Here is a 51,126-nt window from a genome sequence, read left to right as displayed (position 1 = left end):
AAGGGTTAAGTCCATTCTCTTAAGCTCCAGCCATTTAGCCGCCAGCTCAGCAACAGTTATCCCAGGTGGTGCAATGTTGAACTTCTTCAGGTTTGGTGATTGTGGGAACTGTCTGGCGTAATCGAATACACCCGTTTTTATAGCGAAACAAACAGAGGCGCGAAGCTCTCCAGCAATGCGCCTGTTCTTCGCAGTATCAACAACGCCAAGGCTTTCCCTGACCCTTTTCCCGTTATATATGAACCATATGCGCAAAGTGCCGCCGTGGTTCTCCACTCCAGTTGGATAACCAGACATAAAATCTCCTGCGTTAGTTTAATGGGGAGGGTATTTAAGCAGATTTCTGGCGCGGGATCGCCGGTCGTTGACGTTCAACCCAGTTATCGACTTCGTGTCGGTTATAGAGGATAGGGGAGTTATCAAATGGCTGGCAATTACCGGTGTAGTGCCGATATTCTCTTCCTTCCAGCCATGACTTCTCACGTGCTGACTTGATGGCGTTCTTTGTCAGGCCAGTGATAGCCATCAGAACTTCTTCGGATACCCACTTGTTGGGCGTCAGTTGGATAATGTCGCTCATGCTTTTCTCCAGGCAAAAAGAACCCGGCACTATTGGCCGGGCAAATGGGGGATAACGTGGCAGTGCATTCGCACCCAATAGCCAGCTCATAACTGGCTATCAGTTGCGTCATTCATGCTGGGTATTAACGATGTCGTAAAACTGACCGTAGGTAATCTTCTTGAAATTATCCGGTATCACTACTTCTCCGTGCCGCTCTTCTTTATCGTTAGGTATTGCAAAAACAAGGCAATCATCGCGCTCAGGGTGCTTTCCTCCATATGTGGATAGCATGGCAAATCCGAAACCTCTTCCAGACTGACCACCAATACCCGTGCGCATAATTCCGTAATGATTGACTATGTAGTCATTCCACTCAGGAAGTGATTTAAGCTTGTCATTTGCCTCTTCCTTCACGGCATCTAGAACTTTGTTGTAAGCCCTGCCTTCTTTCGTATTTCCTTTTCCTCGACCAAGTACTACGCGCTTACCATCAAACATTTCTTCTCGCTTAATGGTCATGGGACAGGGGAATTCATATCCCTTTTCCCACACAAATCCACTGAGCAATCCACCTCCACCACCCCATCCGCTTGATGTTGTCCATGCGATAGCGCCAACCTTTCCTACTGCATCAGGAAGAATGGCGTTTCTTTGTTTACTGATTTCCTCATATCCATCAATCAGCGATTTCACGTCATCGCCTTCCACCATGTAGTAATCGTAAAATTTGCTTTGATCTGACATTGTTATCCCTCATGCAGCCCGCATAGCGCGGAGGCGTTTTAAGTGTTCTGCTGTTTCAAGTTCGGCGCGTATCTGTGCCGCCTCGTGTGGGTCGAGGTGCTCGAAATCATTTGTGAATCGGTCGATTGAAGCGGTGTTGATCCGGCCCTGTCGCCAGTAGCGGACTATTTCTGATGTGACTGAATGGATAATGACGGGCCAGTTATGTTGGTCAGCGTATATCTGACCTCGTTGAATTAGCTGGAACATTGGATTCACCTTTAATGAAGATTATCCAGTGGGTTTTATCGTTCTTCCCGGTGCGCTGGCCGATGATTGGCTTAACGTCAGTCAGCGCCAGAATCTGGTTGACTGGTATCTGAGTTTCGTTCCATTTGAAGATGAGAACGCCGTGTGGCCACAACACCCTGAACGCCTCCGCGAACCCGGCGCGCAGGTCATCCCGCCAAGTGTCCTTGTTAAGCTTCCCGTACTTCTTCCCCATCCACGCATTGTCGCCAACGCGCTCAAGGTGCGGCGGATCGAACACGACGACAGGGAAGGTATTGTCAGCGAATGGAAGTGCGCGGAAGTCGGCGATCAGGTCAGGGCTGATCACCAACTGGCGACCATCACATAACTCATGCTGTTCGGCGCGGATGTCACTGAATACCGCTCGGTCATCCTGCTTATCGAACCAGAACATGCGCGACCCGCAGCACATGTCTAAAATTTCCTGCTGCATTACAGCCCCCTCTGCTTATTCCGCAATTCCTGCTCACCCTGGCACTCCACGCACATCTTGCATCCCGGATACGCTTTACGGCGCGCATCCAGTAACTTGTCACCGCATTCCTCACAGTGCGTTGCTGATACTGCTGAGTGGTTGAGTCTGTGAGCCTGAATAGCATGGTCGCGCATCATATCTTCGAGAGCGCTGGCCTGATCGATGATTTCTGATGTCATTTGCGACTTCTCCTGCGTTTTTTGGCTGCTCGGCGTGCTGCTGCAATACCCGTTTTCCCGCCACCAACTGGATAACTGGCATCCATACGTAAAGCAGGAGATATTTCTGCAACGCTCCATTGTCTGACTGATGCTATTGATGAAAGAGCGATAGCAATAGCGAGTGATGACCTCTTCATCAGTGCTCCATGAACTGTCGGTTAATTCGGTTGAAGGTGAACGCGAGAAAATAAAAAGGCCGCATTAGCGACCTTGTGATTCGTTTGGTTAGCGTCATGATTCGACTCCGTACCGGCCTTGCATCCGACCGATGCTGCTAACGAATGCCACCAGGCTGATACCCAGCGGCGCAATTTTCTGGTGATGCTTCCTGATGATCGGCGGCACGACTGCATTCCATTTCGGTTTAGGCCTGCATTTCAGTGCCTGCTGAATCTCTGCCACGCATTTACGTCCCTGAGCTCTCACTACGTTGTTTTTCTCTGGTGTCATGCTGCCTCCCGTCGAGCGAGAAGTTTCGCTCCGAAAGTCATTAATTCGTCCCGTTCCACAGTTGCGAATAGGCAGTGTGTACGCGGGTACGGATGCCAGATGATGAGCATCGAGCCTTTGTTATTTCCCGATATCGGCTTACCGGTGACCGGGTTAATGAATGCCAGCCGCCCGGCGGTGATGAAGCGCACCTCGCTGGCTGTCTGGATTGCCTCACGGAACCAGCCGACGGACGTATCAGCCGGTACCAGCATGACGGTGCCGATCTGGTTCTTGCTCTCCGCTGCTGCTTTCTTCACGAATGGCGTGATGCCGCTATATGGTGGGTTAAGCCAGGCATAACCGGGAATATTGAGGTAATCGCTCCACGGCGTTTCCAGTGTGTTCTGCTCGTCTGTGATGAACCTCCTACACAGCGTGTTGTGCGGCGCTGCGGCTGCATCTAGTTGAAAGAAGAACTCAGCATCAAGCGCTGCGAAGAGTGCCGGTGGTGTGCGCCATAAATCACGCTGTTCTGCTGGAGTGTTGCTTCCGGTGTAATCGGTCATGAATCCTCCCGTTCAGGATTTCTCACATCCCATCCATTCCGCTCAATATTCACAGCCAGCCGCTTATCTCCGACCTCTTCGATACTCCGACCGGTAATCTCGGCTACTGCTGCGTTGGTGTAGCGCATGAGTGCAGCTAATTCACATGCAGTCCATTCACGCATAGTTAATCCTCCGGAGCGGGCCAGCGCGTCACGCTTGCTTCTGACTGAGTAAATGGAGCGACCGGTTGCCGTGGCTATCTCTTCCTCTGAGAATCGGCCAAAGAGATGAAGCTCGGCTGGCGTCCATGGTCTGCCGGTCATCTTGCTGATAAGTGGTGCGCCGATACGCGACGCCTGGCGAGTGATTGCCGATTCGGAGCGCTCAAGCTTTTCTGCGATAACATGAACCGGCATTGTTCTGCCAACCTCATGCAGGAACAGGTTCTCCCACGGTTGCCAAAGTTCGCTCATTGGAAGCACCTGTTATTTGATGATTAATGATGGCTTGCCAACCTTGAGCTGGGCGCCGGGTATTGATTGGCCAGCTTTAAGTTGGTGCTTAATCGCTAATTTATCTGCCTTGATAACGGTTTCGTATTCGACAAACTCGGGAGGAATGGCGCTTGAGTCGACAATTTCCACTGATTCAGAAGGAGAGCGAATTGTTACCTGGTGAATGCCGGCTCTAATTTTCTTCTTTCCTGCCGTGGTTAATGCTGTTGCTATGTAAGCCTGAATGCTTTCAACTTTATTCAGCGTGACCGCTGCGCGTTCGTTGAGTGATTTTGCCTCTTCCTTGAGGCGTTCTGCGTATCCGGTTTCGTTCTTGCAGATGGCCAGCAACTGCTCAATTTTATCTGTAAGCTCACCTTCCATACCTTCAAGCGTGTCGGCGATCGCATCCGCCTCGAATTCTGAATCCATCAACTTGGCGTAGTCATTGGCGATTTCGTAGAGCTTACTCACTGATCACCTCCAGCTTTGATTTGCACTCTGCGTAGATGGCCTGAACGTTCTGCTGCAGCTTCATGCCAGCAGTACGCTTGTAGGCATCGGCAAAGACGCGTTTAAGGTCGTCCATGCTTTCCGCTTGCGCCATTTCGTCGCAAAGAGTTTGAACGTAATCGATGACTTCCTGTTGTCTGCGGCGCTCATCCTCGCGGATGTCTTCCTCTGACTTGTGCTGCATTACCGGTTCTTGAAAAACACCTTCATCTTCGTTGATGACGTGGATCGCGTTATCCAGACGCTCAGCACGGGGCCAATACTTGCTGGCTCGCTTAACGATGGTCTTACGCGCCATCTCTTCCCAGAAGTTCTTCCACGGGCCATTCTTGGCTTTACTGGTTGCTTCCGTTGCCTTGATTTCTGCCAGGCTCATTTCTTCTGTCAGGTAATCGCCGTCAGCAGTTTTAACCGTGCAGTAACCGCCGACTACATCACCGCGATCGCCGAATGCGTTGTATTTGTGTGTTGGTGCTGTATCTAGGCCATTCGACTCATAGGTGTCGTTGGAATACACCAGTTTGCACTGGCCCCACTTAATGGAGCCGGTGGACTGAGCAAGATGCAGAAGACCCATATAGCTGATATCAAGGCACACCATTCCGTCGCGCGGAACCAGATAAGCCAACTTGCTAGCCGGGTTAAGAGTGATGCCTATCGCCGCAACGTTGATGATGGCGTTCTGTGCGCTGGTAGGGTTTGATAGCGCCGTCTTGGCTAAATAGTCGTTACGCTGGAAGTACTGAATAGCAAACTGACTTTCCTTAGCCCATGTGACTGACTGGTCTGTAACCGCGCCAACAAAGAGCGCCTCCTGTTGTTTAACGAACTCAACAATGCTGATGCTCATTGTTACTATCCCTCATCAATATCTGTTTGGTGGCGAGCAATTGTCTCTGCCATGTAGCGAATAAATTCAGTGGCCTTTTCCTGAAACTCGACGTCATCATCGCACACTTTTGAAATGGCCTTCTTGCTGGCCCCACGTCGTTGCAACTCGTCAATGCACAACGACTCCAGCTTGCTCTGTGGCAATCCTTTCTCAAGGTCATCAGCCAGTTCAGATTCACGCTCTTCTCTGGCTATTTGCTGATAATGGCGCGTCCAGTTCTGCGCCTCGATACGGTCTTGAACGAGATATGCAGCCATAATCGGCTCCTGAAATTTGGTTGTGCGCTTCCCGTCTGCGATAGCCGGACGAGTAGGGGGAATGGTTTTGAATTAGTGCTGGATAGGGTTGCCGCGTCCGTCGAGAAGGACGTCAATTACGCAGTCAGTGAGCCGGATAATCTCTGCATCGGTGTGCAAGTACACCCATTTGCGCTCCTGAATGACTGCTGAGACGCGATAGGTGCGGCCCTCATGCAATGCCATCATTCCAGGCATCACGCACTGGCGAATCATTGGTGTCGTTCCGTAGTGTCCGATCATGATTTACCCTCCACCTGCTGCAATAACCCGGCAATGTGCATCTGCCAGCGGTTCATTGTGATTTTCTCGCGAGGTTTATCGACTGATGAGAGTTGCCACTCGTTGTCGTTGAGTTTTGATGCGTGGTACTGCTTGCCGTTGTGGGTGACTGTCATGATTCCACCTCATCCCAATTAACCCATGCACTGTCGCCATCCGCATCGATTTCACCAGTAGCGCCACAGCATGGACATTCTGCTTCATCACCTTCGTAAAGCCGGAAACCGCATCCCTTTTCAGTGGTAACGCTAATGAAAGAACCTGGCTGATTTCCTCCGTCGCAGTTATCACAAGAAAGCCATGTAATTTTCAAAGTTTTCATAATCATCTCCGCGCTTAAGCCGCGCCGCTGAACGTTAAAAGACCTCTGCGCTAACAGGCGGTGGATAGCCGCCATTCATAACTAAGCGTCCTCTGAGAAGCCGCTGAGGTATGAGCAATAAAAAACCCGCAGAAGCGGGTTCTAATGTCTAAAATGGAGTAAGTAGCCAACCTTTCGAGTGATAAATGAGACCTTTATTTTTAAGTGCTTGTAGCCTACGGTCTAACACTCTTGCTGGCTCACCTTTTGGTCCAACAATAAGCACACATTCGTGAAGAAGTTTTGCGTCAAAAATTTCGCCAAACTGCCTTGGTTTATCGGTTATTCTTTCTAGGATCATCTTGTCAATATCGTCGTACTTTCCCGCCATCGCCTTACCCTCTGTTTGTATCGTGAGCTAATAAAAAGGCCACCTTCAGGCAGCCTCAACTTGAATGAGTGCCGGGGTGTTTAGTCACGCCCGGCGCGTGATTTCCTTCACTTTCCACAGTCAAAGGAATGTCGTAGACTGCTGTTTCCACAGTCAAAATAAGGAAATGTTTATGGCAATTTATACTGTTCGTGTGGTTTTGCGCGGAGCTGAATGGGACACTTATGAAAAGCTTCATGAAAGCATGCAGGCATCAGGATACACACGAGAAGTAACCAGCGACGATGGCGTGGTTTTCAAGCTGCCTGACGCCGAATACGTTACAACCAAAAGCATTGACGTCTACCAGGTTCGAGATGAAGTCCTGCGCATTGCAAAGACTTATAACTTTGATCCACAGGTTCTTGTTACAGAAGCTGTTCAATGGGCGTGGGCTCTACAGAAGGCTTGATGCGCCTCCATTTATGGCAGGCCACTCATTAAACGACTTTCTGCTCTGAATTTCGTATTGGAGCGTCTTTATCGAAATATCTGTGGCATCGGCTAAACTGATGCCTTCTTCATCTGCTAGTTCCTGAACTACCTTTCTCAATTCATTGTCCGGTTTTCCATAATCTCACCCCTTTGTTTATTCACCGCAGGCCACTCGCAAATGACCTCTGGTGAATCGTGTTACGCACCATTGCCGCTCTCCCTGAGCCCGCCGGGCGTCCGACGCATGGTTTACTGTCGCGCCGTTCGACTGACCGAATCTCTACTTCGCCGCTGGCTAACTTCGCTCAGCTGTCGATGTTTCGTTTTGATGGGTTAACAATAGCAATAGGTATTATTGATAGCAATACGCATTGATATTAAATCATAGCGGTTGCTATCAAGATGCTGATAGTTAAATGAATTTATTTTCGAGAAATTGCGATGCGGACGTCGTTTGCTAAGATATTCAGGTATCAAACGGAGCGAAGAATGAACTATAAAGACGAGCAAACAGGCCTGATTGGCCTGGCGATCGGCGCAGCGGTCATCGGATTGATATCAGCTCAGAAGCATATCAACAGGGAAAGTATTGTTGATGAGCTGGTGCGGTTGGGAAGACAGAAGGGTGATGGTGTCGAAGATGAGGTGCTTGTTAAGGCGGCGCAGCTGGTGAGGAAAGGGCAGTAAAAACCCGGCTCAGTGGCCGGGTGTGGTTTATTCTGGCTCTTCGAAAGGCTCTTCTGAAAAGTTGATATATGGTAAGTCATAATAACCGAGACCAGACATACTGATCAGCTGCTCGGCGTAAGATTTTATGTAGGGGTATGCCAAAGATGGTGCAATTGAACGAACTTCTAATGAAGCTAGTAACTCGCTCGACACTTCGGAATCAGTTGTAAAATCAAAATCATAAGAAATATCAACTTTCACTACATTTTCGATTGTGACCTCTACTTCGTAGCGAATTCTGAATAGTCTCTGATCCTTGGTGTTTCCGTAAAATTCATTGGAAATAGTTACGTTAGCTTTTGCTTTCTTTTTACCGTGATCACCTTGAATCATTTCAAGGTTAGCTTTATGAACTTTCTTTGAAACAAGATTTAATGTCATGATATTAAATTAAAACTCTCATCTAGGTAACGTGTGTCAGTTGAGTGAACCTTCGCACCAGTCACTCCGCCAAAGATTTTGGCCACTCTATCAAACGAAAAGGTGTCTTTAATTACCTTTGGTTCTTTCTTATTGAGGCTGGAAAATAGTGGGGTAACTACCTCTGCATGCTGAGTTATCCGTCCATGTGCAATGAAATCTGGTTTGTTAGAAAAACCAGTAACTAAATCAACATGCGAGGAGACTGACACACCAATTAATTCGAGCAACTCATCGCTAGAATCCAACTGCGTCCACTCTAATTCATTGACATCTTTGATTAAAATATCAGCAGGAATACCAAGCCCATTGTGTATTCTTCTAATCATAGATAGGCTTAATGGGCGCTTACGGTTAAGCACTTCAGAGACTTTAGATGCTGAGCCGATAAATTCCTTCATGTCAGCAGGAGTTAACCCCTCCTGATCCATACGGAATTTTATGGCCTCAATAGGATCTGGCTTATCCATTTGGAAATTGGCTTTTTCATAATGACCGACGAGAAGAGTCAGTAACTCGAACTCATCCATTTCGTCTGTTTCAGCTTTAAGACCGGCTGTGGCTAGCTCAATGATGCGGGCCATAGCTGTATCATAGTCGCCTTTGGTTTTAATGATTTTCCAGTTTTCCATAATCTCAAAGCCTCCACTTATCATACTCGGCATGAGTCCCGACCTGCTCAACAACCACCGTTCCTGCCACAAACACCACCTGAACAACCAATCGATAATCATTACCTTTAATGTTAAAGATAACCCTATTGTTCGGACGAAAATCAGCATGGCTGAATCTATTTTTAATGTCCTGAGGAGTTTTCCATGTAGCTCTAAGCGCTTCATCATACCAAGCTTCAAGAGGTCCTTTAGCCTGATTATGCTTTTTAATGAACCTCTGGAGCTCCTCTAATCCTATGACAATCATATCTTGCCAATGTTCCCCTTTTGGGAATTATAAGATAAATTCCCGAAAAGGGAATGGCCCATAAAAAACTTAGTTAACCTTTAATCCGTATTCTCAAGAAAGATTGCACCATTACCCAAGCATCTCGTCAGGCCGCTGGATTACCCATGCTTCCTGTAGGTCTGCGGCATGCTTCCGATCACCTTCCCGAACACGAAAATTTTGTTCATCTCTTCCTTCTCAATCGGATCCCACGGCCGATAGGTCTGATTGTCTGAGATGACCAGCAGCTTGTCTTTCATCTTCTGCAGGCGCTTAACGTGTGACGTATCGTCGTAGATGAAGGCGTAGATGCCGTCACCGTCGAATTGCTGCACGCTGATATCCACGAAGAGCAAGTCACCAGGTTCAATCGTGCCGGCCATGCTGTCACCGCGAACGTTAATGATGCGGATCTGGTCAGCCTGTCGACCATTGAACATACGGCGTGCATCATCCACTGAATATTCCACGGAACGCAGAACCTCCACGAATTCGCTATTGATGATGCCAGGGCCAGCACTAACGCAGAAGTCGAGCACTTCGATGCGGAAGGTGTCATTTGGTTGTGGCTTTGTAACCACGTGCGCCTGACCGTCATTCTTCATGGGGCCAACGCCAGTTGAAAGCCACTCTGAGCGCACGCCCAGCGCATTGGCAATCTCCACTATCTTCGTTGAGCCGCGAGCATTACCACTGGCTAAACGCCAAATCGTTGGCTGAGCGATGCCTGAAGCCTTTGCCAAGGCTCCCTGAGACATTCCAGCAGCAGTCATCGCCTGATTAAGGCGTTCAGCAAGAGTTTCATTTTTCATAAGTTTTAATTTATACGCTTGCGTATTGATGGTCAAAACACGTTTAGCTATTGCCAATATCAATACGCATTGCTATTATCAAATCGAAACAATACTTATAGGAATTGGAAATGACCAATAAAACGATTCAACGCGCTATCGATATTGTCGGTAGCCAGAAAAAGTTAGCCGATTGCTGCGGCGTGGCCCAGCCAACCGTCTGGCGATGGCTGCATGGTGGTGGCATTGACGCTCGCTACGTAATGAAAATTGTATCGGCGACGGGCGGACAGGTTGCCGCTTCAGAGATTCGCCCAGACCTCGCTTCGCTTTTAGGGGCCAACCATACAGCCGCTTAACGGCGGCACTTTTCCACAAGGAGCACACAGTGCAATCACTTGCGTATCAACACAATACCGGAATACATCCGGGAGCGATGATAAACCGCGCTCAACCCAAAGAGGCACCTGACCACGAAAAAATCCGCGATGCGGTCCGGGCATGGTCGTCGGCGCTGGACAATCAGGACGTCGTTTCAGCGCTGATCATCAACGAGTACCGGGAGCAGGGCGGAACCGCTATCAGCTTCCCGGAAGACATCAGCCGGGCGCGCCAGAAGCTATTTCGATTCCTGGATAATCGCTTCGACTCCGATCAGTACCGCGAGAACGTTAGCGAACTGACTCCCGCAATTATGGCGGTCCTTCCTGTTGAGTTTCGTGCTCGTCTGGCGCCACAGAACGACACTATGTCGCTGATTGCATCAGCCATGAAGGAATGTTCAGAGGCAAAGCAAGCTGTGCTGCTGGACGCTCCAGAGCATCAGAAACTGAAAGAAGTAAGCGAGGGTATAGCGTCGCTGTTCCGCCTCATGCCGGAACAGGTAGGGCCTCTGATGACGATGGTCACATCGATGCTGGGGGTCATGTGAGGACTACAGAAATGGCGAAAGCCGGTCTGCGCGAACAGAACCGACTTTCTGGTGCAACAAACGCGAGTCAATTGCGAGGTCATTATGACAAACGCTAATCCAAAACGCCAGGCGCAGGAGGTTTAACTGTGTCGAACGTCGCTTACGCAAATTTTGCGGCGCATTCAGCCGCGAGGAGCAACAGGATGGAGAACCAGAAGTCTGGTTACGTCCCGTTGTACCGGAGCATCAAGAAGAAGTCATGGGCTAAGGATGTATTCCTGCGCGCGCTGTGGGAAAACCTTCTCATTGACGCAGCCAGACAGCCATACACGGCATTCTTCAAGGGCAAGCAATGGCCTCTGCAACCCGGTCAACTGGTCGTCACTGCTGCAGATCTTGGCCTTCAGTTGTGTGACCGTCAGGGCAATCCGACAAGCCGCGATGCAGTGGAGAGAATGCTGTCTGTTTTCGTCCGCGAAGGGATGATTTCCATCGAAGGAGAGAAGCGGAAAGGCAGGGTGATCACCATCACGAATTACGTCGAATATGCTCAAAAAATGGATGATTTACCCGCACATAAAGCCGCACATACAAACGCACATGGCGAAGCCAACAATGGCGCGGGTTCTGATGGGTATGCCGCACATAAGGCCGCACAATTCCCCGCACATCATGAACAAGAAGGTAATAACAAGAATTTAAATAACTCTACGTCCGAGAATTCTGACGAATCCTCTGACAAGTCAGGAAAGAAATATCCTGTCTTGAAACCTGAAGCGGCTATCCAGAGCGGAGCTAAGTGGGGTAACTCAGAAGACCTTCGCTGTGCAGAGTGGCTCTTCGATGTCGTGCAAAGCATCTCTCCGTCTGCCAGAAAACCGAACTATGCAGCATGGGCCAATGATATTCGTCTGATGCGAGAGCGTGACCAGAGAACTCACAAGGAGATCGCCACACTGTTCAAGTGGGCCTGTGAGGACAAATTCTGGAAGGGGAACGTGCTTTGCCCTTCGACGCTGCGTGAGAAATGGACACAGCTCGATATCAAGCGTTCGAAAAAAATCAATGGTGAGGCCGGAACGGTAGGTAACAAGCCAGAACTCGACTTCAACAACACCGACTGGGCCTATGAGGTGATGCGATGAAATCTCTTGCAGAGCAGTTACGTAACCACGACCGCGAGCAGATGAGTCGCATAGCCCATAACCTGCCAGAGCAGTACCAGGAACGCGCGCCGGTCGAGCAGGTAGCTCAGGTATTCAATGGACTGTTCAGCCAGCTGCGTGCTGCGTTTCCAGCCAGTATGGCGAACTTCCGCACCCAGGACGACCTGAACGAATTCCGCCGTCAGTGGCTGCTGGCGTTTCAGGAGAACGGGATCCACTCAATGGCTCAGGTCGATGCCGGTATGCGCATTGCCCGCCGTCAGGAGCGCCCATTTCTGCCATCACCGGGCCAGTTCGTCGTTTGGTGCAAACAGAGCGGCGGGGTGCTGGGTATCACGGTTGAACAGGTAATTACCGAATACTGGGACTGGCGTAACCGCTCGTTCGAATTCACCTCCAGCGAGCAATTCCCCTGGTCGCAGCCGGTCATGTACCACATCTGCGTCGAACTGCGTCATCGCAGCACAGAACGTCAGTTAACACATGGTGAGCTGGCACGTGAGGCGGGCGACCTGCTGGACATGTGGGAGAAGCGTGTATTTGAGGGTAAACCAGTGCCACCGGTGCGCCGGGCAATCGCAGCACCCGCTGCCGATCGTGGACCGACTCCTATCCAGTTGCTACAGGCAAAGTACAACCGTAACAAGTCGAACGGGATGGTGTGAGATGAAAGGCAAACAGGCAATTCTGCGTTATCTCGAAACGCACCGTACCTTCACTGCGAAGGATGTGGCTGCCGAGTGTGGCATGACCATCAACTGCATCACGAAGAACGCTCTCGAGCTGGAGAAGATCCGCAAGATTGTTCGCGTGAGCAAGATCTGGCGAACGGTTACCTATCGCCTGGCGACACCAGAAGAGCAGGCTGGAACAGTGCGCAGCAGCACGAATGGAATATTCAACGAATGTCGAAACAGCGCGGCTATGCAGCGTGTACTGGCGTTTTACGGGAGAGCATCAGCATGAAACCAACATACGAAGAACTGGAACTGCAACTCGAAGAATCCCAACGCGAGTTCCGGGCAGCAGACGCGACTATTCACAATCTGGAACTGAAAATCACAGACATGGCAGTACAGCTCGCTAACGCCGAGAGCAAGTGCAGGGAGCTGGCGGCGGAGAATGCGGGGCTGAAGGCGACATGTGATGATCGTCGCACGTTCATCATGAACGGAGTGCAACTGGGTTATATCAAAGTTCCGACAGTGGAAAGCGACCCGGCACTCGAAACCATTCGCGTTGCTGTTTCACCACAAGAACCAACCCCAGCCACCGACGCTTTCCTGGCTGAAGTGCGGGCAAGTGCTATCAGGGATGCGCTGAATGAATCATCTGATTATCTCGATACCGATTGCGTCATGGACAGGCTGGATATTAGCTATGAGGATGCAGAGTTACGCACATCCGGTGCTATTGAACTGCATGATGCGTTGGTCGCTGTAGCAAACCAGTTGCGTAAAGGAGAATAGCGATGAGACCAACCGATGAAGAAATCATTGCTGTACTGAAACGTCGTGGCCCATGCATGACTTACGTAGTGAATAACTGGCTGCGTGATGATCATCGTTCACTTCAAACAGCATACGTATTGCGCCGCCTGAAAAAGCTAGAAGCAATCGGAGCGGTTAAGCGCGTCAAAACCAATTACAAGGTTCAAATCTGCTGGGAGATCGCCCAATGACAGCACTCAACAAACAGGCTGGAGCAGGTGACGTGAACCCGAAAACGTATTACATCCATCCGGCGGCATTCGGCAGTACGAAAGACCCTGGTTACGGGCATGTGCCAGTTGTAAAGGCTGATGACTTCGAGAATCTGCGCGCCAAGTTGGAAGCCGCAGAGAAGCGCATAGCAGAACTGGAGGCGCGGACGGTAACTCTGCCTGATAGGAAATCAGAATTGTTTTGGCCTGGCGATGGTTTTGAGTTCGACAATCTTGGCTATGTAATTGCTGTAGAGAGCGCAATCCGCGCCGCTGGCATTGGCGTGAAGGGGGAGTAAGATGGCTACTTTGCAAGAAATGATTGACCTGACCCCGGTGCAGGAGAAAGCCTGGAAACGACCTGAGCGTGCAGTGAAAGATTTCAAAGCTGCGGGAGGTAAGTTCTACAGCGTACTCGATACTCTCAATGGTTATAACGGCGAGCATGTAGCTGATATTGATGAGACTGGAGACTACCACACCGCGGCGGTATACATGGCGAGCATTGATTGCACTGGATTTACCAGCTTCGCTGACGATTGGCACGGAATAACGCTGAAGGATGGCGTTGTAATTGATGAGGACTAACCCATGACAACTAACCACCCGGCGCACGGTCCTGTATCACTCGATCACCTGCACCAGATACGCGAACACCTGCGGCATGATACCCAGTACTCAAACGGCGGGAACAGAGCTTACATTCTCGCTGATGTATTGAAGGTGATTGATGGAGCTATTGCAGCAAGGAGCGCAGAGCCGGCAGTGCTGGATGATGGACGTGAACAGTTTGAGGTATGGATGCTCAAAAAATGGGGACGCGAGCGGCAGGAATATGATTTCGCAATGGGTAAATTCCTGCACGGCGAAAATTACGCTGATAGTTATACACGGCATATGTGGAAAGCATGGTCAGCAAGCCGCGCCGCCATGCTGAAGTTATCTGATAATACAGAACAACTCAATCAAGCGTCCGTAGGTTCTGTGAAGGTTAATTCTCTGAATCAATAAGCACTAAAAGCGCATAACAATAATTATTGAAACATTAGCATTGTGGGCATTATTGCTAATCGGGGGTCGGTTATGCGCTTTTTAAGTGCCGGTATTAATATTTTTATAGTGATGCAATTAACTGCCTGTGCAGTTCCTCAGAGTAAGCCCGTTTACTCAATGACACAGTCTCTTGCTAAAGTATCTACTAATCTTTCTATTGTAGAGTGCTCTCTTGGTATTCCTATGCTGGATAGCGCAAATAACTCATATCTGGATCCAAATGGTTTTTGCATGAATGAAATTAATTCACGGATGAAGATTGGGACAATGACTCGTGAAGAATTTGAAATTGATAAAAATCGTGCACAAAACGAAATTTCGCAGTATCAACAGCAACAAGTCATTTCAGCTGAGAATCAGAGAGAGCTAAGCAGAGAAGATAGCGACAGGCAAAATACTCAAGAGGTAAGGGATGCTATTTGTGAGTCCAAACCCTGGGGTTGCCACTAGCTGCAACAAAAAACGGCATTGCTGGATTGGGTTCATGCAACCTACTGGGAACAACTGTCGGCATCACCAGTGAAATAGTGATGTATAATCCCTCTCAAAGCATTGAGGGGGATTCATCATGTCAGGTCATAACATCGCAGCAAAATCGAAAGAAGAGCAGGACAAGGTTAACGCGGACCTTGCTGCCAGTGGCGTAGCCTACAAAGAGCGCTGAACATGCCGGTAATCGCTGAGCAGGTAGCCCGTGAGCAGCCAGAGCATCTGCGTGAATACTTCATGGAACGAGTGCGCTACTACCGTGAGCAAAGCCTGACACTGCCGAAAGCATCCGATCCGCGCTATCTGGATATGGCAACTCAGAACGAGAAAAAATGAGGATTTATGTTCAATATTATTATTCTTAAAGGTGAATTTGGTACTTTTGTTGATGTTCAAAAGTATAGCGGTGAAATTCCACCCAGCACAACATCTCTAAAGCTAGATGGAGAAACTTTCAAGCTATCCCTTTACGAGTTAAATGACAGACAGTATTTAATTGCACATCAGCACGATGTTACAGAGGAAAACAGATCCGCTGTAGATGACGCCATCATTCAGTTGAACATCAAACCAGTTGGTTGATTTCCAATAATCAACCAGCCATAATCACTTCACCAGAGCCTGAACAACTCTGGTGACTTCTGCGCATTTAAGGGGACTTAAATGCGACCACAATCTGAACTCTCCACCTTGTCACAGATGCAGAAATGCACCTGCGACTTTCTGCATTCTGCGTTACCTCTCGGAGGTGGCGTATGAAGCAGCAATTCCTCCTTCGAAACACCAACATTCGCGCCAATGCCATCAATGCGATTAACCAGTTGCAGCTTGATGAAAAGCGCCCGGTCGTCATCGAGATAAAAGAGATGACCCGCTCCATTGACCAGAACTCCAAGCTTTGGGCGATTTTGGGCGACGTCAGCAGCCAGGTTGAATGGCATGGTCGCAAACTCTCCTCTGAATCATGGAAGCATATCTTCACCGCGGCACTGGTTAAGCAGGAAGTCGTGCCGAACCTGGCCGGTGATGGCTTCGTGGTGCTGGGTCAATCAACCAGCAAAATGACCGTAGGCCAGATGCGCGACCTTATCGAACTGATCCACGCCTTTGGCGCAGAGCGTAACGTCCGTTGGGGCGATGAATCTCGCCTAGCTATGGAATGGGCTTCCCGCTTCGGAGGCTCCAATGCGTAAACCAACCCGCCGCAGCTGCAAAATCTGCAAGACCAAATTCACTGCTACCTACGACAACGTCTGGTGGTGCTGTCCTGAGCATGGATTCGAGTACAGTCAACTTCTGTTAGCAAAGAAGAAACTGGCAGCCGAGCGCAAACGCAAGCAGGAAGCGCAACAGGAACGCCGTGAACTGAAGGTAAGAAAGGCGAGCTTAAAGCCGATCAGTCATTGGGTGCGCATGACTCAGCGTGTCGTAAATGATTACCGCCGTGAGTTACTTCTGGCTGCCGGACATGGTTGCATCTCCTGCGGAACAAGAAATGCACAGGTCTGGCATGCCGGACATTACCGCACGACAGCAGCCGCTCCACAACTTAGATTCACCGATGAAAATATTTGGCTTCAGTGCCCATCCTGTAATGTTCACAAGTCAGGAAATATCGAATCCTATCGCGCTGCGCTGGTTGAATTGATCGGTGAAGAAAGAGTGCAGGCGCTCGAGTCCAATAACGAAACTCACCGTTACACCCGCGAAGAACTGGACGACATCCGCGCCGATGCCAGGGCGAAACTTCGCGCCATCAAACAGCAGGAGGCCGCATGACCCGCACTGATATCGAAAATTACCAGAAAGCATCGGTACTGCGTGCCGATCCTGAATGCTCATGGATGAAGTTGGCTTCTGTACCGCGACGCTCATATCTTGGGAAATATCGCCGCCTGACTCCTGCGCAAAGTAGGTGGGTTCGTTCGCTATTAGGACTTTGGGGTAGAGAGTTTGGTGGTAGTGATACCTCATATCTGTCTGGCGGTAGTGGTATGTGGTCGATGATACTCACTGGATGGACTGGTGAGCAGCAGGAGAGGATTACTACCGTGCTAGCTGGCCTGCGCAAAATGGGATATTCAGGAGATCAGCTTATCATGCAGGCAAAAGCTATCATCTGGCCTAAAAAGTCTCTATCCGATTTGATGGGTAATGCTGCTGATGAAGAAGAGGCCGAATTCATGGAGCGGATCATCCTCAAATCATTCCCAAAAAACAGCATTGTCTACGAAATCGGGAAGGACTATTACACCTGGCGTAAGACCATTAACGATATGGCCCGTTGGATGCAGTATCACCACGCACCTTTTTTGACTGAAAAGCAGTGCATCGATCGCGTTCGTTGGTGCATTGAGTTGTTCAATTCTGCTGTCTTCTTCACGTTAATTGCAGAACTTGGTATCGAAAATAAAGAAACTTGCAAAAAAGACTTGAAAACAAGTTTTGAAGATGCATAATTACTGTATGCTCGGACGTCGAAGGCGAAAGAGCTATGGTGGTGAGGCAAAAGAGGCGGCTCTCACCACTTAACCGCCTAGTTGGTATCTTCGACGTATCGTCTGGTACTCCAACCATCGCAGGCTGAGAGGTCTGCAAAGTTCGAAGTAAAGAGTTGCGGAATTAGAAAAGCCCCTGCTGAGATGCTGGGGCTTTTTTGTTCAAATGAATATTTCACCCGTACCAATTTTTTTAAAGGAAGCTTTGGTTGGTGGGTTTAACTGGAAATCAGCTATCAGCGATGCGATTTCATTCCCGCCAGCCTGAACAACATAAACTCTTACATTGGTGTTTACGTATTCATTGTAATCATCCGGTGCCCCCAAACTTATTAGATGGCTCTTTGTAGTAAGCTTGTGGCGTTGAAGCTCAAATTGATAGTAAGCGTCGCTTGAACTCTGAACACGAAAAATCTGCATATAGTCTCCTTATTTAAAAGCAGAATGTTTATCGGCAATCCCAGGTTCAAACTTAAACGATATTTACGACACAACGGCAATCGCTTTGAGTATTTGACGGAATCCCGGTAAGTCCAAGTACAGTTCCCCGGCTCTGCAGAACGATCCCCGTTGTGGTGTAACTCAATTCCCGCTTGCGGGTTAGATGGGTAGAGTAATGCATCAACTGGCATAGCCAGCAGGGCAGGCATGATGCTAATGCTGAACCTGAGTATCGGTTCGAGTCCGATCGCCACACACTAAACCCAGCCAGGGTATCTTCAGCCGCAGAGCTGACATTGCCACACCATCACATTCCCGCCGCGAGCGGGTTTTTTATTTCAGGCCCCGGGAATCATCATCGATATGCCTCGTTGTTAAATCCAGCCCGAGGGCCTGACCCCTTTCAAACACACAGCTCCCGCATTTACCGCGAGGAGAGAGACTATGAAGATGGACGAAAGATACAGCAACGCGACATACGGCAGCGCTGGTCTTGCGGCTTTCTTTGCCAGCCTGTCATTGCAGGACTGGGGCTTCATCATTGGCGTCGCGTTCAGCATTATCCTCGGCGTCCTTACATACAGGCTCAATAAACGTGAGCAAATGAAGCGCACGAAGATACTGCAGGACATTCTGAACAAGACCGACTCAAGCAACCCATCGGCTACAGCAAAAGTCCTCGCCGATCTCGGACAGAAAGCCCCGAAGGAAATCTGATGAACAGCACATTGCGAAATAAAATTGCTGCCTCCATCGGCGGCGGCGCGATTGCGATCGCAACTGTCATGCTTTCAGGTAAGGACGGGCTTGAAGGTCGTGAGTATGTGGCCTACCGAGATGTTGTCGGAGTGCTGACTGTCTGCGATGGTCACACCGGATCCGACATAATCCCCGGCAAGCGATATACCGATAAAGAATGTGATGCACTAACCCGGAAAGATTTAACACGCATTGCCGCTCAGGTTGATCCGCATATCAAAGTACCAACCACTGAAACGCAGCGAGCGGCAATTTACAGCTTTGCTTACAACGTCGGCGCTACCGCAACCATCAACTCCACGCTGCTAAAAAAACTCAACGCCAAAGATTACGCCGGAGCGTGCTCTGAGCTTAAGCGGTGGGTATACGCCGGTGGCAAAAAGTGGAAAGGCCTGATGAATCGACGCGATGTTGAATATGAGGTTTGCACCTGGAGTCAGAAATGAGCCGGTTAACCGCAATCAGCATTGCCGTTGTCGTCTGCATCATCGTATCGCTTGGATGGGCTGTTAATCACTACCGCGATAACGCCATCGAATACAAGAAGCAGCGCGATGAGAAAACTCAGGCGCTGAATATGGCTAACGCCACCATCACTGACATGGCAACCCGGCAGCGAGATGTTGCTGCTCTGGATGCCAAATACACACAGGACTTAGCTAATGCGAAAAAGCAGATTGATGATTTGCAGCGTTGCGTTAGCGATGGCAAGTGTGGGTTGCGCATCAACGCAAAATGTCCCGCGAACGGAGCGACCGGCTCCGGCAGCATGGGCGATGCTTCCGGCCCCCGACTTACTGACTCCGCTGAACGGGATTATTTCACCCTCAGAGAGCGAATCGACACAGTAACGAAGCAGGTCGGCTATCTGCAGGACTACATTAAAGAGCAGTGCTTGAAGTAAAGGATTTCTTAATATCAGCATCTGGATGTAATGTAGATCTATCTACAACAAAAAAAGGTGCAGATGAATGCAACAATTGCTTAGTGGGATTGATGATTGCTTATCTAAAGAAAATTGGTTTGGAGCATTATTCATAGCAATATCCCTTCCTGATATCTGTGGTGCAACTGAGGATAAAATTAAAGGGAATGGCGCGAGATACAAGGACTGGTTTAATCGCTATCTAAAGCCAAGATATGACGCTGATAACATGTACGACTATTTAAGTCTTACCAGACCTGAAATGCTTCAGGGCATTCCTGAATATATAAAGGAAAGTTTCAGGGTTCAAATCCCCTTAGTTTCATTCAGCGCAGATGACTGTTGGAGTTTAAGGAATGCATGTTTACATGAAGGTGTTGATGAAACAAAGCTAAGGAAGTTTAAGATAACAACCCCTGCGCTAGAAACTATCCATGCCCATATGAATGCTTTCAATGGTGTTCTGCAATTAGATGTCATTGAGTTATGTAATGATATAGCCAATGGGGCAAGGAAATGGCTTTTCGATATGAAAGGAAATCCTGAAGTAATGGAAAAGCTCAATAAAATGATGACCATAGATAGTATGATTTTTGAGGGGTTTATAGATTACAAAACTGCAAAATAACCAACTCATATCGATAAATTGTAATGCCATCAAAATGTGGATGGCATTCAATTCAGAAACGGATTATGAGGCTCTCAATGTCAGACATCTACCAAATCACGCTAACCACCCAAACAGGCGAAACCTTCACGGGCAAGATGTCACGACGTCAGCCTGAGCTGGTTAATGGCTTTGTGCCGCTGGCGACCGAGACGGGCGAGTGGCTTTATTTCGCCCCTGCTGATGTAAAGCGCGTGGAGTTCACGCCTATGACTGATAGTGATGAAGAGAAGGGCGAATGATCGCCCTAATTGTTAACCGCGAGCCTCTCGACCTTCTTCGTCTTCATGAACGCGGTATCGCCAGTATTTATCTGGCTTAACCCAAACGACATCTTCCCCGCTATCAGTCCTGAATTTATTGATTACTTTGGTTGATAGAGCTTGGTTTCCATCGGCGTTTTCTTTGAGATGCTGCTCGTTGTTTTGCTTAACGAGGTAATCGACAACATCCTGCTGGTAAAGGCAAGCGTCAGATTGAAGATTTTTCATCATCCAGGCAGAAACATCAGAAACAGATAGCGTCGGCGTGTTTGGGATTATGGCTTTGGGGTTGCACGCTCTAGTGAATCGGGTTTGAAATATCCTTGCTCTAGTTTTTTTCCAGCAAACCATTGGCAAAGGAATGAATTCCCCTGAGATGTTAAGAAGGCCTTAATAGTCATGTCCGGGCCTCCAGACTTGAGCTTAACAATATCGCCTGTTTTAAACTCATCACTCATAACAAACTCCTTTTGGAAGAAAAATGGCACTCACCGACAAACAAGAAATGTTCTGTCGCGAGTACCTCATCGATTTAAACGCCACGCAAGCGGCTATTCGGGCGGGGTACAGCGCAAAGACAGCTAACCGTACCGCGTCCGAAAACCTGTCAAAACCTGACATCCAGTCCAGAATTGCCGAACTTAAAGCGCAACGCAATGATCTGGTTGGTATAAATGCGACATACGTCCTGAATCGTCTCGTTGAGATTGACCAGATGGACGTGCTGGATATCCTGACCTCGACCGGAGAGTTGAAGCCGGTTTCTCAGTGGCCGAAGGTCTGGAGGACAACGCTATCGGGGCTGGATGTCGTTGAGATGTCAGCCGAGGGAAACACCGCCGCACTGCTTAAGAAAATTAAGTGGCCGGATAAAGTGAAGAACCTTGAGCTGATTGGTAAGCATATCGATGTCCAGGCATTCCGTGAGCAGGTGAAAACTGAACACGTTGTCGATTCAATTTCTGACCTGATGGATTCGCTGTCTCAGGGGGCGTAATGAATCCTGAGCATCTCAAGCTGCTGTCCGATAAAGACTGGCGGCTGAATAATCTCTACTGGATCACCGACAAAGAGGGAAAGCCTACGCGGTTCAGGATGACGCCTGAGCAGCGGGAATACTTCGAGGGGATCCACACCCGTAACATCATCCTGAAAGCTCGTCAGCTCGGTTTCACCACTGAGGTGTGCATCATCCAGCTCGACGCGGCTCTGTTCGAGTCGGCGAAGTGCGCCCTGATTGCCCACACGCTGAATGACGCAAAGCGCCTGTTCCGAGAAAAGGTAAAGTACGCATACGACAAGCTGCCGACTGAGATAAAGGCGGCCAACCCGGCGAGTAATGACTCTTCAGGTGAGCTCGTATTTAAGAAGGGCGGCTCACTTTATGTCAGCACGTCGTTTCGTGGCGGTACGCTGCGTTACCTGCACGTTTCAGAGTTCGGGAAGATATGCGCTAAGTATCCAGACAAAGCCCGTGAAATCGTCACTGGTGCGTTTGAGGCGGTATCGACCGGATGCTTCGCTACTATCGAGAGCACGGCAGAGGGCCGGGCGGGTTACTTCTTCGATTACTGCCAGACAGCAGAGAAAGCGTTACTGCAGGGCAAGCCCTTATCAGCACTGGACTGGAAGTTCTTCTTCTTCTCCTGGTGGAAGAATCCGCAGTACGCAATCGACCCTGTCGAGTCTCTGCCGGTGCGTCTGCTTGAGTACTTCGCTGAAATGGAGGCGAAGCACGGTGTAGTCGTCAATGAGCGCCAGAAAGCCTGGTACTACGCCAAAGAGAAAACGCTCGGCGACGACATGAAGCGCGAATACCCTACCATTCCGGCGGAGGCATTCCAGCAATCGGTCGAGGGCGCGTACTACGCCAAACAGTTCCGCTGGCTCTATACCAACAAGCGGATCGGCCAAATCCCGGATAACTCGCATCTCCCGGTACACACCTTCTGGGATATCGGTGTGGGTGACTCCACGGCGATATGGTTCGTTCGTGAGGTTGGCAACGAGTTCCATATCATCGACTACTACGAAAACTCCGGCGAGGGGCTGAGGCACTACATGAAGGTGCTGAAAGACCGCGGCTATGAGTACGGCGAGCACTGGGGTCCGCACGACATCGAGAACCGCGAGTTTGCTGCTGATGCGAAGTCACGCAAAGAGTTGGCGCGCGAAGGTTACGAGATTGACGGGCAGATGTATTCGATGAACTTCCGCGTTGTGCCGAAAGCCGGGATCGACACCGGCATTGAATCGGTCCGTGAAATCCTCCCGTCCTGCGTATTCGATGAAGAGAAATGTGCTGTTGGCATATCTCACCTCGAGGGCTACCGCAAAGAGTGGGACGACAAGCGCGGCTGCTGGAAAGATAAACCGCTTCACGATTTCACCTCGCACGGCGCTGACAGCTTCCGCTACTTTGCGGTAGCGAAGAACAACCACAAGCAGGTCGGCGCAATCTTCTTCACATAAGGATAACTCAGTGAGTAACACTACAGAAATGCAAGTCCTCGCTGGACTCATTGTGAACAGCCTTAACGAGGTTGGCCGCGCACGCCAGTTGTATGCATCAGGGCTTGGAAAATCCGGCAACACAAAGCGTCACCACCTTTGGTGCGAATTTGGTTACCCGGAGCGACTCGACTTCGATCACTTCTACAACATGTATGAGCGTAACGGTGCGGCGTTCGGCGCGGTGCATAAATTGCTCGATGCATGCTGGACAGATACCCCGGTAATCGTCGACGGCGATGAGACGAAGAAGTCCAAAAAGTCGACGCCGTGGGAAAAGAAAGTCACCAAGCTCATGAAGAAACATTGGGCGAAAGTGAAGGATGCGGATCGGCGAAATCTGGTTGGGCATTATTCAGCACTTATCCTTCAGTTCGCAGACAGCAAAGAATGGTGGGAGCCCGTCGACCGCAGTGTAATGCGAAACACACGTGAGCGTGGCCTGGTCAAGATGATCCCCGCATGGGAAGCGCAGGTTAAACCCGGTGAGCTTGAGCAGGACCAAAAGTCGCCAGACTATGGCATGCCGAAGTTCTACTATTTCCAGGAGCAGCAGGTCGGCGATAACGGAAACATAGCGGGGCCGATGCGGTCGATTAAGATCCACCCTGAACGCATCATCATGTTCTGCGAGGGCTCAGAAGACGAGACTTCACTGGCTGGAATTCCTTTCTTGCGTGCTGGTTATAACGACCTGCTCGACATGGCAAAGACCTCCGGTGGTAGCGCCGAGGGCTTCCTGAAAAACGCCAGCAGGCAACTCGGCATTAACATGTCGAAGGATACAAACCTCAAGACTATTGTCGATGAAGCCAAGAAAGCAGGATATTCAGGTCTTGCCGAAGCTCTGAACGCCGCCATCCAGAAGCTCAACTCAGGCACAGATTCCGCGCTGGTGACGCAGGACGGTGAGGCTAAGGTGCTTTCTGTGGCCGCTGCTGACCCGAGCCCAACCTGGACGGTCAGTGCAAATCAGTTCTCTTCATCCGTACAGATACCTTTCACCATTATTTTTGGTCAGCAGACGGGCCGCCTGGCGTCGGATCAAGATAAAAACGACTTTGCGAAGCGTTGTAATGGACGTCGTGGTGGATTCCAGACTGGCCGTGTAACCGCTGTTATTGAGCGACTGTGGACTGTGGAGGTTATCGAACCACCTAAATCTGGCGAAATCACGTTAACCTGGTCTGATCTACTCGCTCCAAGCGAGAAAGAGAAGATTGCCAACATGAAGGAAATGGCTGCGGTGGCGAAGGATACCCAGCAAGCCTATGGCACACCTGCTATTGATGAGAACGAGGTCAGGGAGGCGGGAGAACTTGAGCCTCGTGAGGATGTTAAGCCGCCTGACCCAAATAAAAAGGTAACGACCGATGATCCTCTTTCCGATGACACCGGAGCAAAAGACGAAAGTCGGGACACCGGTAGTTCCGCGCAGCAAGGTTGACCCGACCCGATCAGCAAAGCAGGTAACCGCGATGTTCCGGGATATCGAGGATCGGTATCTCGGCATCAAGCGAGCACTAAAGGCACTGTTCGACCAGCGTCTGACCGGGCGAGAGCGTGAGATCAACAGCCACAACTGGCACTTCCTTTGCCACGACCACGGCACGGATATGCGGCTATACCAGGTCAACGCCGGCAACTTCATCTATGACATGTCGGTGCAGGAACTGGCAGATCTGCTGGAAGCGGTGCAGGGCATTCTGGATGATTACCTGCTGGATGGAGGCGAGCAAAACCTTTGGGCGATGGATTACGTCGTCGCAGAAGCGCAGCGCGGCACGCTGGAGGCCTTCAACAACCTCTCGCAGCAGTCTCAGGTGTACGCCAGCCAGACAACGCTACAACAGCTCTTAAGCAGTCCCGGTCACCTTAATCAGGTGGCGGCTGCCAGGCTGACAACGTTCAGTGACTGGAAGGTCATCAGCGACACCGCCCGCGGCGATTTAACCAACATCATCACTGACGCGGTTGCGCGCGGCGTGAATCCTCGTGAGACTGCCAGCGTCATCAGTAAGCGCCTCGATGTGTCGATGTCGAAGGCTAAGAACATCGCGCAGACTGAGCAGGTCGGCGCGCTGCGACAGGCGCAATGGAACGAAACGGATTGGGCTGCCGACAGGTTGGGGCTAAATACCGGCCTTCTCCATCTTTCTGCGCTGAAGCCTACCACCAGGACAACGCACGCATTCTGGCATGGAAAGGTGAGGACCGTTCAGGCAGTGCGTGACTGGTATGCTGTCGATGGCAACAAATATCACTGCTATTGCAGCCAGATTCCGGTGCTGCTCAACGACGACGGCAGTATTTTCAATGAAGGCTTAAAGCAAAAGCTCACAAATGAAAGGATGTTATGGACAAAACATCATTGATATGATGATGTTATAATCCGTTAAATATTGAGAGTTTGTAAACAATGGAAGCGAAGAGTGTTAATTTCGAATGGAAGGAGTTGTTCAAAACTGACATTGCCATCCATTATCGAGTAATTTGTAAGATAGTGACCTCGAAAGGAATAGAAGTAACTGGAAGCGCGCAAGCAGTAATCAATAAAGCTCCGCAGATAACAACTAATCTATATAGTTTTGATGGCGCGCAGTTGGCTGAGCTATCTGCTTTTAATCACGCTAATCAGATGCTTTATAAGATTGCAGGTGAAAACATTCCTGATCATAGTACGTTAACTGGCATCGCGGCTATGAAAAAGTAGCATTGGGACTTACCCGCTCCGGCGGGTTTTTATTTTATTTGAAATTCACGAATGAGGGCGCTGCGTGACAGTCTATTGGTGCTGTGGTTGCGGGCGAACTGTGAGCTATCAATGCGTAACTGCGTTGGTGTATTTCCCATGGTGCTGTATGGCGCCTATGTTACGAAAAATCTAAACGAAGGCGCAATTTGTACTATTTCTTGCAAGGGAACGCTTCACTCAGAGCATCAACCGCCAAATCAGACGCGTTTTCAGCGCGGCGTTTAGGATACTGCTTCAAGTACTGATATACGACGTCAGATATTTGATTCAGGTTAAGTTGATTACTGGCACAAAATATTACACCGCTACCCAGATCATAAACTCCTGACACGTAGCCGTAGTACATGTTCGCATCGCTGATATCAGAACCCATTGTTCTATTTTCTCTGACTCGCATCAAGGATTCGCCCCAGGCAAAAAGCTGATTTCCAGTGTAAAAATTAGCCTGCGCGTCCTGCACACCGAATAAACCGATTGCGCCAATTATCAAGGCCTTTTTAATCATCATCTCACTCCTTTATTGAATAAACATAACTTAACGAGGATCTAGCATGAAACGCAACCGCGTTAATGTGCTGACCGTCGTCAACTCCGCTTCAAACATCACAACAGAAACCATCGACGACAAGCCACATATCGTGGTTCTCGGCATCACGCCTGTCGTTGACGATATCGTGATGAACCGGAAGTTGTACCCGGCAGCAGAAATCGAAAAGGCCTACAACACGCTTGAGCGTAATCCGATGCCGCTGGGTCACCCGAAGGTTGACGGCAAGCATGTATCTGCTCGCGATGTCCGGGCGGTGAATGAATATCACGTCGGCGCATGGCTGCAGAACGTAAGCCACAAAGACGGGAGGGTGACGGGCGATATGTACGTTAACCGCCAGTACGCCGAGTCAAGCGAGAAGGGCAAGCGCCTGATTAACCGCCTTGATGAGATGCTGGCCGGTACCAACTCCGACCCGATTCACATCTCTACTGGTCTGCTGTATTCCGGAATCGCCGCCAATGGCGAGTCAAAGGGCAAGAAGTACAACGAGATCGCCACCAACATGATGTTCGACCATGTGGCGGTTCTGCTTGATGAGCCGGGTGCCGGAACTCCGGAGGATGGAGTGGGTATCTTCGTTAACTCAGAAGGTGATGAGCAACAGATTGAGGTTGCCCGCCTGGCTGATGGTATCGACTGCACCCGCGATGGCCTGCTCAACAAGACCAAATTCTTCTTCACCAATGCCTCCAACTTCTCTTTCGACGACATCTCCCGCGCTATCAGCGACAAGCTGCGCGAGGGCGACGCCGAAGATAAGGGGCTTTGGCCTGAAACGGTGTGGCCGGACAACTTCATCTACCGCGATGACACCAAATACCTGAAGCAGAAGTACCTCATCGATGATGACGGCAAGGCCGTGTTCGTCGGCGAACCTGTAGAAGTCGTGCGCAAACCCACTGAGTACGAGATTAAAACCAACGGAGAGAACGATCCGATGAAAGAACTGATTATTAATGCGCTGAAAGCCGCTGGTAAGCCGACTGATGGCAAGTCTGATGCCGAGCTGATGGACGCCTATAACCAGATGGCAGCCGAAAAGGCAGAGCCTAAGGAAACGCCTGAAGATAAGGCCGCCCGCGAGAAGAAAGAGGCGGACGACAAGAAGGCCAAAGACACTGCCAACAACAACGAAGAAATGCCAGGCTGGGCCAAGTTGTTGAGTGAGCAAGTTACTGCCATCAACAGCCAACTCAATGCCAACTCTGACAAAGAGAAAGGCGAAAAGCGCGCGGCTGTGAAGCTGGCGATGAACATGAGCGATGACGAAGTCGCAGATCTTGACGGTAAGGCGCTCGATGCCATGTACGCCAAGTGCCAGACCTCTTTCGGCCTGAACGGTGCATTCCGTCACCAGGCTACCAACACCCAATCAGTCAGCGAAATGCCGGAGTAAAAAATGGCTAAAGACGGAAAACACGTAATTCACGCCGGTGGCGTATTCCCTAATCCGCTGCTCAACCGTGAAGGCCGCGCCACCGCGGTCAAGCCCGGCACCCTGGGCTTCTTCGATGCTGGCGTCTTCAAGGTGTCGGTAGATGGTAGCGAAACAGCGATTATCTATGTCGCTGACTTCGACTATCTGCGCTGCAAAACGGTAGATGACACGTTCGCTGTAGACGATTTGCTTGTGGCAATTCACCCCCTGCCTGGAATGTTCCTGAACGTTCGCGCCACAGCAGGCACCTACAAAAAAGGCGACGCGCTCTCAATCGTCAACGGCCAGGTGAAGAAATGGGCCACTGGTGAGGCTGATCGCTGCTATTGCGACGAAGAGCGCTCAATTACCGCCGTAGCAGGCGACCTCATTCGCGTAGTGATTAAGTAAGGAGTCACTGAATGCTTGTTTATTCTAAATCGCTGGGCGAAAAGACCGGCAACCTGGCCGTGAACCAGTATCAGTTTGGTATGTTGACGCAGGAGCGTAATGCCGCACTGAACCATCAGGGCGTTAACGTTATGCAGGAGATGGCGGATCGCCTCAATACAGTCAATCAACTGAATGGCATCAACGCCGTTCGTTCGCCTGCTGACCTGTATAAGGCATTCGACCAGACCGTGCTGCGTCAATTCCAGCCGAACACCGAGTTCACTCTGTTCAACGACCTGATGCCGCTGTCTCGTTCGGTGCGCATCAACCAGACCGTGTACGAATACGCTAAATCTGGCGGCCGTATGTGGGCTCACACCTCCATGTCCGGTCAGATCGGCGCAGCTCTGGATGCAGTGCAGTACCAGTACGACGGCACTATGGTTCCGGTGCACGATACCGGCTTCAAGTTCCACTGGCGTGAGCCACGCCTGAACAACCCGGACGCTTTCGATATCATCTCTGATGCTCAGTTCGAGTCTACCAACGAAGTGCGCCGCCAGTATGTGGATTACATCTACAACGGCTATCGCGACGCTGAAGGTAACTACATCAAGTTCGATGATAAGACCTGGAAGGGCCTGAAGAACGATGAGCGCGTTGCGATGGTTGACCTGGGTGCATCTGGCCTGAATATCGACTTCACCAGCGCTTCCGCGACCGCTGAGCAGATCCGTAACGCTGCCATCAAGCTGCGTGACACGCTCAAGCTGACCAACAACCAGTACGCAGAGCAGACCTGGTATGTGTCGAGTGCCATCATTTCCAACCTGGAGCGCTACTTCAGCGACAACTACCAGTCTGACACCATTCTGCAGGAGCTTCTGAAACTGTCCGGCATTTCCGCGATTAAAGAAGATGCCCAACTGACCGGTAACCAGATCCTGATTGTTCCTCTGACCGCTGGCGTGATTGCTCCGATTGTAGGCCAGGCTTTCGGTACCGTTGCCGATCCTCGCCCTCACTACAACAGCGATTACATCTGGCGCACCTGGGGTGCAGCTGGCCTGATGGTTAAGACCGACATCAACAGCAAAAAATCAGTCATCTACGCACACAGCTAAGGGGTGAGATATGGCACTGGTTAAAGTGATTAGCGATAACCTTTTCTCCGGTGCCAATCTCCAGAAGCTGGAGGTTGGTGCAAAGGTTGAGGTCAGCGAAGAGACCGCGAATAAGTGGAAATCAGCTGGCCTGGTGGAAATCGTATCAGGTGGCGATCGCAAGCTTGAAGTTGCAACGCCTGGTGCCGACGATACTCCTGCAGAGCAGGCAGAGCAGGCAGAGCAGGCAGAGCAGGCAGAGCAGGCAGAGCAGGCAGAGCAGGCAGAGCAGGCAGAGCAGGCAGAGCAGGCAGAGCAGGCAGAGCAGGCAGAGCAGGCAGAGCAGGCAGAGCAGGCAGACACCTTCGCTAAATCGAAAAAGGCGAAATAACCATGGCTGACCCAATCACGGCGGCAGACGTGCAGGCGTTCCTCGGTGAATTGGGTTACTCAATTCCCATGGCATTACTGGATCCGATTCTCTGCGTGGTGAACAAAATCATTCCTTGCCTCAATGGTGCCGGGTATGACGAGTGCACCGCGAAGCTGATCCTGATGTACGCCGCTGCGCTTATGGCGACATCGTCCGGCGCGCGACGCATCAAATCGCAGGGTGCGCCGTCTGGCGCGTCCCGTTCGTTTGAATATGGCGATGACAGCATTACCTGGTTGCGCGACTCGCTTGCCCGGCTCGATACCAGCGGCTGCACCGGCGAGTTGCCGATCAGCGCGGGTAACAGTGTCGGATTCTTCGCTGTCGTTGGGGGCTGCTGATGTCGTGGATATCCGTTAGCGCCCGGTTGCCGCGTTCATTCGTCCGCGTCTGGGTGATGACCGACGCCGGGCGGGAAACTACCGGCTACGTGAAATCTGACGGCGAGTGGTTCATCAACTGCCCGCGCATCCGGGCGACTGGCGCGAAGGTGCTGCGCTGGAAGGAGTGAGAATTGGTGTATAAAAAGCCAGCAAATGGTAAAATTAACGAGCCGGGGAATGCGTCAACATTGCCACCGGCTCTAACCATCATTACCTATTGCGGAGGTAACTCATGGCTCATCAAATCTTAAGCCATCAGCACCATAATGCGCCATCTTATAATGGCGTTGCAGGCGTCTATCAGATTACCAACACCATCACTGGTGAGGCGTATATCGGCTCTACGGTTAACATTTCAGGGCGGTGGGCGAGTCATCGCTATAAGCTGCGGAAAGGCACGCATGGAAACAGAAACCTTCAGGAGTCATGGGATAAACATGGCAAAGGTGTCTTTGATTTCTCTGTTCTGGAAGTAGTGAGTAATAAGTCAGAGCTTATTTCCGCCGAGCAGCGATTCTTTCGCGAATTAAACCCGACTTTCAATATCGCGCCAAACGCAGGGAGCTGTCTCGGAGTTATTCACACCGAAGAATCAAAGGCGAACATGGCGGAAAGTCGGCGCGGAGATAAAAACTGCTGGTTCGGCAAAGTGCCGGCCTGCGCAGGTATGAGCAGCCTGCCTGAAGTCAAAGCTAAAATATCAGCCAAGAATTCAGGCTCTGGTAACCCTATGTTCGGTGTTACCCCGGCACACGCCAAGTTTACCGATGAGCAGGTGCGCGAAATTCGTCGCGCCATTTCAGATGGTGATTCTCTTACCGCTATCGCCAAAAGATATGGCGTCTCAAAGGCTAACATTGCCCATATCCGGCAGGGTCGGTCATATGCGAGGGTAGTCTAATGTCGGCAACAGCTTCGTGGTCTTACACAGCCACTGCGACCATCTGGCGCAAGCTGGCAGGCAATGACGAATACGGCGATCCGCTGGGCTATGCAGAGCCTGAGCAAATCCTCTGTGATTACGAGGGAGGCCTTAGTAAGAAGTTAGCCAACCTGGGAGCTGAAATCGTCGTGAAGAATACCGTCTGGACGGAGTTCGCGCTGGCGGCTGCGGGTGATTACCTGCTGATTGGCGTATCGACGGAAGCCGACCCAGTTGTGGCCGGTGCCGACGAGGTGCGGCAGGTTATTCGCTATGCCGACACGTTTGAACGACTGGCGGATGATTACGCCATCCTGACGGGAGTGTAACCATGGGCATAAAAGTGAAGGGCATAAGCCAGGCGAAAAAGCACCTTAACGATATCATCAACGATGTTAAGGGACGCAAGGTTATTCGCGCGTTGCAGTCGGCGATGATGCTTATCGGTACCCGGGCGGCCTATTACACCCCGATCGACAGCTCAACGCTGATTAACAGCCAATTTCGTGAAATCGACGCTGGCGGCGTGCTCATCACCGGGCGAGTCGGTTACTCAGCCAATTATGCTGCGTACGTGCATGAGGCGTCTGGCAAGCTGAAAGGCCAGCCGCGCGCGCACTTTGGAGTGACCAGTAACCGGTCTGAATTTGGTCCGCAGAAGCCGAAAGAGTTCGGTGGCGGAACCGGAACGGGAAACTACTGGGATCCGCATGGTGAGCCTCAATTCCTGACCAAAGGCGCGAATGATGAGCGCGATAACGTTGACGCGGTGATGCGCAAGGAGCTTTCGCTATGACACCCATGATGCACGAGCGGGTGCGCAACATGTTCGGCGACGCAGGGCTAACTACCGGTTTCACGGTGCAGCAGCTGATGTACGACGACCCGGACGACCTGTCGAAGGCGGTCATGGTATTCAGGCCAAACGGCGGTTCGAATATTCGAACTGACCTCGGCTCTGAGTATCACGTCCTGGTCGACGTGGTCGGCGCAAAAGATAAGCGCAAAGACGCGCTCAGTGCTGTGCAGCGCATCGTCGATTACGTCCAGGCCAACCCCATGGCTGACGAGTGTGTCGGCTACATCCAGAACATGGGCGCAATACCCGCGCCGGTGCTCACAGAAGAAGGGCGAATAGTCTTCCGACTCCAGTTCGCCTGCACTTACGGCGAATAGCCATTCCCAACCAAATAACCCGCTTCGGCGGGTTTTCTTTTATACGTCAAAGAGGAGTTTCACATGGCTAATTGCCAGAACTCGAACGAGCGCCTGTTCGGCGGTGCGGTCGTGCTGGAAGTCGCCGATGGTTGCCCGGACGTCAAGCCACTTGAATCAGAGTGGATGGCGCTGGCTGCAGGTACGTCGAAGGGCTTCGACTTCAACCCGAACTCGGTTACCTCTGATGCGGATGACGGCGGCGGCTATGTCGAGACCATCATCACCAACAGTGATTTCACCCTGAGCTTTGAAGGTGAAGTGCGCAAGAAAGACAAACTGGATCAGTACGGCGTCGGCAAGTTCATCAAGTATTTCGCTGACGAACTGAAGGCCAAGCGCCAGCCTGGTATCTGGGTTCGCATGGATTATGGCCCGGTTGAATTCATCGGCTACATGAACATCACGGCGCTGAGCTCTGACGGCGGTACCAACGATATCGTTACATTCTCAACCGAGTTCAAAGTCGGTGACGCGAGCACCATCGAAGTGAACGAAATCACTGCGGTTGCGGTGACTGGCGTGACGGTAACCCCGACAACCAGCACCGGCACGGCAGGCGGTACCAGCACCTTCACGGTGAACATCGCACCAACCGGCGCTACCAACAAAGACTTCACTGTAGCGACTACCGATGCGACAAAGGCAACGGCTGCCGCCTCCGGCAATACCGTTACCGTGACGCGCGTCGCCACCGGCAGTGCGCAGATCATCATCAACACCGAAGACGGCAACTTTGTGGCTGTGCATACGGTTACCGTTACCTAAAGGACATTCCAAAGGGCGGCGTGCTGCCCTTGATAATGTCCGTTTACTGGAAGGCCTATGACCGCTTTAACCGATATTGGCGAACTATCTATCAGCGACAGCCGCGAAGGCGGGAAAGATTACCTGTTGCGACCTTCATTTGAGGCCATGACCAGGATCGGCACTCCGGAAGAGATTGTTCAGGCGTACGCCACCATCCACGGCAATGACGTTGCTCAGTTGATTGAGGTGTGCGCTGGCACGCTGGGGCGTTTCCCTGCCTGGTTATCTCCATCATTTAACCGCGCTGCTGAGAAGCTGTTATCAATGTGCATGCTGGTGCTGCAGGCGTGCTGCGATGACGATCTGACGCCAATGATTGGCGAGTGGAAGGGTTGGCGACACTGCGTTGTATACCGCCCTGGCCAGATGCCGAAGACCGACATCATCGTGCTGGCGCAGCACCTCATGCAGCACGGCGTCGTCGGCAAAGCCAAGGTCCGGCAGTTACAGCGCCACGAAACGGGCGCGAGAACGAACGAATTTAAAGCCTTCGACTACATCAGTGCTGCGCGTAGTCACTTTGAGATGAACCGAGCCGAAGCCTCTCAGTTAACGATGACCGAATTCCAGATGCTGCTGGCGGCGAAATACCCGGACCAGAAAGGCTTCACTCGCGAAGAGTACGACAGTATCGCCGACGAGTACCTGGCTAAACAGGCCGCACGCAGGGCAAAAGCAAAGCAATAACCGGAGAATGATATGGCAGGTGAGAAGAACGCCGGTAGCATCGTGTATGAAATCAGCGCCGACGTTGAGCCGCTGCTGCAGGGCGGGAAACAAGCCATTTACGCTCTGGATAAACTGGATGCTGCGGCCCAGCAGTCAGGCAAGGGAATGGACAACCTCGACCAGAGCGCGTCTCAAACCGGATCCGCATTTACTGAACTGGCCGGTTATGCAAACTCGATGGATAACCAGCTGCGCAAGCTGAATACCAACGTGAACGGAATTGCCCGCGCAATGGAAGAGGCCCGCAGCGGTACCGGCGGAGCGAGCAGTGAATTCAGTCGAGCGGAATCCATCATCGAGGCGCTGGGTAACCAACTGGCCGTGCTGGACGAAGCGCAGGAAAATGGCGCGCGTAGTGCCGCAGTTCTGGCTGCGCAGTTGCGTGCAGGGTCGAAAGCCACCGACGAAGAGAAGCAGAAAATCGGTGAGCTGACTGGTCGCCTGTATGACATGAAGACAGGCGTTGAAAATGGTGCAAAAGGCACTGGTAGCTGGAAAACCAGCATGCAGCAGGCCGGGTACCAGGTTCAGGACTTCATCGTGCAGGTGCAGGGTGGGCAGTCTGCGCTGGTGGCGTTCGCTCAGCAGGGCTCGCAACTCGCTGGTGCATTCGGTCCTGGTGGTGCAGTCGTTGGCGCCATAATAGCGCTTAGCTCTGTGCTGGCTGGCGTGCTAATTACTTCTCTGAATGGCGGTAAGAACGCCATGGATGCGCTGAAAGACGCAGCCGAAGCGATGGATAAGGTAATCACCATTTCCTCGCAAGGCGTGGCCGCACTTTCAGACAAATATGCCGCGCTGGCGCGTGTAAATGCTGACGTTGCAACACTGCTCCGTAATCAGGCGCTGCTGGAGTATAACCAGGCCATCTCAAAGATTCCGAAGGCCATTAGTGACGCGTCTGATGCTTTCATTACGTTAGGCGATCGCGCACTGGCGGCGGTAGGTGGGGCGTCTCCAAGCATCAAGAAATTTAACGATGAGCTTTCTGCGCTTGGTGTTACCACCACAGACTGGAGCCAGGCCATTCAGCAGGCCAACAGCCAGGGTCAATATGCCTCTGGTATTGTGAATTCGCTTTCCTCAACGGTGAGCACCCTTTCTTCTCGCCTGGGCATCAGCAAGCAGTCAGCGTTTGATCTGGCAAGAGAACTATCAGACCTTAGCAATAACCCGTCCCCGGAAGCACTTCAGGAACTGGCGAAAAAACTCCAGGAAATGAAGTCATCCTCAAAAGATGGTCAGTCAGCCATTGCTGAGTTGGCCGGTAAGCTTGTCGATCTGGCGAGAGAGGCGGCCAACGCGAAGATCAACGTCGACAGCCTCAACAAGTCCACTGACAACCTCACGGCCGGGCAGAAGAACATCATCAAGCAGTCTGAGCGAAACCTTGCTCTGTCCAAACTACAGGGCGAGGCCCGCGCGCGGCTGCAGGCGCAATACGCTGCCGAAGATGCCGGGTTTGCGAAGGATGATCCGCACGCTAAGCAGATGGAAGATGATGCTGCCGCTACGTACAAGAATACGCAGGCGCAGAAGACACTTCAGTCCGGGCAGAAAAAAGGCGCTTCCCAGGCGGATTCTATTGCTCAGAAACTAGCGAATCTGAAACAGCAGTCAGAACTTGCCGCCGACTCAACCAATAAGCTGAGTCGTGAACAGGCGATGCTCAATGCTGAGCAGTCTCTTGGAAAAGGAGCTACTCAAGCGCAGATCGCAGAGGCTCGCCAGTATGCTGCTGCAAAATGGGACACTGCCAACGCCATAAAGGCGCAGGCGGCTGCGGAGAAACTTCTCCCTGAGGCACGCGAGAACGCCAGTTACAGGCAGGATGTAGAGGATCTTAATACCGCTCTGGCTGCGAAGAAAATCAGCCAGGACCAGTTTAATCAGACATCCGAGAGATTGGAGGCTACTCACCAGGCAAACCTGGCAAAAATCCGCGCCCAGCAAGCGGTAACTCCACAGCAAGATGCGGTCGGTGGCGTTGACCCTGTTCAGCAACTGGCGAACGAGAACGCCCGCAAGCTAGCGCTCATTCAGGCATTCGAACAGCAGGGGCTTATCACTCATCAGAATGCACTTATGTTGCGCGCTACTGCTGACAGGGAGTACGAGCAGGCTCGCATTTCTGCGCAGTGGGAGATATGGAGAAATCAGAGCCTGGGCAATGAAATGCTCGCCGCTAGCTTTGAATCCTTTGCAGGCAATGCTTCCAATGCTTTCACAGGGATCCTGACCGGAAGCATGTCTGCTCAAGAGGCAATGCAATCTCTAGCAAGCAACGCGCTGAATAGCCTCATCAATGGCTTTGTGCAAATGGGTGTTGAGTGGGTTAAATCCGCGATCACTGGCAGCAGTGCGCAGATCGCCGCCACAGCGGCAACAACATCAGCGGCTGTCGCAGGAACGGCGACAACCACGGCAGCGAGCGTTTCATCTGCTGCGGCAACCACCGCGGCATGGACTCCAGCGGCTATCGTCGCATCTATTGGTTCTTTTGGTGGTGCGGCGGCCATTGGTATCGGTGCTGTCATAGCTGCAATGGCGATGGCTGGAGGAATTGCTGGTAAACGCAAGAACGGAGGCCCGGTATCAGCTGGCTCGATGTACCAAGTCGGCGAAAGTGGCATGCCTGAGATTTACCAAGCCAGCACCGGCAAGCAGTACATGATCCCCGGAGACAACGGCAAGGTCATCAGCAACAAAGACCTGGGCGGTGGAGGTGGTCAGATACAGGTTTCAATACAATTTAATGATTATTCTTCTGGTGCTCATTCCTACGATGCTCAGGCCACGCAAAATGGTAGCACTTTAACTGTCCAGGCATTTATCATGGATATGGATCAGGGTGGGCAGATGAGCCAATCGATAACCAGAAACATCCAAGCACAGCGGAGAGCTAGAGAATAATGGATATTGGACCAGGTGAAAAAGGTTATATGCAACTTCCTATTGGGGAAGAGACGATTTTCAGCCATAACAAGCCTGTTACCTATCAGGTTGTGACTTCTGAAGGGTCAATTATTGAGGTTGAATTACCTAGCGGCGTTGAGTTTAAAGTGACAAGTGCCGGAGATATCAAATCAGTCAACATAAGTATATTTGACTCGCCAACCGGCCCCGTTGAACTAATTTAGTTATAACCCGCTCAGGCGGGTTTTTTAATGTCTGAGGAATGCTATGGCGATCCCATATCCTGACTGGCTCCCGCTGGCGCAAAAAGGAAAAACACCGGCCACAGATACCGGGTTCAGGACTGACCAGCCGACGGTCGGTGCGCCGATATTCCAGAAACTCACCGACGATCTGAAGACGACGTTTTCGTTGACATGGATTTTCAAAACCAGAGACCAGCACCGGGCCTTTATGCAATGGTTACGCAGTCCAAACTATCTCGACAACGGCAACCAGTGGTTCACGATGCCTCTTGGCGCCGGGACAGGAGACACCGGAATTGAGATACAGGAGCTGCATTTCCTTGCGTGGCCGACATGGTCGCAGTCCGGGTCCGTGTTTACCTGGAGCGGAGATGTCGTTGCGCGGGAACTGGTTAACTCTGATGACGAATACGACGACATCATTGTCGAGCTTCCACCGCCGTGGGCGTCATGGCTGGATATTATTGTCACCGGATATCCTGATGACCGGGATCCGGAAAGCATCCCCAGGGTACCTTAATGCCAACACTCAGAGAGTTTCAAAGCCAGCGACCAAACCGGATACTGTACGAAACAATAACGTTCTACAGTCCGGTTTTTGGTTATGTGAGGCTGGTAAATAATCAAATCTTCCCGAAGACGCTCGGTGGCCAGGTGTATACGCCATGCCGCATGGAGCTTACTGAAAGCCAGCAGAGCAATACGCCGATCCTCGACAGTACCGTAAAGTTCAGCCGATTGGCGCAGGATTTCAAGCAAAAGCTGAAACAGTGGAAGGCCTTCGACCGCATCACGCCAATATCTGCCACTTACCAACTGTTTGATGCTGCGGACATGGGGACGGCGATTAAGTCGTGGACGCTGTATGTCAGCGACTGCTCGATGGATGACAAGGACGTTACCTGTCCGCTCACCCGAATAAATCCACTCAACCGCAACGTTGGGCGCCTGTATACCGTCGAAGAGTTCCCGGGGCTGCAGAATGTCTAAAGATGAGTTTGTGTCCCTTGTTACGGGAATGCCGTGGCGAAACCGGGCATGCAGTTTCGAGACGGCAGATTGCTGGGGGCTGGTAGTGCTTTACTACCGTCACGTTCTTGGCATCGAAATACACCAGTCTCCTGACTACGAGTGTGGCCACGATTTCCTAACCTGCTATGACGCTGATGTTGTCTTCTGGAAGCGCTGCGACGTGTTTGCGGAGGACGGCATCTTCGTGGCGTGGGTTGGAAGTCAACCGGTTCACGTCGGGATGATAGTTGATGGTCGCGCTCTACACAGCCGCGGGGAAAACGGGCACGTAAGGTCTGACGCCATCAGAACAATTCAAAAGCTATTCACCAGAGTCGAGTTTTATTCTTATGCCGATTATCGAGATCCAGCGAGTTCCCGGGATGCCTAAGGACAGGGCTGTCGTAGAGGTTGGTACGGTATTTTCTGAGTGGATGATGCAGGAAAGCCTGCACAAAGACGTCAGAATCAACGTGAACGGCAGAGAGCTGCAGCCGGATGATGAGCTGGCGTTCATCCTTCAGGAGTCTGACCGGGTCATCATCTTTGACCAGCCAAAAGGTGGCGGCCTGATAGGGACCATCCTTAACCCACTCGAGCACCTCAACCCGATTAAGTTCACGCAGAAGGTTCTGTCCGGCCTGATGCCAAAGCCTAATGCCGGATCCGCTGCCGCCGGTAACAGCAAAACATCACCAAACAACAGCCTGAAAGGGCAGACGAACATCGCTCGCAACGGCGAAGCGAAGCCGGATAACTTCGGTCAGGTAAGGGCATTCCCGGACCTGATTCAGGAGTCGCTTTTTGAGTATGTGAGTAACCTGAAATACGTTACCGAGTTGATGTGCTTTGGCCTGGGTAAGTATGACGTCACGTCAGTTCGCTTTTCAGAGTCGAATCTCGGATCTATGGCTGGCGCCAGCTACACGATTTATCAGCCTGGAGAAACCATCCCAACAATTCAGGAGGGGTACCAGTTTGATGATGTTGATGGTCAGGAGTTGCCAGGCCCTAACGAAAGTGATGAGCTACCGGTTGAAACGGCAACCGCCAATACAGTAGTCAGCGGTAATTATGCTGGTGGTCAGATATCGATGAAGATCGTCAAGCAGGCGGAGTTTGATTTTTTCAAAGACCTGCCTAGGCCATCACCAGTTAAATTCATTATCAACATCACGTATTCGACGACTGAGGGGCCGGTTACACAGGATGTGACTATCAGCGCCAATCTAATCAACTGCATCGAAAGCGATGATGGGGCGGTGATAAACCCTGTTCAATATTACGAGTTCATCTTTGACCAGCTGAATGGTCCGGGCGTCCCTATTGATACCGCGACGATAAACACGACCAAATTTATCCTGATGCAGAATTCTGGCGTTACCGTCGGTCCGTTTTTCTCGCCGCTTCCGGCAGAACAGCTATGGATACACACGCAGTCCAGGCTCGGTCCGAAGGATTACACCGACTGGAAGGTGGTTATCTGGAAAGTTGATGATGATAACAATCAGATCCCCGGCACGCAGCAGGAGCTTGTCTATCACGTCCAGAACCCGCGAGATGATCTGTCAGATACCTTTTACCAGACAGATAAAATCATTCCGACGGCCGGGTTTGGTCGATATTCCATTTCCCTGACAAGAACGAACGGCAGCCACGACAGAAGCGTGCTGCAGCTGGAAGAAATTCACTCAGTCAATATACGCAGTAATGTTGTTTATCCGGATGATACGCTGGTAATGGTGAAAGTCAGGGCCACTGAGAACGCGACCAGCGGGCGTGAGCGTAAGTACAACGCGCTTATCACCAGGCACGTTATCAGCTACAACGCCGCGACGCAGCAGGTTGACTACACCACCAGACCGTCGCGTAAGTTTGCAGACATTGCACTGCATAACTGGCTGGTCACGGGTAAGCAGCCAGAAGACACGATAGACATTTATGGGTTGTACCAGATCCAGGCAGAGATCGATGCTATCGACACGCGACTTGGTTACTTCGACTACACCTTCGATGATGAGGACATCTCGCTTGGCTCGCGCATGGAGTCTATTTGTGATGCGGCAAGCGTGTCGGCTTACGATGATAATGGCGTTTTGTCATTTACGCGTGACGGCAAAAAAACGTCGCCGGCCACCATCTTCAACCGGTCAAACACGAAGCCAGAGGGATATTCACTGTCCTACGACATGACGCTTCCCGGCGGCTTTGACGGCGTGGAGGTTCAGTATCGTAACCCGGACACCAACAAGCAGGACTACGTGCGGTACCGGGTGGATGGGAACAGCATTGTTGAAGGTCAGCCGATAAAGGCGAAAAAGTTCGAGCTGCTGTATATCAGGAATCGCTTCCAGGCTAATGAGCGCGCCTTGCGTGAGTGCCGCCGACTTATCTATTCCCGCATGACGATGTCTGTCACAGCGCTCGCTGATGGCGAATGGGTGAATATCGGGGATATGGTCCAGGTGCCGGATACTTACGATACCAACCAGCAGGCTGGCTATATTGTGTCGCGCACCGGCAACGACTTTGAAACCAGTGAGAGCATCACCTTCTCCGGATCGATGTTCGTTCAGATAACCGACTCTATGGGGGCGACTACGGCGCGCTATCCAGCATCACCACGCGCAGATACGCCGTTTGGATTTACCGCTGCAATTCCCGCTATCACTCTCAACCTTTATGACGGATTCGACGTTCAGTCACCTTCACGATATGCAATTGCTACCTCGGAGGAGCTTGACGCCGGGCGATGGACTGTCACCGCCAAACAACCAGACGGAAAGGGTAATACCGCATTAACTCTCGCTGAGTACAGCGACAAGATTCACGAATAGACCACCAACTTTCACAGCACAACCCGGCATCGAGCCGGGTTTTTTATGGAAATAATATGGCTACGCAACCTACTAACCAGCCGGTACCAAGCGAATCACCGCGCGACCTGAAATTTAATGCAGGGAAGATTGATGAATTTGTTACGTCAATGGCCCGGCAATATATCGACCGTTTTGGCAATGCTCACTACACCATTGAAGGAATGCGCTGGATTGCTCAGCAGGCAATTGCCGCGTTTGGCTATATCACGTTGGACAGTTTCGAAGACGGAAATACTCTGACCCTTCCCAATCAGGTTCTGCGCCTTGAGTCTATCGGAGAGTATTACCGATGGGATGGCGTATTCCCCAAAGTTGTTCCCGCTGGATCTACTCCAGAATCAACAGGAGGTATTGGCACAGGTGCATGGTTGTCAGTTGGAGATGCCACCCTGAGGGGAGATCTGGCGAAAACAACTGGTGCTGGTCTTGTTGGTTATAAGTGGAAGCAAAGCGGCAGTTCTGTTTATAGAACGCTTCAAGAAAAGCTGGATGATTTTGTTAACGCATCAGATTTCGATTTAGTAGGTGATGGGTCTGATGAATCTGAAAAGATGCAAAATGCTGTAAATGCAGCAATAGCTAGTAAGTCTAAAACTCTATATATTGGAAGTGGTACTTACAAAGCTTCAGGGGTTGATATCACATCCCCAGTTACAATTATAGGATCTGGACGCAAGACATGTGAGATACAGCCAGCAGTAACGGGGGCTGCTATATTCGCTGTTACAGGCAATGGGCGCGAGTATAATAATAGACTCTCCGATGTATGCTTTAAAGGAATAACATTCTCCAATCCGGGCGCTGGAAGTCCATTTTTAATAATAGCACAGTACACTAATCATTTCAGGATGGAACAATGCACTGTATATCATGGGGTTATACAGTTACATGCGTACTACTACCCAACATTTTATGAAGTAAATCTATTTTCTGGAAATATTTACTGCGAGCCTGAGTTGAATGCTGGTGAAGTTTCTTTTGACTATGCAAACGGTGCTTACTTCGACCGTATATGGAGTAGTTCCGGTAAGATTGAAGTTCGTAACGGGACGGATACAAGAGTTAGTAATTCATACCTATACAATGGCGATATTGGCCTGATAATTGAAATTGATGACTCCGTGTTCAATAATGCATCTAAATTCGTAGGTGGTGTTGTTATTCTTGATAATCTAGTTTGTGAATGTAAGACCTATCTCAAAAGAATCGCTTTAAGTCGTATTAGCGGAAGTACTTTTGGCGCATTCAACGGAACAGGTCTTACAATTAACGGAGCAAGAGAAATTTACATGGTAAACTCTGGTGGTCATTATAGTAATGACAATGCTATTCACTTAATTAATGTGCGTAATAGTGTTTTTTCTGGCAGTAGTTTTACTAACGCTGTGAACTCATGTCTTCTTTTAAACGATTGTCACGACTTAACATTTACCAGTGTGAATGCTGGTTTTGTAGAGGTATACGAATAATGGCCAACATAACCCCAAAGTATGGGTTCAACATATCAACAGGGTGCACAGGTATTATTTTAGTAGGTTGCACCAGTACAGGTAATAGTATTGCAAACATAACTGGTGGCGGTTATGTAGATGGTAGCACTAGAGTATTAGCATGTAATGGCATGCCTGATTCAGTTATTGTTCTCCGTGGGTCTACTGCGGAGCGCCCTACAGCACCAGTCAGTGGGCAGATGTATTATGATACAACGCTAGGTCTTCCAATATGGTATAACGGCACAGCTTCATCATGGCAGCGAGCTGATGGAACAAATACTTGATTAATTTATGGCGCATCAATATAAAGCATCGATGCGCCATAATAATCACTGACAAATGTTTTTGTCAAAATCAACTACAATAATATCATCATATGAGTATAAGTTATATTCATATGCTCTTTTAATCTTTGCGGTTGAGCAAAAGGTTTTTTCATTTAACACACTTGCAATGTTTGTATTCCCAGGGTGTTTAAAGTAAACTCCAACTCTATTCATATAAGGGAATGGCCAATCCCAATTATAGAAATACTCTGGGAAAAATCTAGATATTAACGGATAATTATTTCGAGCGTTTACAAAAACATCATTGTCTTTCTTTTTACCATTAAAAATAAGTATCTGATTTGTTTTTCCGCTTAACTCGAAAGCATCATTTTTAATCTGATGAAACAGAACTGTGGTTATGTTTTTTTCTTCTGTCATTGCATTTGTGTATGAACATAAAAAACCAAAAACATAAATCAGAGGAATTACAAGTATATATGTTATTGAATTTTTTGTTTCTCGCGAGAAAAGATAAACAATCATGAATAAGAACAACATCGTAGCAGAAAAACCGATCATCACTCTTGGGGCGTCGATGTGATGCTGAAGTGGTAATAGAGTAGCAAAAGACAATATCAAAGCTGTTACTGGCGATGTTATTGTAATTAAAAAATTAATAATACCAGTAATACTTTTATTAGGTATTGATTTCTTTAGCGCGATAAATGTCGTCATTGCAATGAAAAATAAAAATATTACTATAAACGCAACTCGTCCTGATTCCCCAAAAATACCACTAGATATTGAATGAAGATAAAATTTTAAGTTTTCATATATAACTGAAAAAATGCCTTCAGTTTTAATTGATGGGTGATCCGGGTCCCCAACAACAGTTAAAAATAAAGGAATAACCACCAAAAAATATAATGCAACACCTATAACTAATGATACCGTCTTTTCTATGAGGTAAGTTAATAGATGTCTGTTACTATCTGAGTTAAAGTACATGTAAACATATTTACACAGAATAATAACCAGCATGAAATTTAATGATGCTTGGTATATAGACAATATAAATAATGTTAACAGGGCGGCAAAAGAAATATTTAAAATTGTCTTTTTGAAATTAAATATTACAACTGAAAATGACAATGCAATACTTATGAACATCGGTAAAACATCAAAGCGATACATTGCATTTTCAATTAAAAATGGGCTTGATAAAATACCAAGAGGAACCAACAGCCCAATAAATTTATTATCTGTCAATATAAACATCCTGCTAAAAAAATACAGGCAAACAGATATCAAAAATACTGATAATATTGCAGGAAATGGGAATAAGTCCGTTATGTGCATGTTGAAATTCAATGCAATCATCAACATTTCAGCCAAAGGTCTACCATCCCTAGCCCATCCAGTATACCCCCATATAGCTCTTCCCTGATCATCTACATAATGAATATTTGCCATGATGATGGGGGTGAAATATATAAAAACAGATATCAAGAACCAATGGAAAGGTGTTTTATTTTTATTTGCAATCATTTTTCTGATCCTTTAAAACATATCTTGGGCGCTGCTTAACTTCAATATAAATACGTCCTATGTACTCTCCAAGTACACCAATACCAACTAGTTGTACGCCGCCAAGAAACAATATTGATACAAGAATTGAAGGGTATCCAGGTACATTATTACCAAAAATTAATTTATCAATTATCATCCATGAACCGTATGTAAATGATATACATGCAATAAATAACCCAATATAGGTCCACATGCGAAGCGGGAATGTTGAGAAGCTAGTGATCCCTTCCAGCGCCAAGTTCCATAGCTTCCATCCATTGAACTTTGTGCTTCCTGCAACGCGTTCTGCTCGCGCATATTCTACGACATCGGTTCGACCACCAACCCAGCTCAGCACCCCCTTCATAAACAGGTTTCGTTCTGGCATGAGCTTAATGTTTTCCACTACTTCGCGAGACATGAGCCGGAAGTCGCCAACATTCTCTTCTATCTGAGGGTTGCTGATTTTGTTATGAAGTTTATAGAACCACTCAGCAGATTTACGCTTCAGCCTGCTGTCAGTGGAGCGGTCAGAGCGTTTAGCCAGAACCATATCTGCACCGGCCTGCCATTTCTCTATCAAGTGAGGAATAACTTCGATCGGGTCTTGCAGATCAACGTCAATCGGGATAATTGCCTCCCCGGTAGCATGGTCCAGACCTGCGAACAGGGCGGGTTCTTTGCCGAAGTTACGTGTGAACGACAGCGAAACCACAAGCGGGTCGGCAACAGCAAGCTCGTTGATAATTGATTCTGTAGCGTCTTTGCTGCCATCGTTTATGAAGACTATCTCGACTTCATGCTGCTGAAGCCCTTCAAATTCGCGCACGGTTTTATAAAAAATAGGTATCGTGGCCTCTTCGTTAAAAACCGGAACGACTAAAGAAATTTTCATTTCGCATCCCTAAAGACAATATATTTTGAATAGATAAATCCGCATATCAGACTGATGGCAGAGAATACGATTAGCGTGATGATAGGTGCCATTCCTGACTTATCAGCAGCCCAGCCAACAATTGCGCTCAGTGTTCCCATAAAGCCGACATAGAGCATGTAGCGCATAGTTGTAGTTGATGCCTTGAAGGTGAATTTTGCATTAGCAAAGAAGCTGAACGATACGGCGACAACGAATCCTGCAAAGTTACCGAGAGCCTGTCCAGTATGAAGTGCGTATATGCAAATGGCGAACACTACCCAATGAATGAGCGTATTGATAACGCCTATTGATGTGTATCTGGCGAATAGCTTTAACATTATAAAAATCAGTGAATTCTTAGAGGCCAAAGTTTAGCATTTGAAAGCGGAACGATCGACCCATGATGTTGGATGGTGAGACAAAAAATGGGACACAAAAAGCTTTACATCGGTTTGAAGGGCTTTGTGCTTTTTTGGGGGGGTGTTTGATGGGGCACGGATGGGGCAAAAAATTAGCGCAAAACAACTCAAAACCTCGGAAGGTGGTGATTCGTCTTACGCTAACACTCTGCTTTACGACTGCTTTCTGCTCACTTCGACGCACTATAAATTAATAGTGCCGCCTATTCTGAACAAACCTTCATGGGCGGACTAAGCCGCCCATCGATTAGCAGGCGTTAAGGCTTAAGACTTTTTCGCCTGATACATCTCATCGCCATGGTTGTCATCTTCAACCCAGAAATTGATGTTGAATTGGGCGTCGTCGCTTAATTCAACGCGATGCCAGTACTGCGGCGGACTGGTCGCAAACTGACCGGCATTAATCACCACTTTTACTTCAGGCTCTTTTGCGTCTTCATTGGCAAAGCCGTAATACGTTACCGTACCTTCCATCACACAAAGCTGGCCAAAAACGCCTGCTGCAGTGTTATGGTGAGAAAGAAGTGCTGCCGGGACGTTGTCTTTCGTGAAGAAGGGAGTAGAGCGTTTAACTTTCCAGTTTGCCGGGATGCGTAAATGGGACATAAGACATCTCCTTGGTGTGGCATCTATAAGATGTATTTAATATACATCTTATAGATGCCAGCAGGCAATGAATTTAAGGCAAAAAAAACGCTCCCGAAGGAGCGTCTCTGTTAGCGACCGAAGAGGTCACGTTTTTTCGGTTTGAACGGCTGTGCTATCACTACCAGCACGGCGACCACCAGGTAGGCGGCGAAGATCCCCAACAGCCACTGCGGCATTTCCAGGGTTAAAAAAGACCACTGGCGCTCAGCACAGTCACCGGACGCTAAAAACACCTGCGGCAGCCATTTGTCCAGTGGCAGCCAGCTTGGGAAGCGTGCGGCAAAATCACAGGTCATAAACGGGGATGGGTGCAGCTGAATCATGGTGTGCTCATACGCTAACTGAAGTCCGCGCCAGGCACTGTAAATCCAGATTATCATCGCCACATAGCGCAGTGGTGTTTTTGGTGCGATAGCACCCACCAGCCCTGCACCCATCACGCCAAATAATGCGCTACGTTCGTAAATACACAACACGCAAGGTTTTAGCAGCATGACGTGCTGGAACCACAGCGCGACGAGCTCCAGCGCAAAGGCGGTTAACGCCAACAATAACCATGCTCCACGACCTCGGGAGCACTGGTTTAAAAATCGCAACATAATCATTTCCCTGCAACATGCGTAGAGACCGCAGTTTAAACCAATTCACTTTATGCGCCACTAGCGGGAATTGAAAATTTGCGTAATCGGATATTTATCATGCAAAAAGTCAAACCGGGCAGTGATTTGCCCGGTTAATTGTTATGAAAGTGTAGCTAACCAGCCCGTTTGGGTCATCCACTCGGTCACCGGAACTAGCGTGAACTCGACGCAAAGCAGGCCGACGAGCGTCAGGACGAGAGTATAAGGCAGGGCCATCCACACCATGCGACCATAAGAGAGGCGAATCAACGGCGCCAGTGCAGAGGTCAGCAGGAACAGGAATGCAGCCTGGCCGTTTGGCGTGGCCACCGAAGGCAGGTTGGTCCCGGTATTGATCGCCACCGCCAACAGCTCAAATTGGTTAAGGCTGATGGTCCCATGTTCCATCGCGGCTTTGGCTTCATTGATATAAATCGTACCAACAAAAACGTTATCAGAGATCGAAGACAGCAGGCCGTTGAAGAGATAAAACAGCGTCAGTTGTGCATGTTCAGACGACTGCAAAACAAACTGAATAATCGGTGAAAAGAGCTGTTGATCGATAATCACCGCGACAATAGAGAAGAACACGGTCAGCAGCGCGGTGAAGGGTAGCGACTCGGTAAAGGCTTTACCTATCGCATGTTCGTCGGTGACACCGGTCAACGAGGTTGCCAGAATGATGACCGACAAACCGATTAATCCGACTTCTGCCAGATGCAGGGCCAAAGCAACGACCAGCCAGACGCCAATAATCGCCTGGACAATCAGTTTGATTTTGTCCTGGCGGGTACGTTGTTGGCGGCTCTGATCGTCAAACTGTTGCAGGACATCACGGACGGTCTCCGGCAGCGTTTCGCCATAGCCAAACCAGCGCAATTTCTCGACCAGTACACAGGTTAACAGGCCGCAAATCAGTACCGGGACGGTAACTGGCGACATGCGCAGGAAGAAGTCGCCAAAATGCCAGCCAGCCGCTTTGGCAATAATCAGGTTTTGTGGCTCGCCCACCATGGTCATCACGCCGCCTAACGCCGTACCGACACCCGCGTGCATCATCAGGCTACGCAGAAAACCGCGGAACTGCTCAAGTACGACTTTATTGTGCTGATCGATATGGCTGTCATCAAGCATGTTGTTGTCTTCCGCGCGAGAAGAAGCAACGCGATGGTAGATACCATAAAACCCGACCGCAACGCTGATTACCACGGCAACGACGGTCAACGCATCGAGGAACGCAGAGAGGAAAGCGGCTGCAACACAAAAAGACAGTGACAGCAGCGTCTTGGAGCGAATAGTGAGCAGCAGACGCGTGAAAATAAACAGTAATAACTGCTTCATAAAGTAGATGCCTGCCACCATAAACATCAGCAGCAATAACACCTCAAGGTTTGCGGCAACCTCTTCACGCACATGCGTGGCGCTGGTCATACCAATAATGACAGCTTCGATAGCCAACAGCCCGCCTGGCAGCAGTGGGTAGCATTTTAACGCCATCGCCAGCGTGAAAATGAACTCGGCCACCAGCAACCAGCCGGCGATAAAAGGGTTGATGAAAAAAATAATCGGGTTAACGACTAAGAAGACAAGCAGTGCAAGTTTGTACCAGTCTGGTGATTGACCTAAAAAATTGCGCCACATCGCGCGGCCCCATGATAGCTCCATGGTGATTTCCCTACCTTTAAAAATGAAATTATGTTTTTATGTTTGACCGCAAAGCTTAGCGGGAGGAGGGAGTACAGGCAAGCTATTCACGAGACTGGCAAGGTTGGCTGTACTGTAGCGTTATTTGGAAAATGAAGCCTTGATCCACTTTTTCTTCATTGCGTCAGCTATCAGCTAAGATACCCATCTGGTATGATGTGTGTAACTATGTTTTGCTGTGTAATGGAATTTTTACTATGGTCATTAAGGCGCAAAGCCCGGCTGGGTTCGCGGAAGAGTACATCATTGAAAGTATCTGGAATAACCGCTTCCCACCTGGCACTATTTTGCCCGCTGAACGTGAACTCTCCGAACTTATTGGGGTGACACGTACCACGCTACGCGAAGTATTGCAGCGGTTGGCGCGAGATGGCTGGTTGACCATTCAACACGGCAAACCGACGAAGGTGAATAACTTCTGGGAAACCTCCGGGCTGAATATTCTTGAAACGCTGGCGCGTCTCGATCACGAGAGTGTCCCGCAGTTGATTGATAATCTGCTGTCCGTGCGTACCAATATTTCGACGATCTTTGTTCGCACTGCGTTTCGCCAGCATCCTGATAAAGCACAGGAGGTTCTGGCGACGGCAAATCAGGTGGCCGACCACGCTGACGCATTTGCCGATCTGGACTATAACATTTTCCGCGGCCTGGCATTTGCCTCCGGCAATCCGATTTACGGTTTGATCCTCAACGGTATGAAAGGATTATATACCCGCATTGGTCGTCATTATTTTGCCAATCCGGAAGCGCGCGCGCTGGCGCTGAGCTTCTACCGTAAACTGTCAGAACTCTGCGAGCAGGGCGCTCATGAGCAGGTGTATGAAACAGTGCGTCGATATGGTCACGACAGTGGCGAAATTTGGCATCGCATGCAAAAGAGCCTGCCGGGCGATTTGGCGATTCAGGGCCGTTAATTGCTCAAAGCCGGATGGCGACGCCAAAGCGGCTTATCCGGCCTACAATACGTGCACTTCGTAGGCCGGATATGGTGTTTACACCGCCTCCGGGAATAAGATTTACAGACCGTTCATCCTTGGCGGGCAACGCTCCAACAGCTCCACGCTGCCATCTTCATTCTGTTGCTCCAGCATCACGTCAAAACCCCAAAGCCGGTGTACGTGCTTGAGCACTTCTTTGCGTCCTTTATCCAGCGGTGCACGGTTATGCGGAATATAGCGTAAGGTGAGCGAACGGTCGCCACGCAGATCGACATTCCAGATTTGAATATTCGGCTCCAGGTTGCTGAGGTTGTATTGCGACGACAACCTGTTGCGGATCTCACGATATCCTTCCTCGTTATGAATCGCTGAAATCTCCAGATAGTTGTGACGATCGTCATCCAGCACGGTGAACAGACGGAAATCACGCATCACCTTTGGCGACAGGAACTGGCTGATAAAGCTCTCATCTTTGAAATCGCGCATCGCAAAATGCAGGGTTTCCAGCCAGTCAGAACCCGCTATGTCCGGGAACCAGTATTTGTCCTCCTCGGTCGGCGACTGACAAATACGTTTGATATCCTGGAACATGGCAAATCCCAGGGCATAAGGGTTTATCCCGCTATACCACGGGCTGTTGTAGGGCGGCTGAAATACCACATTGGTATGGCTATGCAGAAACTCCAGCATAAACCGTTCGGTGACTTTACCTTCATCATAAAGGTGGTTCAGGATGGTGTAATGCCAGAAAGTGGCCCAGCCCTCGTTCATCACCTGCGTCTGTTTCTGCGGATAAAAATACTGGCTGACCTTGCGTACAATGCGCAGGACTTCGCGTTGCCAGGACTCCAGCAGCGGGGCGTTCTTCTCCATGAAGTACAGCAGGTTCTCCTGTGGCTCAGAGGGATAACGCCGGGCTTCCGCCACGGTTTTCTCTTCCTCTTTCTTCGGCAGCGTGCGCCACAACATATTCACCTGGCTTTGCAGATACTCTTCACGGCTTTTCTGACGGGCTTTCTCTTCCTGTAGGGAAATTTTTTGCGGGCGTTTGTAACGGTCAACGCCGTAGTTCATCAGCGCATGGCAGGAGTCGAGCAGCTTTTCGACTTCATCCACGCCGTAACGCTCTTCACACTGGGTAATATAGTTTCGCGCGAAGATCAGGTAATCGACAATGGAACTGGCATCCGTCCAGCTTCGGAACAGGTAGTTGTTTTTGAAGAAGGAGTTGTGTCCGTAGCAGGCATGCGCCATCACCAGCGCCTGCATGGTGATGGTGTTCTCCTCCATCAGATACGCGATACACGGATTGGAGTTGATAACAATCTCATAGGCCAGCCCCTGCTGACCATGTTTATACAAGCGCTCGGTTTCAATAAACTTTTTACCAAACGACCAGTGAGGATAGTTGATCGGCATCCCGACGCTGGAATAAGCATCCATCATCTGTTCGGAGGTGATCACCTCGATTTGGTGCGGGTAGGTATCCAGTCTGTAGAGTTTCGCCACGCGGTCTATCTCTGCCAGATAGACATCCAGCAGATCAAACGTCCAGTCGGGTCCATCGCTTAACCGTGTGCTGTCCTTGTTCATGGAAT

78 protein-coding genes and 1 pseudogene (2 of these 79 cut by a window edge) are annotated in these 51,126 nt (G+C 50.0%); 49 read left to right on the top strand and 30 right to left on the bottom strand.

Going from position 1 to position 51,126, the window contains the following annotated elements:
• The 15 genes from OGY68_RS19930 to OGY68_RS19860 all read right to left on the bottom strand — a co-directional run.
• A protein-coding gene (locus tag OGY68_RS19930; protein ID WP_286617444.1) for a tyrosine-type recombinase/integrase crosses the window boundary here: on the bottom strand, positions 1-297 show its 5' end (the start). The gene continues 987 nt to the left of window position 1, outside the view; 297 of the gene's 1,284 nt are visible here — the first part of the coding sequence; the start codon lies at positions 295-297; its stop codon lies beyond the left edge, outside the window.
• 34 nt (positions 298-331) lie between these two features.
• Positions 332-580 (bottom strand): excisionase family protein, encoded by a 249-nt coding sequence (locus OGY68_RS19925; RefSeq protein WP_069219599.1) that lies wholly within the window; start codon positions 578-580, stop codon positions 332-334.
• A 108-nt stretch (positions 581-688) separates the two neighbouring features.
• Complete coding sequence (locus OGY68_RS19920; RefSeq protein WP_286617441.1) at positions 689-1,306, bottom strand: Eac protein; 618 nt, start codon at positions 1,304-1,306, stop codon at positions 689-691.
• A gap of 9 nt (positions 1,307-1,315) precedes the next feature.
• Complete coding sequence (locus tag OGY68_RS19915) at positions 1,316-1,555, bottom strand: DUF4222 domain-containing protein (RefSeq protein ID WP_286617439.1); 240 nt, start codon at positions 1,553-1,555, stop codon at positions 1,316-1,318.
• Positions 1,518-2,030 (bottom strand): class I SAM-dependent methyltransferase, encoded by a 513-nt coding sequence (locus tag OGY68_RS19910; protein ID WP_286617437.1) that lies wholly within the window; start codon positions 2,028-2,030, stop codon positions 1,518-1,520. The genes OGY68_RS19915 and OGY68_RS19910 overlap by 38 nt, the downstream gene beginning before the upstream one ends.
• Positions 2,030-2,251: a TraR/DksA family transcriptional regulator gene (locus OGY68_RS19905; protein ID WP_286617435.1), complete on the bottom strand. Its 222-nt coding sequence runs from the start codon at positions 2,249-2,251 to the stop codon at positions 2,030-2,032. Before OGY68_RS19905 ends, OGY68_RS19910 begins: the two co-directional genes overlap by 1 nt.
• A 273-nt stretch (positions 2,252-2,524) precedes the next feature.
• The gene (locus OGY68_RS19900; RefSeq protein WP_286617433.1) at positions 2,525-2,743 is read right to left on the bottom strand and encodes a hypothetical protein; all 219 of its coding nucleotides are present in this window, start codon (positions 2,741-2,743) and stop codon (positions 2,525-2,527) included.
• Positions 2,740-3,291, bottom strand: a complete 552-nt coding sequence (locus tag OGY68_RS19895) for a phage N-6-adenine-methyltransferase (RefSeq protein WP_286617431.1) — start codon at positions 3,289-3,291, stop codon at positions 2,740-2,742. The genes OGY68_RS19900 and OGY68_RS19895 overlap by 4 nt, the downstream gene beginning before the upstream one ends.
• Positions 3,288-3,746: a hypothetical protein gene (locus tag OGY68_RS19890; RefSeq protein ID WP_286617470.1), complete on the bottom strand. Its 459-nt coding sequence runs from the start codon at positions 3,744-3,746 to the stop codon at positions 3,288-3,290. Before OGY68_RS19890 ends, OGY68_RS19895 begins: the two co-directional genes overlap by 4 nt.
• Before the next feature lie 12 nt (positions 3,747-3,758).
• Positions 3,759-4,241, bottom strand: a complete 483-nt coding sequence (locus tag OGY68_RS19885) for a siphovirus Gp157 family protein (RefSeq protein WP_286617429.1) — start codon at positions 4,239-4,241, stop codon at positions 3,759-3,761.
• Positions 4,234-5,130: a RecT family recombinase gene (locus OGY68_RS19880; protein ID WP_286617427.1), complete on the bottom strand. Its 897-nt coding sequence runs from the start codon at positions 5,128-5,130 to the stop codon at positions 4,234-4,236. The genes OGY68_RS19885 and OGY68_RS19880 overlap by 8 nt, the downstream gene beginning before the upstream one ends.
• Positions 5,131-5,135: 5 nt before the next feature.
• Complete coding sequence (locus OGY68_RS19875) at positions 5,136-5,429, bottom strand: host-nuclease inhibitor Gam family protein (protein WP_286617425.1); 294 nt, start codon at positions 5,427-5,429, stop codon at positions 5,136-5,138.
• Between the two features lie 72 nt (positions 5,430-5,501).
• Complete coding sequence (locus OGY68_RS19870) at positions 5,502-5,711, bottom strand: cell division protein FtsZ (RefSeq protein WP_103770193.1); 210 nt, start codon at positions 5,709-5,711, stop codon at positions 5,502-5,504.
• Entirely contained in the window at positions 5,708-5,866 is a 159-nt protein-coding gene (locus OGY68_RS19865) for a hypothetical protein (RefSeq protein WP_167789655.1), read from the bottom strand. The genes OGY68_RS19870 and OGY68_RS19865 overlap by 4 nt, the downstream gene beginning before the upstream one ends.
• Positions 5,863-6,072: a hypothetical protein gene (locus OGY68_RS19860; RefSeq protein ID WP_286617423.1), complete on the bottom strand. Its 210-nt coding sequence runs from the start codon at positions 6,070-6,072 to the stop codon at positions 5,863-5,865. The genes OGY68_RS19865 and OGY68_RS19860 overlap by 4 nt, the downstream gene beginning before the upstream one ends.
• A 542-nt stretch (positions 6,073-6,614) precedes the next feature.
• Here OGY68_RS19860 and OGY68_RS19855 point away from each other — a divergent pair.
• The 3 genes from OGY68_RS19855 to OGY68_RS19845 all read left to right on the top strand — a co-directional run bounded on the left by OGY68_RS19855 (position 6,615) and on the right by OGY68_RS19845 (position 7,603).
• Positions 6,615-6,893 carry a hypothetical protein gene (locus OGY68_RS19855; RefSeq protein ID WP_047647803.1) on the top strand — a complete coding sequence of 93 codons (279 nt, stop codon included), beginning with the start codon at positions 6,615-6,617 and terminating at the stop codon, positions 6,891-6,893.
• Positions 6,894-7,111: 218 nt separating this feature from the next.
• Entirely contained in the window at positions 7,112-7,291 is a 180-nt protein-coding gene (locus tag OGY68_RS19850; RefSeq protein WP_286617421.1) for a hypothetical protein, read from the top strand.
• Positions 7,292-7,405: 114 nt separating this feature from the next.
• Positions 7,406-7,603 (top strand): hypothetical protein, encoded by a 198-nt coding sequence (locus OGY68_RS19845; RefSeq protein ID WP_279264238.1) that lies wholly within the window; start codon positions 7,406-7,408, stop codon positions 7,601-7,603.
• Positions 7,604-7,630: 27 nt separating this feature from the next.
• Here the strand turns inward: OGY68_RS19845 and OGY68_RS19840 are convergent, their stop codons facing one another.
• The 4 genes from OGY68_RS19840 to OGY68_RS19825 all read right to left on the bottom strand — a co-directional run bounded on the left by OGY68_RS19840 (position 7,631) and on the right by OGY68_RS19825 (position 9,819).
• Positions 7,631-8,026 (bottom strand): hypothetical protein, encoded by a 396-nt coding sequence (locus OGY68_RS19840; protein WP_279264236.1) that lies wholly within the window; start codon positions 8,024-8,026, stop codon positions 7,631-7,633.
• Entirely contained in the window at positions 8,023-8,697 is a 675-nt protein-coding gene (locus OGY68_RS19835; RefSeq protein WP_279264235.1) for a helix-turn-helix domain-containing protein, read from the bottom strand. The genes OGY68_RS19840 and OGY68_RS19835 overlap by 4 nt, the downstream gene beginning before the upstream one ends.
• A 4-nt stretch (positions 8,698-8,701) precedes the next feature.
• Positions 8,702-8,986 carry a type II toxin-antitoxin system HigB family toxin gene (locus OGY68_RS19830; protein ID WP_279264234.1) on the bottom strand — a complete coding sequence of 95 codons (285 nt, stop codon included), beginning with the start codon at positions 8,984-8,986 and terminating at the stop codon, positions 8,702-8,704.
• Between the two features lie 140 nt (positions 8,987-9,126).
• Positions 9,127-9,819, bottom strand: a complete 693-nt coding sequence (locus OGY68_RS19825) for an XRE family transcriptional regulator (protein WP_279264388.1) — start codon at positions 9,817-9,819, stop codon at positions 9,127-9,129.
• Between the two features lie 110 nt (positions 9,820-9,929).
• On the opposite strand from OGY68_RS19825, the gene OGY68_RS19820 reads away from it, so the two are divergent.
• The 16 genes and pseudogenes from OGY68_RS19820 (at position 9,930) to OGY68_RS19745 (ending at position 17,580) form a co-directional block, all read left to right on the top strand.
• Positions 9,930-10,157, top strand: a complete 228-nt coding sequence (locus tag OGY68_RS19820; RefSeq protein ID WP_279264233.1) for a helix-turn-helix domain-containing protein — start codon at positions 9,930-9,932, stop codon at positions 10,155-10,157.
• Between the two features lie 29 nt (positions 10,158-10,186).
• Positions 10,187-10,729, top strand: a complete 543-nt coding sequence (locus tag OGY68_RS19815) for a toxin YdaT domain-containing protein (RefSeq protein ID WP_286617415.1) — start codon at positions 10,187-10,189, stop codon at positions 10,727-10,729.
• Between the two features lie 185 nt (positions 10,730-10,914).
• Positions 10,915-11,856, top strand: a complete 942-nt coding sequence (locus OGY68_RS19810) for a phage replication protein O (RefSeq protein WP_286617412.1) — start codon at positions 10,915-10,917, stop codon at positions 11,854-11,856.
• On the top strand, positions 11,853-12,542 hold the full coding sequence (locus OGY68_RS19805; RefSeq protein WP_286617410.1) for a replication protein P: 690 nt from the start codon (positions 11,853-11,855) through the stop codon (positions 12,540-12,542). The genes OGY68_RS19810 and OGY68_RS19805 overlap by 4 nt, the downstream gene beginning before the upstream one ends.
• A gap of 1 nt (position 12,543) precedes the next feature.
• A complete protein-coding gene (locus OGY68_RS19800) occupies positions 12,544-12,843 on the top strand; it encodes a protein ren (protein ID WP_191219798.1) in 300 nt (99 codons plus the stop codon).
• Complete coding sequence (locus OGY68_RS19795) at positions 12,840-13,346, top strand: hypothetical protein (protein WP_286617408.1); 507 nt, start codon at positions 12,840-12,842, stop codon at positions 13,344-13,346. The genes OGY68_RS19800 and OGY68_RS19795 overlap by 4 nt, the downstream gene beginning before the upstream one ends.
• Before the next feature lie 2 nt (positions 13,347-13,348).
• Positions 13,349-13,558 (top strand): hypothetical protein, encoded by a 210-nt coding sequence (locus OGY68_RS19790; RefSeq protein WP_286617406.1) that lies wholly within the window; start codon positions 13,349-13,351, stop codon positions 13,556-13,558.
• A complete protein-coding gene (locus OGY68_RS19785) occupies positions 13,555-13,878 on the top strand; it encodes a coiled-coil domain-containing protein (protein ID WP_286617404.1) in 324 nt (107 codons plus the stop codon). Before OGY68_RS19790 ends, OGY68_RS19785 begins: the two co-directional genes overlap by 4 nt.
• Before the next feature lies 1 nt (position 13,879).
• On the top strand, positions 13,880-14,167 hold the full coding sequence (locus tag OGY68_RS19780) for a hypothetical protein (RefSeq protein ID WP_286617402.1): 288 nt from the start codon (positions 13,880-13,882) through the stop codon (positions 14,165-14,167).
• Between the two features lie 3 nt (positions 14,168-14,170).
• The gene (locus tag OGY68_RS19775) at positions 14,171-14,590 is read left to right on the top strand and encodes a phiTE_015 family protein (protein WP_286617401.1); all 420 of its coding nucleotides are present in this window, start codon (positions 14,171-14,173) and stop codon (positions 14,588-14,590) included.
• 72 nt (positions 14,591-14,662) lie between these two features.
• Positions 14,663-15,082 (top strand): hypothetical protein, encoded by a 420-nt coding sequence (locus tag OGY68_RS19770; RefSeq protein WP_286617399.1) that lies wholly within the window; start codon positions 14,663-14,665, stop codon positions 15,080-15,082.
• A 118-nt stretch (positions 15,083-15,200) separates the two neighbouring features.
• Positions 15,201-15,457: pseudogene (locus tag OGY68_RS19765) on the top strand (DNA polymerase III subunit theta).
• Between the two features lie 6 nt (positions 15,458-15,463).
• Positions 15,464-15,703, top strand: a complete 240-nt coding sequence (locus OGY68_RS19760) for a hypothetical protein (RefSeq protein WP_063615235.1) — start codon at positions 15,464-15,466, stop codon at positions 15,701-15,703.
• Between the two features lie 173 nt (positions 15,704-15,876).
• Entirely contained in the window at positions 15,877-16,314 is a 438-nt protein-coding gene (locus tag OGY68_RS19755) for a recombination protein NinB (RefSeq protein ID WP_286617395.1), read from the top strand.
• Complete coding sequence (locus OGY68_RS19750) at positions 16,307-16,900, top strand: recombination protein NinG (protein WP_286617393.1); 594 nt, start codon at positions 16,307-16,309, stop codon at positions 16,898-16,900. Before OGY68_RS19755 ends, OGY68_RS19750 begins: the two co-directional genes overlap by 8 nt.
• Positions 16,897-17,580, top strand: coding sequence for a DUF1133 family protein (locus tag OGY68_RS19745; RefSeq protein WP_286617391.1), 684 nt, complete (start codon positions 16,897-16,899; stop codon positions 17,578-17,580). Before OGY68_RS19750 ends, OGY68_RS19745 begins: the two co-directional genes overlap by 4 nt.
• A 201-nt stretch (positions 17,581-17,781) precedes the next feature.
• Here the strand turns inward: OGY68_RS19745 and OGY68_RS19740 are convergent, their stop codons facing one another.
• The gene (locus OGY68_RS19740; RefSeq protein ID WP_286617389.1) at positions 17,782-18,039 is read right to left on the bottom strand and encodes a hypothetical protein; all 258 of its coding nucleotides are present in this window, start codon (positions 18,037-18,039) and stop codon (positions 17,782-17,784) included.
• A 465-nt stretch (positions 18,040-18,504) separates the two neighbouring features.
• Here OGY68_RS19740 and OGY68_RS19735 point away from each other — a divergent pair, with 465 nt between their 5' ends.
• The 5 genes from OGY68_RS19735 (at position 18,505) to OGY68_RS19715 (ending at position 20,653) form a co-directional block, all read left to right on the top strand.
• On the top strand, positions 18,505-18,777 hold the full coding sequence (locus OGY68_RS19735; RefSeq protein ID WP_048224292.1) for a phage holin family protein: 273 nt from the start codon (positions 18,505-18,507) through the stop codon (positions 18,775-18,777).
• The gene (locus OGY68_RS19730) at positions 18,777-19,265 is read left to right on the top strand and encodes a lysozyme (RefSeq protein ID WP_286617387.1); all 489 of its coding nucleotides are present in this window, start codon (positions 18,777-18,779) and stop codon (positions 19,263-19,265) included. Before OGY68_RS19735 ends, OGY68_RS19730 begins: the two co-directional genes overlap by 1 nt.
• Positions 19,262-19,723: a lysis protein gene (locus OGY68_RS19725; RefSeq protein WP_286617384.1), complete on the top strand. Its 462-nt coding sequence runs from the start codon at positions 19,262-19,264 to the stop codon at positions 19,721-19,723. Before OGY68_RS19730 ends, OGY68_RS19725 begins: the two co-directional genes overlap by 4 nt.
• A 67-nt stretch (positions 19,724-19,790) precedes the next feature.
• Complete coding sequence (locus OGY68_RS19720; protein ID WP_286617382.1) at positions 19,791-20,372, top strand: hypothetical protein; 582 nt, start codon at positions 19,791-19,793, stop codon at positions 20,370-20,372.
• Positions 20,373-20,449: 77 nt separating this feature from the next.
• Complete coding sequence (locus OGY68_RS19715) at positions 20,450-20,653, top strand: hypothetical protein (protein ID WP_270280574.1); 204 nt, start codon at positions 20,450-20,452, stop codon at positions 20,651-20,653.
• Positions 20,654-20,665: 12 nt separating this feature from the next.
• Here OGY68_RS19715 and OGY68_RS19710 read toward each other — a convergent pair whose 3' ends face one another.
• Entirely contained in the window at positions 20,666-20,950 is a 285-nt protein-coding gene (locus tag OGY68_RS19710; RefSeq protein WP_416135231.1) for a DUF6953 family protein, read from the bottom strand.
• Positions 20,950-21,132, bottom strand: coding sequence for a YodC family protein (locus tag OGY68_RS19705; RefSeq protein WP_032935503.1), 183 nt, complete (start codon positions 21,130-21,132; stop codon positions 20,950-20,952). The genes OGY68_RS19710 and OGY68_RS19705 overlap by 1 nt, the downstream gene beginning before the upstream one ends.
• A 23-nt stretch (positions 21,133-21,155) precedes the next feature.
• Here OGY68_RS19705 and OGY68_RS19700 point away from each other — a divergent pair, with 23 nt between their 5' ends.
• Genes OGY68_RS19700 through OGY68_RS19680 form a run of 5 tightly spaced genes read left to right on the top strand, consistent with a single transcriptional unit; the run spans position 21,156 to position 25,898 of the window.
• Positions 21,156-21,671, top strand: a complete 516-nt coding sequence (locus OGY68_RS19700; RefSeq protein ID WP_044704358.1) for a terminase small subunit — start codon at positions 21,156-21,158, stop codon at positions 21,669-21,671.
• Entirely contained in the window at positions 21,671-23,146 is a 1,476-nt protein-coding gene (locus OGY68_RS19695) for a terminase large subunit (protein WP_286617367.1), read from the top strand. Before OGY68_RS19700 ends, OGY68_RS19695 begins: the two co-directional genes overlap by 1 nt.
• A gap of 28 nt (positions 23,147-23,174) precedes the next feature.
• Positions 23,175-24,632, top strand: a complete 1,458-nt coding sequence (locus OGY68_RS19690; protein ID WP_195618974.1) for a DUF1073 domain-containing protein — start codon at positions 23,175-23,177, stop codon at positions 24,630-24,632.
• Positions 24,559-25,560, top strand: a complete 1,002-nt coding sequence (locus tag OGY68_RS19685; protein WP_286566381.1) for a phage minor head protein — start codon at positions 24,559-24,561, stop codon at positions 25,558-25,560. Before OGY68_RS19690 ends, OGY68_RS19685 begins: the two co-directional genes overlap by 74 nt.
• A 44-nt stretch (positions 25,561-25,604) precedes the next feature.
• Positions 25,605-25,898: a hypothetical protein gene (locus OGY68_RS19680; RefSeq protein WP_182294140.1), complete on the top strand. Its 294-nt coding sequence runs from the start codon at positions 25,605-25,607 to the stop codon at positions 25,896-25,898.
• 193 nt (positions 25,899-26,091) lie between these two features.
• Here the strand turns inward: OGY68_RS19680 and OGY68_RS19675 are convergent, their stop codons facing one another.
• On the bottom strand, positions 26,092-26,448 hold the full coding sequence (locus OGY68_RS19675) for a Rap1a/Tai family immunity protein (RefSeq protein ID WP_286617365.1): 357 nt from the start codon (positions 26,446-26,448) through the stop codon (positions 26,092-26,094).
• 43 nt (positions 26,449-26,491) lie between these two features.
• Between OGY68_RS19675 and OGY68_RS19670 the strand changes: the two genes are divergently transcribed.
• The 19 genes from OGY68_RS19670 (at position 26,492) to OGY68_RS22985 (ending at position 42,418) form a co-directional block, all read left to right on the top strand.
• Positions 26,492-27,889, top strand: a complete 1,398-nt coding sequence (locus OGY68_RS19670; protein WP_286617363.1) for a DUF2213 domain-containing protein — start codon at positions 26,492-26,494, stop codon at positions 27,887-27,889.
• A 3-nt stretch (positions 27,890-27,892) separates the two neighbouring features.
• On the top strand, positions 27,893-28,321 hold the full coding sequence (locus OGY68_RS19665) for a hypothetical protein (RefSeq protein WP_286617361.1): 429 nt from the start codon (positions 27,893-27,895) through the stop codon (positions 28,319-28,321).
• A gap of 11 nt (positions 28,322-28,332) precedes the next feature.
• Positions 28,333-29,427 carry a major capsid protein gene (locus tag OGY68_RS19660; protein WP_286617359.1) on the top strand — a complete coding sequence of 365 codons (1,095 nt, stop codon included), beginning with the start codon at positions 28,333-28,335 and terminating at the stop codon, positions 29,425-29,427.
• 10 nt (positions 29,428-29,437) lie between these two features.
• Entirely contained in the window at positions 29,438-29,797 is a 360-nt protein-coding gene (locus tag OGY68_RS19655) for a hypothetical protein (protein WP_286617357.1), read from the top strand.
• Positions 29,798-29,799: 2 nt separating this feature from the next.
• Positions 29,800-30,180, top strand: coding sequence for a DUF7370 family protein (locus OGY68_RS19650; RefSeq protein WP_286617355.1), 381 nt, complete (start codon positions 29,800-29,802; stop codon positions 30,178-30,180).
• Positions 30,180-30,350 carry a hypothetical protein gene (locus OGY68_RS19645; protein WP_286617353.1) on the top strand — a complete coding sequence of 57 codons (171 nt, stop codon included), beginning with the start codon at positions 30,180-30,182 and terminating at the stop codon, positions 30,348-30,350. The genes OGY68_RS19650 and OGY68_RS19645 overlap by 1 nt, the downstream gene beginning before the upstream one ends.
• A 104-nt stretch (positions 30,351-30,454) precedes the next feature.
• On the top strand, positions 30,455-31,123 hold the full coding sequence (locus OGY68_RS19640) for a GIY-YIG nuclease family protein (RefSeq protein ID WP_241176515.1): 669 nt from the start codon (positions 30,455-30,457) through the stop codon (positions 31,121-31,123).
• Positions 31,123-31,473 (top strand): hypothetical protein, encoded by a 351-nt coding sequence (locus OGY68_RS19635; RefSeq protein WP_286617350.1) that lies wholly within the window; start codon positions 31,123-31,125, stop codon positions 31,471-31,473. The genes OGY68_RS19640 and OGY68_RS19635 overlap by 1 nt, the downstream gene beginning before the upstream one ends.
• A 2-nt stretch (positions 31,474-31,475) precedes the next feature.
• Positions 31,476-31,940: an HK97 gp10 family phage protein gene (locus OGY68_RS19630; RefSeq protein ID WP_286617348.1), complete on the top strand. Its 465-nt coding sequence runs from the start codon at positions 31,476-31,478 to the stop codon at positions 31,938-31,940.
• Complete coding sequence (locus OGY68_RS19625; protein WP_126956197.1) at positions 31,937-32,320, top strand: phage tail termination protein; 384 nt, start codon at positions 31,937-31,939, stop codon at positions 32,318-32,320. Before OGY68_RS19630 ends, OGY68_RS19625 begins: the two co-directional genes overlap by 4 nt.
• A 63-nt stretch (positions 32,321-32,383) precedes the next feature.
• Positions 32,384-33,127 carry a phage tail tube protein gene (locus OGY68_RS19620; protein ID WP_286617346.1) on the top strand — a complete coding sequence of 248 codons (744 nt, stop codon included), beginning with the start codon at positions 32,384-32,386 and terminating at the stop codon, positions 33,125-33,127.
• A 57-nt stretch (positions 33,128-33,184) separates the two neighbouring features.
• Positions 33,185-33,856, top strand: coding sequence for a DUF6246 family protein (locus tag OGY68_RS19615; protein ID WP_286617344.1), 672 nt, complete (start codon positions 33,185-33,187; stop codon positions 33,854-33,856).
• Between the two features lie 12 nt (positions 33,857-33,868).
• Positions 33,869-36,811 (top strand): tail protein (tape measure), encoded by a 2,943-nt coding sequence (locus OGY68_RS19610; protein WP_286617342.1) that lies wholly within the window; start codon positions 33,869-33,871, stop codon positions 36,809-36,811.
• Positions 36,811-37,038 carry a hypothetical protein gene (locus tag OGY68_RS19605; RefSeq protein WP_284962323.1) on the top strand — a complete coding sequence of 76 codons (228 nt, stop codon included), beginning with the start codon at positions 36,811-36,813 and terminating at the stop codon, positions 37,036-37,038. Before OGY68_RS19610 ends, OGY68_RS19605 begins: the two co-directional genes overlap by 1 nt.
• Before the next feature lie 43 nt (positions 37,039-37,081).
• On the top strand, positions 37,082-37,579 hold the full coding sequence (locus OGY68_RS19600; protein ID WP_286617339.1) for a hypothetical protein: 498 nt from the start codon (positions 37,082-37,084) through the stop codon (positions 37,577-37,579).
• Complete coding sequence (locus tag OGY68_RS19595; RefSeq protein WP_109174257.1) at positions 37,579-38,049, top strand: hypothetical protein; 471 nt, start codon at positions 37,579-37,581, stop codon at positions 38,047-38,049. The genes OGY68_RS19600 and OGY68_RS19595 overlap by 1 nt, the downstream gene beginning before the upstream one ends.
• A complete protein-coding gene (locus OGY68_RS19590; RefSeq protein WP_191235481.1) occupies positions 38,042-38,461 on the top strand; it encodes an NlpC/P60 family protein in 420 nt (139 codons plus the stop codon). The genes OGY68_RS19595 and OGY68_RS19590 overlap by 8 nt, the downstream gene beginning before the upstream one ends.
• On the top strand, positions 38,421-40,907 hold the full coding sequence (locus tag OGY68_RS19585) for a host specificity factor TipJ family phage tail protein (RefSeq protein ID WP_286617337.1): 2,487 nt from the start codon (positions 38,421-38,423) through the stop codon (positions 40,905-40,907). The genes OGY68_RS19590 and OGY68_RS19585 overlap by 41 nt, the downstream gene beginning before the upstream one ends.
• 56 nt (positions 40,908-40,963) lie before the next feature.
• Positions 40,964-42,418 carry a tail fiber/spike domain-containing protein gene (locus tag OGY68_RS22985; RefSeq protein ID WP_502873531.1) on the top strand — a complete coding sequence of 485 codons (1,455 nt, stop codon included), beginning with the start codon at positions 40,964-40,966 and terminating at the stop codon, positions 42,416-42,418.
• 353 nt (positions 42,419-42,771) lie between these two features.
• Here the strand turns inward: OGY68_RS22985 and OGY68_RS19575 are convergent, their stop codons facing one another.
• From OGY68_RS19575 to nhaB, 6 genes are all read right to left on the bottom strand, one after another.
• Positions 42,772-44,259 (bottom strand): glucosyltransferase domain-containing protein, encoded by a 1,488-nt coding sequence (locus OGY68_RS19575; protein WP_286617335.1) that lies wholly within the window; start codon positions 44,257-44,259, stop codon positions 42,772-42,774.
• Positions 44,246-45,175, bottom strand: a complete 930-nt coding sequence (locus OGY68_RS19570; RefSeq protein WP_286617333.1) for a glycosyltransferase family 2 protein — start codon at positions 45,173-45,175, stop codon at positions 44,246-44,248. Before OGY68_RS19570 ends, OGY68_RS19575 begins: the two co-directional genes overlap by 14 nt.
• On the bottom strand, positions 45,172-45,534 hold the full coding sequence (locus tag OGY68_RS19565; protein ID WP_126317631.1) for a GtrA family protein: 363 nt from the start codon (positions 45,532-45,534) through the stop codon (positions 45,172-45,174). Before OGY68_RS19565 ends, OGY68_RS19570 begins: the two co-directional genes overlap by 4 nt.
• 345 nt (positions 45,535-45,879) lie before the next feature.
• Positions 45,880-46,221: a TehB family protein gene (locus tag OGY68_RS19560; protein ID WP_003020940.1), complete on the bottom strand. Its 342-nt coding sequence runs from the start codon at positions 46,219-46,221 to the stop codon at positions 45,880-45,882.
• Between the two features lie 110 nt (positions 46,222-46,331).
• The gene (dsbB, locus tag OGY68_RS19555; protein ID WP_003844060.1) at positions 46,332-46,862 is read right to left on the bottom strand and encodes a disulfide bond formation protein DsbB; all 531 of its coding nucleotides are present in this window, start codon (positions 46,860-46,862) and stop codon (positions 46,332-46,334) included.
• A 141-nt stretch (positions 46,863-47,003) separates the two neighbouring features.
• Entirely contained in the window at positions 47,004-48,548 is a 1,545-nt protein-coding gene (gene nhaB / locus OGY68_RS19550; RefSeq protein WP_008785014.1) for a Na(+)/H(+) antiporter NhaB, read from the bottom strand.
• A 236-nt stretch (positions 48,549-48,784) separates the two neighbouring features.
• Between nhaB and fadR the strand changes: the two genes are divergently transcribed.
• A complete protein-coding gene (fadR, locus tag OGY68_RS19545; RefSeq protein WP_003833559.1) occupies positions 48,785-49,504 on the top strand; it encodes a fatty acid metabolism transcriptional regulator FadR in 720 nt (239 codons plus the stop codon).
• Between the two features lie 102 nt (positions 49,505-49,606).
• On the opposite strand, the gene OGY68_RS19540 is transcribed toward fadR, so the two are convergent.
• A protein-coding gene (locus OGY68_RS19540; protein WP_003833557.1) for a SpoVR family protein crosses the window boundary here: on the bottom strand, positions 49,607-51,126 show its 3' portion. Its footprint extends 13 nt past the window's final position; only the last 1,520 of its 1,533 coding nucleotides appear in the window; its start codon lies beyond the right edge, outside the window — the gene reads right to left on this strand; it ends in the stop codon at positions 49,607-49,609.

The organism is Citrobacter sp. Cpo065 (genome assembly GCF_030332805.1).
In the GTDB taxonomy this organism is placed as follows: Bacteria; Pseudomonadota; Gammaproteobacteria; order Enterobacterales; family Enterobacteriaceae; genus Citrobacter; species Citrobacter portucalensis.
This window is presented reverse-complemented; position numbering and strand designations above follow the sequence as displayed.

Excerpts from the sequence above, each read along its gene's own strand:
- OGY68_RS19925 (WP_069219599.1), bottom strand. The coding sequence starts at position 580 with ATGAGCGACATTATCCAACTGACGCCCAACAAGTGGGTATCCGAAGAA.
- OGY68_RS19920 (WP_286617441.1), bottom strand. The coding sequence starts at position 1,306 with ATGTCAGATCAAAGCAAATTTTACGATTACTACATGGTGGAAGGCGAT.
- OGY68_RS19915 (WP_286617439.1), bottom strand. The coding sequence starts at position 1,555 with ATGTTCCAGCTAATTCAACGAGGTCAGATATACGCTGACCAACATAAC.
- OGY68_RS19910 (WP_286617437.1), bottom strand. The coding sequence starts at position 2,030 with ATGCAGCAGGAAATTTTAGACATGTGCTGCGGGTCGCGCATGTTCTGG.
- OGY68_RS19905 (WP_286617435.1), bottom strand. The coding sequence starts at position 2,251 with ATGACATCAGAAATCATCGATCAGGCCAGCGCTCTCGAAGATATGATG.
- OGY68_RS19900 (WP_286617433.1), bottom strand. The coding sequence starts at position 2,743 with ATGACACCAGAGAAAAACAACGTAGTGAGAGCTCAGGGACGTAAATGC.
- OGY68_RS19895 (WP_286617431.1), bottom strand. The coding sequence starts at position 3,291 with ATGACCGATTACACCGGAAGCAACACTCCAGCAGAACAGCGTGATTTA.
- OGY68_RS19890 (WP_286617470.1), bottom strand. The coding sequence starts at position 3,746 with ATGAGCGAACTTTGGCAACCGTGGGAGAACCTGTTCCTGCATGAGGTT.
- OGY68_RS19880 (WP_286617427.1), bottom strand. The coding sequence starts at position 5,130 with ATGAGCATCAGCATTGTTGAGTTCGTTAAACAACAGGAGGCGCTCTTT.
- OGY68_RS19875 (WP_286617425.1), bottom strand. The coding sequence starts at position 5,429 with ATGGCTGCATATCTCGTTCAAGACCGTATCGAGGCGCAGAACTGGACG.
- OGY68_RS19870 (WP_103770193.1), bottom strand. The coding sequence starts at position 5,711 with ATGATCGGACACTACGGAACGACACCAATGATTCGCCAGTGCGTGATG.
- OGY68_RS19865 (WP_167789655.1), bottom strand. The coding sequence starts at position 5,866 with ATGACAGTCACCCACAACGGCAAGCAGTACCACGCATCAAAACTCAAC.
- OGY68_RS19860 (WP_286617423.1), bottom strand. The coding sequence starts at position 6,072 with ATGAAAACTTTGAAAATTACATGGCTTTCTTGTGATAACTGCGACGGA.
- OGY68_RS19855 (WP_047647803.1), top strand. The coding sequence starts at position 6,615 with ATGGCAATTTATACTGTTCGTGTGGTTTTGCGCGGAGCTGAATGGGAC.
- OGY68_RS19845 (WP_279264238.1), top strand. The coding sequence starts at position 7,406 with ATGAACTATAAAGACGAGCAAACAGGCCTGATTGGCCTGGCGATCGGC.
- OGY68_RS19840 (WP_279264236.1), bottom strand. The coding sequence starts at position 8,026 with ATGACATTAAATCTTGTTTCAAAGAAAGTTCATAAAGCTAACCTTGAA.
- OGY68_RS19835 (WP_279264235.1), bottom strand. The coding sequence starts at position 8,697 with ATGGAAAACTGGAAAATCATTAAAACCAAAGGCGACTATGATACAGCT.
- OGY68_RS19830 (WP_279264234.1), bottom strand. The coding sequence starts at position 8,986 with ATGATTGTCATAGGATTAGAGGAGCTCCAGAGGTTCATTAAAAAGCAT.
- OGY68_RS19825 (WP_279264388.1), bottom strand. The coding sequence starts at position 9,819 with ATGAAAAATGAAACTCTTGCTGAACGCCTTAATCAGGCGATGACTGCT.
- OGY68_RS19820 (WP_279264233.1), top strand. The coding sequence starts at position 9,930 with ATGACCAATAAAACGATTCAACGCGCTATCGATATTGTCGGTAGCCAG.
- OGY68_RS19810 (WP_286617412.1), top strand. The coding sequence starts at position 10,915 with ATGGAGAACCAGAAGTCTGGTTACGTCCCGTTGTACCGGAGCATCAAG.
- OGY68_RS19805 (WP_286617410.1), top strand. The coding sequence starts at position 11,853 with ATGAAATCTCTTGCAGAGCAGTTACGTAACCACGACCGCGAGCAGATG.
- OGY68_RS19800 (WP_191219798.1), top strand. The coding sequence starts at position 12,544 with ATGAAAGGCAAACAGGCAATTCTGCGTTATCTCGAAACGCACCGTACC.
- OGY68_RS19795 (WP_286617408.1), top strand. The coding sequence starts at position 12,840 with ATGAAACCAACATACGAAGAACTGGAACTGCAACTCGAAGAATCCCAA.
- OGY68_RS19790 (WP_286617406.1), top strand. The coding sequence starts at position 13,349 with ATGAGACCAACCGATGAAGAAATCATTGCTGTACTGAAACGTCGTGGC.
- OGY68_RS19785 (WP_286617404.1), top strand. The coding sequence starts at position 13,555 with ATGACAGCACTCAACAAACAGGCTGGAGCAGGTGACGTGAACCCGAAA.
- OGY68_RS19780 (WP_286617402.1), top strand. The coding sequence starts at position 13,880 with ATGGCTACTTTGCAAGAAATGATTGACCTGACCCCGGTGCAGGAGAAA.
- OGY68_RS19775 (WP_286617401.1), top strand. The coding sequence starts at position 14,171 with ATGACAACTAACCACCCGGCGCACGGTCCTGTATCACTCGATCACCTG.
- OGY68_RS19770 (WP_286617399.1), top strand. The coding sequence starts at position 14,663 with ATGCGCTTTTTAAGTGCCGGTATTAATATTTTTATAGTGATGCAATTA.
- OGY68_RS19760 (WP_063615235.1), top strand. The coding sequence starts at position 15,464 with ATGTTCAATATTATTATTCTTAAAGGTGAATTTGGTACTTTTGTTGAT.
- OGY68_RS19755 (WP_286617395.1), top strand. The coding sequence starts at position 15,877 with ATGAAGCAGCAATTCCTCCTTCGAAACACCAACATTCGCGCCAATGCC.
- OGY68_RS19750 (WP_286617393.1), top strand. The coding sequence starts at position 16,307 with ATGCGTAAACCAACCCGCCGCAGCTGCAAAATCTGCAAGACCAAATTC.
- OGY68_RS19745 (WP_286617391.1), top strand. The coding sequence starts at position 16,897 with ATGACCCGCACTGATATCGAAAATTACCAGAAAGCATCGGTACTGCGT.
- OGY68_RS19740 (WP_286617389.1), bottom strand. The coding sequence starts at position 18,039 with ATGCAGATTTTTCGTGTTCAGAGTTCAAGCGACGCTTACTATCAATTT.
- OGY68_RS19735 (WP_048224292.1), top strand. The coding sequence starts at position 18,505 with ATGAAGATGGACGAAAGATACAGCAACGCGACATACGGCAGCGCTGGT.
- OGY68_RS19730 (WP_286617387.1), top strand. The coding sequence starts at position 18,777 with ATGAACAGCACATTGCGAAATAAAATTGCTGCCTCCATCGGCGGCGGC.
- OGY68_RS19725 (WP_286617384.1), top strand. The coding sequence starts at position 19,262 with ATGAGCCGGTTAACCGCAATCAGCATTGCCGTTGTCGTCTGCATCATC.
- OGY68_RS19720 (WP_286617382.1), top strand. The coding sequence starts at position 19,791 with ATGCAACAATTGCTTAGTGGGATTGATGATTGCTTATCTAAAGAAAAT.
- OGY68_RS19715 (WP_270280574.1), top strand. The coding sequence starts at position 20,450 with ATGTCAGACATCTACCAAATCACGCTAACCACCCAAACAGGCGAAACC.
- OGY68_RS19705 (WP_032935503.1), bottom strand. The coding sequence starts at position 21,132 with ATGAGTGATGAGTTTAAAACAGGCGATATTGTTAAGCTCAAGTCTGGA.
- OGY68_RS19700 (WP_044704358.1), top strand. The coding sequence starts at position 21,156 with ATGGCACTCACCGACAAACAAGAAATGTTCTGTCGCGAGTACCTCATC.
- OGY68_RS19695 (WP_286617367.1), top strand. The coding sequence starts at position 21,671 with ATGAATCCTGAGCATCTCAAGCTGCTGTCCGATAAAGACTGGCGGCTG.
- OGY68_RS19690 (WP_195618974.1), top strand. The coding sequence starts at position 23,175 with ATGCAAGTCCTCGCTGGACTCATTGTGAACAGCCTTAACGAGGTTGGC.
- OGY68_RS19685 (WP_286566381.1), top strand. The coding sequence starts at position 24,559 with ATGATCCTCTTTCCGATGACACCGGAGCAAAAGACGAAAGTCGGGACA.
- OGY68_RS19680 (WP_182294140.1), top strand. The coding sequence starts at position 25,605 with ATGGAAGCGAAGAGTGTTAATTTCGAATGGAAGGAGTTGTTCAAAACT.
- OGY68_RS19675 (WP_286617365.1), bottom strand. The coding sequence starts at position 26,448 with ATGATGATTAAAAAGGCCTTGATAATTGGCGCAATCGGTTTATTCGGT.
- OGY68_RS19670 (WP_286617363.1), top strand. The coding sequence starts at position 26,492 with ATGAAACGCAACCGCGTTAATGTGCTGACCGTCGTCAACTCCGCTTCA.
- OGY68_RS19665 (WP_286617361.1), top strand. The coding sequence starts at position 27,893 with ATGGCTAAAGACGGAAAACACGTAATTCACGCCGGTGGCGTATTCCCT.
- OGY68_RS19660 (WP_286617359.1), top strand. The coding sequence starts at position 28,333 with ATGCTTGTTTATTCTAAATCGCTGGGCGAAAAGACCGGCAACCTGGCC.
- OGY68_RS19655 (WP_286617357.1), top strand. The coding sequence starts at position 29,438 with ATGGCACTGGTTAAAGTGATTAGCGATAACCTTTTCTCCGGTGCCAAT.
- OGY68_RS19650 (WP_286617355.1), top strand. The coding sequence starts at position 29,800 with ATGGCTGACCCAATCACGGCGGCAGACGTGCAGGCGTTCCTCGGTGAA.
- OGY68_RS19645 (WP_286617353.1), top strand. The coding sequence starts at position 30,180 with ATGTCGTGGATATCCGTTAGCGCCCGGTTGCCGCGTTCATTCGTCCGC.
- OGY68_RS19640 (WP_241176515.1), top strand. The coding sequence starts at position 30,455 with ATGGCTCATCAAATCTTAAGCCATCAGCACCATAATGCGCCATCTTAT.
- OGY68_RS19635 (WP_286617350.1), top strand. The coding sequence starts at position 31,123 with ATGTCGGCAACAGCTTCGTGGTCTTACACAGCCACTGCGACCATCTGG.
- OGY68_RS19630 (WP_286617348.1), top strand. The coding sequence starts at position 31,476 with ATGGGCATAAAAGTGAAGGGCATAAGCCAGGCGAAAAAGCACCTTAAC.
- OGY68_RS19625 (WP_126956197.1), top strand. The coding sequence starts at position 31,937 with ATGACACCCATGATGCACGAGCGGGTGCGCAACATGTTCGGCGACGCA.
- OGY68_RS19620 (WP_286617346.1), top strand. The coding sequence starts at position 32,384 with ATGGCTAATTGCCAGAACTCGAACGAGCGCCTGTTCGGCGGTGCGGTC.
- OGY68_RS19615 (WP_286617344.1), top strand. The coding sequence starts at position 33,185 with ATGACCGCTTTAACCGATATTGGCGAACTATCTATCAGCGACAGCCGC.
- OGY68_RS19610 (WP_286617342.1), top strand. The coding sequence starts at position 33,869 with ATGGCAGGTGAGAAGAACGCCGGTAGCATCGTGTATGAAATCAGCGCC.
- OGY68_RS19605 (WP_284962323.1), top strand. The coding sequence starts at position 36,811 with ATGGATATTGGACCAGGTGAAAAAGGTTATATGCAACTTCCTATTGGG.
- OGY68_RS19600 (WP_286617339.1), top strand. The coding sequence starts at position 37,082 with ATGGCGATCCCATATCCTGACTGGCTCCCGCTGGCGCAAAAAGGAAAA.
- OGY68_RS19595 (WP_109174257.1), top strand. The coding sequence starts at position 37,579 with ATGCCAACACTCAGAGAGTTTCAAAGCCAGCGACCAAACCGGATACTG.
- OGY68_RS19590 (WP_191235481.1), top strand. The coding sequence starts at position 38,042 with ATGTCTAAAGATGAGTTTGTGTCCCTTGTTACGGGAATGCCGTGGCGA.
- OGY68_RS19585 (WP_286617337.1), top strand. The coding sequence starts at position 38,421 with ATGCCGATTATCGAGATCCAGCGAGTTCCCGGGATGCCTAAGGACAGG.
- OGY68_RS22985 (WP_502873531.1), top strand. The coding sequence starts at position 40,964 with ATGGCTACGCAACCTACTAACCAGCCGGTACCAAGCGAATCACCGCGC.
- OGY68_RS19575 (WP_286617335.1), bottom strand. The coding sequence starts at position 44,259 with ATGATTGCAAATAAAAATAAAACACCTTTCCATTGGTTCTTGATATCT.
- OGY68_RS19570 (WP_286617333.1), bottom strand. The coding sequence starts at position 45,175 with ATGAAAATTTCTTTAGTCGTTCCGGTTTTTAACGAAGAGGCCACGATA.
- OGY68_RS19565 (WP_126317631.1), bottom strand. The coding sequence starts at position 45,534 with ATGTTAAAGCTATTCGCCAGATACACATCAATAGGCGTTATCAATACG.
- OGY68_RS19560 (WP_003020940.1), bottom strand. The coding sequence starts at position 46,221 with ATGTCCCATTTACGCATCCCGGCAAACTGGAAAGTTAAACGCTCTACT.
- dsbB (WP_003844060.1), bottom strand. The coding sequence starts at position 46,862 with ATGTTGCGATTTTTAAACCAGTGCTCCCGAGGTCGTGGAGCATGGTTA.
- nhaB (WP_008785014.1), bottom strand. The coding sequence starts at position 48,548 with ATGGAGCTATCATGGGGCCGCGCGATGTGGCGCAATTTTTTAGGTCAA.
- fadR (WP_003833559.1), top strand. The coding sequence starts at position 48,785 with ATGGTCATTAAGGCGCAAAGCCCGGCTGGGTTCGCGGAAGAGTACATC.